Consider the following 57671-nt stretch of genomic DNA (forward strand, 5'->3'; position numbering starts at 1 on the left):
AACTCAGCCACTTTGAGAGTGTTCTCGGTATGGCGCTCCATACGCAGCGGTAACGTTTCTAGCCCTTGCATAAGCATAAATGCATTCATCGGTGATAATGCCGATCCGGTATTACGCAATGGTACGGTACGCGCGCGCCCGATAAATGCCGCCTCACCAAACGCTTCGGTATACACCACGCCGTGGTAAGAAGGTTCTGGTTGGTTGAAAACGGGAAAGCGGTCTTTGTGCTGCGCCCAAGGGAATTTACCGGAATCCACAATCACGCCACCCAATGTGGTGCCATGCCCACCAACGTATTTAGTGAGAGAGTGAACGACGATATCCGCACCGAACTCGATGGGTTTGCACAGCACTGGCGTCGCGACGGTGTTATCCACAATCACAGGTACTCCTTGTGCGTGAGCAAGCTCCGCTACGCGTTCTAAATCAATGATATTACCGGCTGGGTTACCAATGCTCTCGCAGTACACCGCTTTGGTATTTTCATCAATTAACTCAGCCAAACTTTCTGGTTTGTCATCTTTGGCAAACTTCACCTGAATCCCCTGATTTGGCAACATGTGCGCAAACAAGGTGTAAGTACCGCCATAAAGTTGCGGCGTAGAGACGATGTTATCGCCCGCTTGTGCTAACGTCAGAATCGCATAGTTAATCGCTGCACTCCCCGCACTCACGACCAACCCGGCAATGCCGCCTTCTAACGCCGCCATGCGCTTTTCCAGAACATCGTTAGTCGGATTCATGATGCGAGTGTAGATATTCCCCGGTACTTCCAAGTTAAACAGATCAGCGCCGTGCTGCGCGTTATCAAACTCGTACGCGACCGTTTGATAAATCGGTGTCGCGACAGATTTAGTGGTAGGGTCAGTTTCGTAACCAAAATGGATGGATAGCGTTTCGTCTTTCATGTTCTTCCTTGAGCGTCATCGAGATAAATCGTGGACTTATCATGCCGACTTTTTAACCACAGAACCTCGTTATGGGTCACATTGCCCAAGTCCAGAAACGTTTATGAAATGGGAAAAGGTAACATTTTTGATATTCATCGATAGGTATAACTTGCGCTTGATTGAAAGTCTTTAATCTTGTTGATAATCCTCCTTCAATATGAACTAAAGTGAATTTGACCTATTGAGTTCTCAAACTCATTGAGATGGGGGCAATAGGCAAAAACCTTACTCTGTATGGAGATGACCGATGAACAAAAACTGGATCCCCATTGCCCTATCTGGGCTTGCTTTAACGGGGTGTTTTTCTGAAGAAGCGAAAGAAGCCGTCGCCGAGCCGCTAAAAGTAACCGCCGCAGACAAAATTTATTATGGTGGCGATATCCTAACCATGGCTAGCGATAAGCCAGAGTACGCCGAAGCCGTCGCAACATTAGGCGAGAAAATCATTTATGTCGGCAGCAAAGATGGAGCGATGGAGCACAAGTTCGGTAAAACACAGTTGGTCGACTTAAAAGGCAAAACTATGTTGCCTGGCTTTGTTGATCCGCACAGTCATGTGTATGGTGTTGGTCTGCAAGCCATGGTCGCAAACGTGCTGCCATCTCCTGATGGCGAAGCCGATACCGTTGCGAAAATCATCGAAACTCTGAAAAATGCCGAGAACAATAATACGCAACGCCTATTCATTGAGAAAACCGGATGGATTTTAGGTTTTGGTTACGACGACGCCCAACTGGATTACTACCCTACCAAAGCGGATCTCGATAAAGTCAGTACAGATAAGCCTGTATTAATCATCCACACTTCGGGGCATTTGAGTGTCGCAAACAGTAAAGCGCTAGAGCTAGCAGGTATCACGGCAAAATCGGAAGATCCAAAAGGTGGCATTATCCGCCGAATGGAAAACAGCCAAGAACCAAATGGTGTCCTAGAAGAAAACGCGCACTTTGCAATGCTGTTCAACCTCAATAAGTTGATTGATTCAGAACTTCAAGATCGCATGTTAGAAGCCTCGCAAGGTATGTACGCGAAATATGGCTATACCACGGCTCAAGAAGGACGAGCAACATCAGAAGGTTATGAAGCGATGAAACGCGCGTCGAAAAACGACAAACTGATGATCGACTTGGTTGCGTACGCAGATATGGTATCGAGCAGCGATTTTATGGACTCGGAATACAACACGCCAGAGTACACCAACCATTTCCGCATCGGTGGCGTAAAGCTGAACTTTGATGGCTCTCCACAAGGTAAAACGGCATGGCTAAGTCAGCCTTACTTCCACCCGCCACATGGACAAGATAAAGACTACGCTGGCTACCCAACTCTCGAAGATCAACAAGCTTACGATTACGTAGAAACAGCCTTTAAAAATGAATGGCAAGTGCTGACGCATGCCAATGGTGACGCGGCGATCGAGCAATTTATCAATGCGGTAACCAAAGCAAATGAAAAGCTAGGAAAACAAGACCGCCGACCTGTACTCATTCACGGCCAAACCATGCGCCAAGACCAAGTGGATCGCTTAGCTGCGCAAGGCATCTTTCCTTCTCTATTCCCAATGCATACTTTTTATTGGGGTGACTGGCATGTGGACTCGGTACTCGGCCATCCTCGTGCCGATTTCATTTCACCAACTCAAGCTGTGAGAAAGGCGGGGTTAAAATTCAGTACACACCATGACGCACCTGTGGCGCTGCCAAGTTCATTCCGAGTATTGGATGCGACCGTCAATCGCACCACCAGAACCGATAAAGTACTGGGGCCAGATCAGCGCGTTGACACGTACACCGCGCTGCAAGCCATGACCATTTGGCCGGCTTACCAACACTTTGAGGAGTCGTATAAAGGTTCTATCGAGGTGGGTAAGAATGCGGATTTAATCATCCTCGATAACAACCCGATGAAGATTGAACCTAAGGCGCTAAAAGACCTAAACGTGGAAGAAACTATCAGCCGAGGCGAGTCGGTTTATCAACGACAGTAATCCAAAATAAAACACCGCCGTCATCGAGGCGGTGTTTTCTATCTGACTCACCAAGCACTATATCTATTTACTCTCCACTTGCTGTAATAACCAAGTACGAAACTTGTTTGTGGACTGGCTTCGTGTGTTAATGATCAAGTAGTACCCTGCATTGGCTGGAACCGGCTGAAAGGGAGAAACTAAACGCTCTGTCGTCAATTCATCCTCAATCAGTGCCATTCGTGCCATCGCAATCCCAACTCCTGCTTCCGCCGCAGACATCGCCATATCCGTTCTATTGAAAAAGTGTCCAACATCGGTTTTAAAGTCTAATCCCATTGCTGACGCCCAATATAGCCACTCATAGTCACGCGTCGCTTTTTCCCATGGCATCGCATCGTGTAGTAGCGTCGCCTCCTGCCATTTCTTCACTGACATTGAGGATTCTTGTTCATCAAAAGGCACTTTTAGCCAACCATGATCCTCAAGGTACTTCGGACTCATTACGGGCAGCAGTTGCTCATCCAAAATCAACTCCGCGTTAGCATTTCGGTAAGGATGAAGACCATAGTCTATCGCGACGTCATAATCTTTTATCTCACTATTCACTAACGCCCCTTCCGCGAAGATTTGCACTTGGATATCCGGGTTCTCGTGATGAAAACTTTCCAGCTTTGGGACTAACCATTTAAAAGCAAAAGAAGGCGTTAATTTTAAGCGAATCTCATTGGTGTGCTTTTCTACTTTGAGCTCATCAAGCAGTTTGCTCAGCTCGGAAAAGTGAAACTGCGTCGCTTGGTGTAACTGAGTGCCTTTAGCGGTTAAACGAATACCGCGGGAATGGCGTTCAAATAAAGTAAAACCTAATAACGCTTCCAAATGAATAATTTGTTGGCTCACGGCTCCCGTAGTGAGGTGCAAAAACTTAGCCGCGCCAGTAAAGCTGCTGTGCTCCGCGACTTGGCTAAACAGACACAAGCCACTTATTAAATTACTTCTCATCCTTGAGCCTATAGTTTTTCTAAACGCTGTATGTAATTTATATCGATTGTTAACAAAAGGTAAAGAAAAGAAACTAACCACTCAGATAAATGTGTGGAGTACATCAATGGAAGTCATCGTATTAGGCAGCGGCGTCATCGGCTTAACCTCTGCTTGGTATTTATCTCAAGCAGGCTATCAAGTTACCGTTATTGACCGTCAACCAAGCAGTGCAATGGAAACAAGTTTCGCCAATGCTGGGCAGATCTCGTACGGCTATTCTTCGCCTTGGGCTGCGCCTGGTGTTCCTGTTAAAGCCATAAAGTGGTTAATGGAAGAGCATGCTCCACTCAAAATCAAGCCAACCCTCAATGCCGATATGATCAGTTGGGCAAGTAAGATGGTGGCCAATTGCACCCTGTCTCGCTATCAAGTCAACAAAGCTCGCATGCTTTCTATCGCTAACCACAGCCGTATGTGTCTGGAACAATTACGTCAAGAACATGCCATTGAATATCAAGGTCGCCAGTTCGGCACCTTGCAAGTATTTCGAACGCCTCAACAGCTGCAAGCCATTGAAAAGGATATGCAGCTTCTAGAGCAAAGCGGGACTCGGTTTGAGTTGATGGACGTAGAACGCTGCATTGAACAAGAACCTGGACTGGATCTTGTGAAAGATAAACTGGTTGGTGGCTTGCATCTGCCAGATGACGAAACAGGCGATTGCTATCAGTTTTGCCAACAACTAACAGAGCTCGCTAAGGCCCATGGCGTGAGGTTCGAGTTCGACACCGAAGTAAGCAATTGGGTTACAGTAGGCAAAAAGATCATAGGTGTCCAAACGAATCGAGGACAGTTTAAAGCGGACCAATATGTGGTTGCCTCTGGCAGCTATTCTACAGCGCTACTCAAGCAACTCGACATTGAGATTCCTGTCTATCCAGTAAAAGGCTATTCGCTCACCATCCCAATGGAAGATGAGCACTTCTCTCCTCGCTCTACTGTGATGGATGAAACCTATAAAGTCGCCATGACTCGGTTTGATGACAGAATTCGCGTAGCGGGCACCGCAGAATTAGCAGGGTTTGATGCCTCCCTTCCGCAAAAACGAAAAAATACCATCGAAATGGTCATCCGTGATCTTTTCCCTCGCTGCGGCGACTTTAGCCAAGCCGAGTTTTGGAGTGGCTTTAGACCAATGACGCCTGATGGCACACCGATTATCGGCGCGACCAAATACGATAACCTTTTTACTAACACCGGACACGGCACTCTGGGTTGGACTATGGCTTGTGGTTCTGGCCACTTGCTAGCGAGCATTATGGTTGGTGAAAAAGCGAAAGTGATGGATGACACAGAGCTTAACCTTTGCCGTTATGCATAAGGGCATATCTGCATAAAAAACAAACAGGCCTTTACTCCACAAAATGCATAATATTTGGCATTTTCAACTCATCAAATATGCAGCACATTTTAATGACAATGTGCTGCATATTTAATCACCAGACAAATCTTCTACCCCAAAGGAGCAAATAAGCAACAAGAACTAAATTTTAACAATCACTCTCTATTCTGTGTTCACCATCACGCTACAAAGGATTTATAGCCAAAAAAGTTAACAATTGCATTACATAAAGGGTAATGTATTGTGTGAAAAACAACCACAAACACAACTAACAGGGAAAATACTCATGCAGTCATTAGTTGATTTTCTGAATGGAATTATTTGGAGCCCGGTACTGATCTATTTGTGCCTTGGTGCAGGTTTGTTCTATTCAATCATGACGCGTTTTGTACAAATTCGTCACTTCTTTGAGATGTGGCGCTTATTACTTTCAGGGAAGAGTTCAACAAAAGGGATATCATCATTTCAGGCACTTGCCGTTTCACTATCTGGCCGTGTAGGTACAGGTAACATTGCTGGTGTTGCTGCCGCTATCGGTTTTGGTGGACCAGGCGCCGTATTCTGGATGTGGGTCGTTGCCTTCTTTGGTGCAGCAACCGCATACGCAGAGTCGACACTTGCACAAATCTATAAAGAAGAAGACGAAGGTGAATTCCGTGGTGGTCCTGCTTACTACATTGAAAAAGCAATGGGACAAAAATGGTACGCTTGGATCTTCGCTATCGCAACCATCTTTGCATGTGGTGTTCTACTTCCTGGCGTTCAATCGAACAGCATCGGTAACGCAGTAGAAGCAGCATTTGGCTCAGGTGACATGATTGAAACCGCTATTGGTACCTTCAGTTTTGCTAAAATTTTCACTGGTACGGTTGTCTGTGTCATTCTGGCCTTCATCATCTTCGGTGGCGTAAAACGTATTGCGAACTTTACCCAAATCGTTGTGCCATTTATGGCGCTGGCTTACATCATCACTGCATTTGTCATCATCCTTCTAAACATTGGTGAGGTTCCACGCATTTTCGGCATGATCATTGGTGACGCGTTCACACCAATGGCAGGTGTTGGTGCGGCAATCGGTTGGGGTGTAAAACGTGGCGTTTACTCCAACGAAGCAGGTCAAGGTACTGGTCCTCACGCTGCAGCTGCAGCGAGTGTTGATCACCCAGCTCAGCAAGGTCTTGTTCAATCTTTCTCTATTTACATCGATACACTACTTGTGTGTTCAGCAACCGCGTTTATGATTCTTATCACTGGCGCGTACAACGTAAATGGTGCAGTTGAAGGTACGTTCCTAATTCAAAACCTACCGGCTGATATTGGTGCGAATGGTCCTGTATTTACGCAAATGGCGATCGAAAGTGCGCTACCTGGTGTGGGTAAGCCATTCATCGCAATCGCACTCTTCTTCTTTGCGTTTACGACCATTCTGGCTTACTACTACATTGCAGAAACGAACATTGCTTACATTCGTCGTACATTCAAAGTAAATGGGCTGATGTTTATTCTGAAAGTCATCATTATTTCATCCGTGTTCTACGGAACCGTGAAAACCGCCAACTTAGCCTGGGCGATGGGTGATGTAGGTGTAGGTCTAATGGCATGGCTTAACATCGTCGGTATTTTGATCATCTTCTTTATGTCGAAACCAGCTCTCAAAGCATTGAACGATTACGAAGAACAACAAAAACGTGGTGTGACCGACTTTACATTCAACCCTGTAGCGCTAGGCATTAAAGGCGCAGATTACTGGGAAGATAAGTACAAGCGTAAAACGGGTAAGGCACCAACGGCAGACAACAGTACTACAGAAACTGTTGAACAACCATCAACATAGCCTTAACGCATAAACAAGAAAAAGCAGTGGTCCGTTTAAGGGCATAAAAAAGGGGATTAACCATTGGTTAATCCCCTTTTCTGCATTATGTGTAAAGGATTAAGCAGCGACAGCTTCAACTTTACGAGCGATTTTTGCTTTACCTACAGGTAGAACTTCACGACCAAATTCGTTGTTTAGTACTTGTGCCATTGCGAAGTAAATCGCGCTTGCACCACAGAAGATACCTTCGAAACCAGCGATAGCACCGATCACTTCACTACCAGTAAAGTCACGAGCTGCGAGTAGGAAGAACAAGATAGTTAGAGAACCAAATACCACTTGCTTCGCTGTTGGGTAGCATAGAGAACCAATGAACATGAAACCAGTGAAGATGCCCCAAAGCGCTAGGTACCAACCCATAAAGCTTGCTGGGCTTGCAGGAAGACCCATGTGAGGCATTACGATCAAGCCTACTAGTGTTAGCCAAAATAGACCGTAAGAAGTAAACGCAGTTGTGCCGAACGTGTCGCCGCGTTTAAAGCACATGATGCCAACGATTACTTGGCTAAGGCCACCGTAAAAGATGCCCATCGCTAGAATCATAGAGTCAATTGGGAAAAATCCTGCGTTATGAATATTAAGCAGAATAGTGGTCATACCGAAACCCATTAGACCTAGCGGTGCTGGGTTAGCCAGTTTTGTCGACATGTACAAATACCTTTTTTCAAAAATGTTGATAAAAAATGCGCGCGAATTTTAATGGGCCCCAGAACAAAAGAGAAAAACTGTTATTGAAAACTTAGATTCCATAAATAAGCAGCCGCTCAAATAAAAAAAGACCCCGCTAAAAAGCAGAGTCTTTATAGATGGTTAGACTATTTTTCAATCAACTACAGGCAAGAGATTTCGTCCCAGAACCAGTTACTTTGCGTTGGGGTTTCCCACACTCCAGGGCCGTTTTTTGCGACAAAGCATTTGTTTTGGTACGTCACTTTATCACCGTTAGCTACTTGCGTTACGCCCGGCTCCCACTGAATAAAATTACCTGTCACTGGTGGTTCTGGCTCGGTGACTGGTGGCTCAGGTTCTGTGACGGGCGGCTCTGGCTCAGTCACCGGTGGTTCAGGTTCTGTTGTAGGCGGCTCAGTAGGTATGCCTGAAACCAGCTTCCACGGGTCTCCTTTCGTTGGCTCATTACCTTGTGACCACCATTTCGCTTCATAAACAGCACCTTGGTAAGAGACTTGATCACCAGTGTTGTACACTTTGCCTGCATCCCAAGCTGCCACGCCTCCTACAGGCGGATCGACCGGATCAACAGGGTCTAGTTTTTCAACCACACGAACTTCAGGCCACCCCGCATGAGATTGGTAGAAGTTAGTTACGCACTTCTCGTAATCACCCGCAACTAGCGCAGAGTAAGCCGTTTGGAAACCAACCAACTCACATTCAAACGAATGGCCTCCAGGGCGATCTGAGTAGTATTTCCAGTTACCATCCCAGTTGGTGTAAAGCACGTCTGTCGCACCATTTAGGTTCAGACTGCCGTAAGGCGTCTGCTGCCAACAAGTGTTTGTTTCATCAGCTTCAATTGGAATTTGATAATGGGCGGCAAGACCTTCCCAATAACGAATACGGTTAACAGGTTGACCTTTATCCTTGTTTTGCTCACCACACTCAATACCACCATTGATCACGTTGATGGTGGTACCAAAGCCGTAACCAATACCTGCATCAAGCTCACGCTGTGAAGGCACCCAAGTACGGTCAATCACATGTAGCATTGCAGGTTTCGGTGCTTGTGGAGTTAGGAAGAACCAGATAGCCGATGCTAAGTTCAACCATGAATCCGCAACCAAGCCTGGATTTTTTAGCAATACAGATGCATCACCATCAAACATCACTTCAGAGAACGCGCCATAGTTAAAATGGTAAGAAAGCTGTTTAGCACCACGTCCAAAGTAACCTTGTCCTGGTTCACATGGCCAACGCTTGTTTTGCCAGTCATTCTGACCACAACCTGTCGTGTAACCTTCTTGACCTTCTGACCAGCCCATTTCACGCACATGAACCAAAGCTTGCTGCCACTCTTCCAATCCAAGAGGGTTATCCGATACGTTATCAATCGAAATATGACCACCAGTTTCCTGCGCAAAGTGAGCAAAGGCTGTCACGATCGATTTTTTACAAATCGCATCCGAATCGCGCCCATCCGTGTACTCACCACAGAATGCAGGGAACTTACCAATTGCACGTAGGAAACGCGTGTAAGTGTATTCAGGTGCCGCCATTTGAGTCAGGAAGTCCCACTCACTTTCAGAGAACACACGCTCTACACGCTTCACATTTTCTGGATTGGTTGCCGCTCCAGGAACAATCGCCTCCACCACTGAGTTCGGGCGCGTCTCTAATGCTTGTGACCAAATGGCATACATAGGGTCAGAGGTTTTGCTTTGCTCTACGGCTTGAACGTCACCACGAGCAATGACATAGCCGTTTGGATTCTGCGGATCGGGCTGGATATTCATACTCGCATTCGCTTGTGCAGCTAGGACACAACTCAATGCAAGAGGAAGATGTTTGAGTGCAAACATGTCTAGTCTCCGGGTTTCAACAATACAATATACAAGGAATAACTAGACATATAGTGGATCATATATACAAAACGCCGAGCTAAGTGCGTTGATTCTGCGAGACAAAATGAATAAATAAGTCCTCGCACACATTTTGTCACAAGAAAAATGTTACCTTGACTCAAAAGAAAAGCGGAGGCCCAATGAGCCTCCGCTTTATGATATTTCTATCTTTATTGTTCTGCCGAAACCACGTCTAGCTTCGCGGTTGATTTTTGTTTAGACAACACAAAATAAACCACACACTGGGCAACAATGGCGGCAAGCACAATCACTGGCGAGGCGTTGATTCCAGCTAAAAGGAAACACCCTAATGCAATCATTCCATTGAGTAATGCGTAAGGCAACTGTGTACGGAAGTGCTCATACTGCTCACACCCTGCCCCTGTCGACGACAAAATCGTCGTTTCAGAGATTGGCGAGCAGTGATCGCCAAACAGGCCACCAGATAACACTGCACCAATACAAACTAACAAAGGAGCATTAATCGCGACGGCCGTTGGGATCACCAATGGCATCATGATGGCAAATGTCCCCCAAGATGATCCCGTAGCGAACGAAATAATACCAGCAAGCAAAAAGGCGACTGCTGGCAATAGCCAATACGGGAAACCGGCTTGAGCTTGTTCAGCAATGTATGCAGCTGCACCTAATTCTTTTCCAACCGAGCTAAGCGCCCAAGCCAATACCAAAATCACCGCCACTGACATCATGTTTGACATCCCTTTCAGATAAACCTGAATACCATCCGAAAGCTTTCTTACGCCATAAAACGCCATCAGCGCAATTAAAGTGAAGGCCGCGAAGAAGTATGCAGAAGAAAGTGCAGCCCTAAACGTTGAGCCTGCCACTTTTTGAAATGGGAAACCGTGTGGCACGAGGATAGTACATAGAACCACCAGCATAACGAGCAAAGGTGCCCATACAAAACTGGATTTTGCATTTTTATGCGTAAACACATTCATAGACTCCTGCACTTTCCCAAAGTCGGAGCCCTGCTCTGCTAATTGTTCTGCTTTCGCCATCGGTCCGAAATCTAACTTGAAGAAAGAGACAATCGGCACAATCGCGATCGCAAGAAAGGCGTAAAACTGATACGGGATCGCGCCAATGAAAGCATCCCAGTCACTCATACTGACATTCAAGGCAGTAAACTCTTTTTGAATCAACCCCATGATGTAAACGCCCCATCCGATAAAAGGAATCAAGATTGCGACGGGAGAGGAAGTAGAATCGATAATAAAAGCTAATTTTTGGCGTGATACTTTTAACTTATCAAATAAAGGGCGAAAAACAGGACCAACAATCAACGGTGTACCAAGGTCAGAGAAGAAAATAACCACACCACCGAACCATGCGGACAGTTGAGCTTGGCATTTACTCGCAACCCATTGAGTAACCTTTTTAGCAAAAGCAACACCACCACCAGACTTTTCCATCAGCGCAACGAAACCACCAATGAACACTAATAATAAAATCACACCAGCATTGTAGCTATCGGTAAGTTGCGGCAGTAGATAGCTTTTCATCAACGCACTAAACGAGTCTAGTGGTCCTTGTTCGACAAATGTCCCTTCAAGCATAGCGACGCCACTGACCACACCGGCGAATAAACCAACGACGACATTTCTCGTCGTCAGAGCGAGGAAAAGAGTAATAAGGATGGGAATGAGAGAGGTAACATCAGCCTGTTCCATAGCAATACCATTTATAATATTTAAACAATTAAAATGAATATATATTTAATTTTACCGCATGTATATATCTCCTATAAAAAAGTTGAGTCCCCTCTTCACAAATTTGAAGCACAAAAAAACCAGCCCGGAGGCTGGTTCTTATAAACTCAACAGTCTAGAGGAAAATTATTCCCACTCGATTGTCGCTGGTGGCTTACCTGAAATATCGTAAACAACACGTGAGATGCCATCAACTTCGTTGATAATACGGTTAGATACCTTACCTAGGAAGTCGTATGGTAGATGCGCCCAGTGTGCCGTCATAAAGTCGATGGTTTCTACTGCACGCAGTGATACAACCCAGTCGTATTTACGGCCATCGCCCATTACACCTACAGAGCGAACTGGTAGGAATACCGTGAACGCTTGAGATACTTTGTCATATAGGTCTGCAGCGTGAAGCTCTTCAATGAAGATAGCATCAGCACGACGTAGCAAGTCACAGTATTCTTTCTTGATTTCACCAAGAACACGAACACCTAGACCAGGACCTGGAAATGGGTGGCGGTAAAGCATGTTATAAGGCAGGCCTAGCTCTAGACCAATCTTACGTACTTCATCTTTGAACAGCTCACGTAGTGGCTCAACAAGACCCATTTCCATTTCATCTGGTAGACCGCCCACGTTGTGGTGCGATTTGATCACGTGCGCTTTACCAGTCTTAGATGCCGCAGACTCGATTACATCAGGGTAAATCGTACCTTGAGCTAGCCATTTCGCGTTTTTCAGCTTCTTAGACTCTTCATCGAATACATCTACGAATACGTGACCGATAGTCTTACGCTTCTCTTCTGGGTCAGACTTGCCTTTCAGAGCTTCAAGGAAACGATCTTCTGCATCAACTTTGATGATGTTTAGGCCGAACTTATCGCCAAACATATCCATCACTTGTTGACCTTCATTTAAACGAAGTAGACCGTTATCGACAAATACACACGTTAGCTTGTCGCCAATTGCGCGGTGCACCAGCATCGCAACAACAGATGAATCCACACCACCAGATAAGCCTAGGATAACTTCGTCGTCACCCACTTGCTCTTTAATGCGAGCAACCGCGTCTTCGATGATAGATTCCGATGTCCATAGACGCTCACAGCCACATACGCCAAGAACAAAGTTCTCAAGCATTTGTAGGCCACCTTTTGTGTGTGTCACTTCTGGGTGGAACTGAACGCCGTAGTATTTCTTCTCTTCGTTCGCCATCGCAGCATAAGGACAAGTGTCTGTCTCACCAACTTTTACGAAATCGGCTGGGATCTCTACTACTTTGTCGCCGTGGCTCATCCAAACGTCTTGAGTTGCTTCAAGATCTTTAAATAGGGCACATTCACCAGAAACTTTAACCTGAGCGTAGCCAAACTCACGTTCGTTAGAGCCTGCTACTTTGCCACCTAGTTGTTCCGCCATAGTTTGCATGCCGTAACATACGCCAAGTAAAGGAACACCAGAGTCAAATACATATTGAGGCGCGCGTGGAGAGTTCTCTTCCGTTACGCTTTCTGGACCGCCAGATAGGATAATGCCATCTGGGTTGAATTCGCGAATATCCGCTTCTTCTACATCCCAGCTCCATAGTTCACAGTAAACGCCGATTTCACGTACGCGGCGTGCTACTAATTGAGTGTACTGAGAACCGAAGTCCAAGATCAGAATACGTTGGTCATGGATATTTTTAGTCATTTTGAGCAGTCTTTTTAAGGCTAAGTGATTAAAACCGAGGCGAGTGTACTCGCCTCTTCTTAATGCTTCAAGGAAAAAGCAAACGTTTCCGGTAGGTAATTAGTTCCCTAGACGGTAGTTCGGCGCTTCCTTAGTAATTTGAACATCGTGCACATGAGACTCTTGCATACCAGCACCAGAGATACGTACAAATTCAGCTTTCGTACGCATATCTTCGATAGTTGCAGAACCAGTTAGACCCATGCTTGAACGTAGACCACCCATTTGTTGGTGTACGATCTCTTTTAGACGGCCTTTGTATGCGATACGACCTTCGATACCTTCTGGTACTAGCTTGTCCGCTGCGTTGTCAGACTGGAAGTAACGGTCAGAAGAACCTTGAGACATTGCACCAAGAGAACCCATGCCACGGTAAGACTTGTAAGAACGGCCGTTGTATAGAATCACTTCACCCGGCGCTTCTTCAGTACCTGCAAACATAGAACCAACCATCACACATGATGCGCCCGCTACGATTGCTTTACAGATATCACCTGAGAAACGGATACCACCGTCAGCGATAACTGGAATACCATAATCATTAGCCACTTCTGCCGCATCTGCGATTGCAGTGATTTGTGGAACCCCCACACCCGTTACAATACGAGTTGTACAGATAGAACCAGGGCCGATACCAACTTTCACTGCGCTTACGCCAGCTTCGATTAGTGCTTTAGCACCAGCACCTGTTGCTACGTTACCACCGATGATGTCTAGATCTGGGTAAGCTGCACGTGTTTCACGAATGCGGCTTAGAACACCTTCAGAATGACCGTGTGAAGAGTCGATAAGTAGAACGTCAACGCCAGCTTCAACTAGTGCAGCAACTCGCTCTTCGTTACCAGCACCAGCACCAACTGCTGCGCCAACACGTAGGCGACCACGCTCATCTTTACATGCGTTTGGTTTACGTTCTGCTTTGTGGAAGTCTTTCGCAGTAATCATACCGGTTAGTTGGAACTCATCATTCACAACCAATACTTTCTCTACGCGAGCTTCGTGCATTTTCTCTTGCACTTCTTCTCGTGTTGCACCTTCTTTAACTGCTGCCAACTTCTCTTTTGGCGTCATTACTGAAGATACTTTCTTAGAAAGGTCCGTCACAAAACGAACGTCACGACCAGTGATAATACCAACAAGCTCATTGCTCTCAGTGACAACAGGGAAACCTGCAAAACCATGCTTTTCAGTGAGTGCAACAACATCAGCGATGGTCGCGTCAGGGTTTACTGTAACCGCGTCAGTCACCATACCAGCTTCGAACTTCTTAACTTTACGAACTTCGGCTGCCTGCTGCTCAATAGACATGTTCTTGTGGATAAAGCCAATGCCACCCTCTTGCGCTAGCGCGATCGCTAGACGAGCTTCAGTAACAGTGTCCATAGACGCTGAAATCATTGGGATGTTTAGGGTGATGTTCTTAGTTAGCTGAGTGCGAAGATCAGCTGTGTTTGGGAGAACGGTGGAGTGTGCTGGCACAAGTAGTACGTCATCGAATGTCAGCGCTTCTTTGGCAATTCTTAGCATTTGCAATATCTCACAATTAGAGGAGTAAAAAGAACAATCCAATCTCATCGTTTCGCATAATGAGGGTAACCTGTGTTAGCAACAAGCTACATTTGGATTAGATATTGCGGAGGGATTATACGGTTAACGCAATCGCTTGACCACAAATTTTTTAATTTTTTTCTTGCAATTACCCCCTTGCTATGTATTATATTGCCGCTAATTTCCATACTCACGTCTAAGAGATTAGCTGTGCTCTCCAAGACCAATCAAAACATCTTTACTGTTTCTCGTCTCAACGCAGAAGTTCGTTTACTCCTTGAAAACGAAATGGGGATCGTTTGGCTCGTCGGAGAGATATCCAACTTTTCAGCTCCTGTCTCTGGTCACTGGTACCTCACTCTTAAAGACTCTCGCGCTCAAGTTAAATGTGCCATGTTTCGTGGTAACAATCGCCGCGTTACTTTCAAGCCCGCTAACGGTAATCAAGTCCTAGTAAAAGCTCGTCTTTCTCTTTATGAGCCTCGCGGTGACTACCAATTGATCATCGAAAGCATGCAACCGGAAGGTGACGGCCGTCTTCAGCAAGAGTTTGAAGAGCTGAAAATGAAGCTTGCCGCAGAAGGGTTGTTCGCTCAAACCAATAAGCAACCTTTGCCTGAGCACCCTAAACGTGTTGGCGTCATCACATCGAAAACTGGTGCCGCGCTTTACGATATCTTAGACGTATTGAAACGTCGTGATCCTTCCCTACCCGTTGTGATTTATCCGACAGTAGTACAAGGTGAGGACGCAGCCATTCAAATTGCACAAGCCATTGGTCGCGCTAACAGCCGTGATGAATGTGATGTGCTAATTGTGGGCCGAGGTGGTGGTTCATTAGAAGACTTGTGGTGCTTTAACAACGAGATATTAGCTCGCACGATTGCAGCAAGCCAAATTCCTATTATTAGCGCCGTTGGACATGAAGTCGACGTGACAATAGCTGATTTTGTCGCCGACGTACGCGCGCCTACTCCATCAGCAGCCGCTGAGCTAGTAAGCCGTGATAACAGCCACAAAGATCAAGCTTTAGTTACCCGCCAGCATAAGTTAGCGAGCGCGATGCGTTACTACCTAGCACAACAAAAGCAGCAATCTGCGCAATTAGTGCACCGTCTAGAGAGACATCACCCAAGCTATCGCTTGCAACGTCAGACGCAACAGTTAGATGAGTTGGACATGCGCTTACAGCGAGCGATGAGTCGTTTTATTGCCTTGCGTCAACAGCGAATCGAGCGTCAACATTATCGGCTGCAATTGAACTCTCCTGTAACACGCCTTGGTGAGCAGAAGTCCAAATTAGAGCGTGTTGAGCAAAAGCTGATGGATGCTATGGATCGCAAATTACTGACTATGCGCCATCAACTCGCGATTGCTGCAGAGAAGTTAGACACCGTCAGCCCGCTAGCGACATTGAAACGAGGTTACTCAATTACTCAAACTGAGCAAGGTAAAGTGATTACTCAATCTTCAGATGTAAAATCGGGAGATGTATTGATTACTCGATTAGCCGAAGGCGACGTTCGTTCTACCGTTAACTGAATACAAACTCTGGTTAACTGATTTTCTGGAACTCAAATCGGACACGTGATTTTGATTTGAGTTCATTACACACATTACAAAAGTAACTCGCAGCACCGCATGCTTGCAGCTTCTCCAGCTCCGCCTCACAATCAGGGCAAAAACCTACTTTTTTAAAATCCGATTCACACTGTGCACAATGGTATTGTCCTGTCCATTCCAGTTCGACATTGCAAGTCGGGCAAATGTTCTGCTGCATATCCCGTTCCTCTCTCTAAACTAAGCAATTTCGAGTAACGCATGCTACTCAAAATAACGAACAAGTATGTTGATCTTCATCACCGCCCCAACAAGTTTCACGAGGCGCTAACCATACTTGATAAGTAGGATCTTATACTGATCGTCTGATATTTACTCCTTGATCAGCGATCACCCCTTAAAAGAATATTTATATAACCACACACCGAAAGCATAAGTTACATATTCTGCATTCCAATTTAAGGAAGAATAAAAAACCTAATTTAAATTTAATTAAACGAAAAATTAGAATTTAATAAAAAGATCTTATTCAGAAAGCAGTGTTTACATTGGTGTGCATTTCGATAGTTTGACCGTCGAGCTCAACGAGTTTAACTTGGATAAAAGCAAACTCATTTAAATGGCTCGCATGCGTTCCACCACAAGGGATTACCGCTAATTGACCTTCCCCTAAATCGCACTTCCAATAGCGAGAGTCAGTTAATCTATCGCCGAGGCATTCCATGGTGATCATCGCATCTCTTTGAAGCCATTCAACCAGTTGGTCATTCACTTTTTCTGCAATCGCCTGGAGGTCATTCAGCATATTTGCACTGTTTAATCCTCTTTTACGGAGTGTTTTGCCTAAACGGTACGTATCGAGGCACTTGTCTGGAGTGACATAACTCGTAACTTGCGCATAGCTATTAAAGTCATAATAACCATGTGGGTCTTTGCGGTCTGCGTCTTTTCGCCAATAGTCTTCCGCTAGTACTTTATTCAACGCCAAATACGCTAAGTGTCCTGCACTATGGCCTCGGCTCAAAGCGTGTTGGTAATCCTTATCTACCGCCAATATCACCAAATCATCAGTAACAAGTGATTCCGTACGCGATATAACATGTACGACGACAAACACCCAACCTTCAGCATCACGCTTTACAGGGATGTCACTACCCACATACAGCGCACCACTTTCCTGTTCCACTGCTCCAACTTGGCAATCTACCACGTCATGCTCAGCCCCATTCACCTTCAACGTTCCTTTGTCTGCAGGGTGATCCGGCCATATGTGACTAACGGGATGGAACGGCGTGACATCTGTAATAACGTAAGTCACTTCTTCCGTAGATTGAACGAGCTGTATTTGTGCTTCTAATTGCCATGTTTGATGACAAAAACGAGTCTTTGTTGCTGTGATAGTCATTTTTACGATTACTTTTGATAAAAAAATACCCAAGTAGAAACTTGGGTATTCGAATTTCATTATTTATTGCGGTTTTTCACCATCGACATCATACGTTTGCGTTTACGCTCTTGTGATAGCGTAAGCTTATTCGTACGGTTCTCGTATGGGTTATCACTGTTGTGGAAGTTAATGCGAATCGGTGTTCCCATAATTTCCAGAGACTTACGGAAGTAGTTCATCAGATAACGTTTATACGAATCTGGCAATTCACGAACCATGTTACCGTGGATAACAACGATCGGTGGGTTGTAGCCACCTGCGTGTGCGTATTTGAGTTTGATACGACGGCCACGAACCATTGGCGGTTGGTGATCATCCACAGCCATCTTCATGATACGCGTCAGTACTGACGTACCCACACGCGTTGTCGCCGAGTTATATGCTTCTTGGATAGATTCAAACAAGTGACCAACGCCAGTACCGTGCAGCGCAGAGATAAAGTGGATACGCGCGAAATCGACGAATCCTAGACGGCGGTCCAGTTCTTTCTTCACGCTTTCTTTCACGTCACTGTCTAGACCATCCCACTTGTTAACGGCGATGACAATTGAGCGGCCAGCATTCAGTGCAAAACCAAGCAAGCTTAGGTCTTGGTCTGAAATATTTTCACGTGCATCAATCACCAGTAGAACGACGTTTGCATCTTCTACCGCTTTCAGCGTTTTAACAACAGAGAACTTTTCAACCGTTTCATTGATACGACCACGACGACGAACACCTGCGGTATCAATTAGTACGTATTCGCGTCCATCACGTTCCATCGGGATGTAGATAGAATCACGCGTTGTACCAGGCATATCGTATACAACTACACGTTCTTCACCCAGAATACGGTTAGTCAGTGTCGATTTACCTACGTTCGGACGACCGATGATCGCCAACTTAATCGGCTGCTCTTGAAGGCGCTTGAATTCAGCTTCTGCGTCTTCTTCAGTGTAATCTTCAACAAGAGGCTCTTCGTCTTCGAATCCAGTCAGGTCTTCAATCTCACCTTCTTCAGATTCACTTGTTAATAGATCATCAAAGAATGGAGATAAAGCACGCTCAAGCAAAGCGGTCACACCACGGCCATGAGCGGCCGCAATCTGATACATATCATCCACGCCGAGCTGCCAAAAATCAGCACACGCTGCATCGGCATCAATACCATCTATTTTGTTTACCACCAGCATCGCTGGCTTTTCAATTTTACGCAGATGCGCAGCAATTGCTGCATCTGAAGGAGTCAGACCAGCACGACCGTCAACAAGGAACAATACAACATCAGCCTCATCAATCGCGGCTAATGACTGTTCTGCCATCTTTGTTTCCACGCCTTCTTCTGTGCCATCAATACCGCCGGTATCAATCACAATGAATTCGTGCTCTTCACCAAGTCTCGCCTGGCCATACTTACGGTCTCGCGTTAGGCCTGGAAAGTCCGCAACCAATGCGTCACGAGTGCGAGTCAATCGGTTAAATAGTGTAGATTTACCTACGTTCGGACGCCCTACTAGAGCTACAACAGGTACCATAACAACCTCTACAATAATCTTTCTTCTGTAGTTATAGGTAACGACTTGCTCGATGCCAAATCAAACCAGCTTTTTACCTATAACCACGTCAGGGTTAATAAATTCAAACAACAAAACGGCTCCTAGCTGTCACCAGCCAGGAGCCGAATGTGAATTATATCACGATATTATTCGTTAATGGTTAGTTTCTTTACATCGCCGTTGCGAGTTGTAATCACATAACCATCCGATAATAACGTCGGGCCAACGGCCAAGCCGCTATCATCGATAAACTGCTGCGCAACAAATTCGCCTGTTGAACGATCCATCCAGTGAAGGTAACCAAGCGTGTCACCGACAACGAGATAATTGCCGACAATAACTGGCGATGTAAGTTGTCGGTGCTCAAGCAAGCTGTTTTCCCACAACTCAGTCCCACTTCGTGAATCAACGGCAACAACATGATCTTTTTCCGTTATCACAAAGATGCGGCTACCATCTGTAGAAATATCTGTTGCAGATGAGTAATTACGCTTCCAAATCGGGTTCGCTGAACGCAAATCAATGGCGATAAGTTGACCATTGTATCCAATGGTGAAAAGAGTACCGCCTAACACAATTGGCGATGAATCAACATCAACCAAACGATCAATTTCTGTCGCGCCTTTTGGCGTACCAACAGGCTGTTGCCAAATCAGCTGACCACGCTCAACGATAGCAGCTGCGAGTCGGCCATTTGCCGTTCCCCAAAATACACCGCCGCCAATTGCAGTCGGAGTACTGTCGCCACGTAAAGTTAGGTTAGGCACTTCTGTACTCAATGCCCAGCGTTGCTCACCAGTACTCTCATTAAGGGCAATCAACATGCCTCGGCTAGTATTGATGATAATAAGGCCTGAGTCTGCAACTGGCTTCGCCAGTACCTCACCACCAACTTTTACACGCCAAACAATTTCACCTGTTTCTTGGTCAAGAGAGATGACTTCACCATTCTCAGAGCCAATGTAAAGGTTTCCGTATGCTGCTGTGATACCACCAGAGAGACGAGCAATGACATCTTCTTCTAGGTCCGTTTGCCAACGTTGTTTACCGTTTTCAGGATCCAGCGCTTTTACTAAGCCATCGCGACTTGCCACGAACAATGTATCATTCGCAAATACAGGGGATAGCTTTGAAAAGTAATGACCAACACCATCGCCAACCGATGTACTCCACTCACTACTGGTTGTAAACTCACTGTCTACCTGAGGTAGCGGCGCCATTACAATGGTATCTTTCTCACCAGCACAACCGGCAAGAATTCCCATTGTTAACGCCCCTAACAAGGCTTTGTTAAAGACTCTTTTCATCCAATGCGGTCCTTATTTCGCCAGATCGTCCAATTTCATTTGTAGCGTCGGGCTTGCGTCTGCCGCTTGCTGAGCTTCAGTATAAGCAGCATATGCGGCATCTTTGTCACCTTGGCGAATCGCAATATCGCCACGAAGTTCAGCAATACGACCTGTCCATGCAGCATCAGTGACGTTACTTAGTTCAGCCGTTGCAGCGTCAAAGTTACCCATTTCCGTTTCAATGCGCGCAATGCGGTAACTAATCAACGGTAACAGCGCAGCATCTTGAGTGTTGCTTTGCGCCCACTTCAATTGCTCTAATGCAGCAGAAAGATCTTGAGCTTCAACTTGTGCTTTAGCAAGTTGTAGCGCAGCCAATACTGAATATTCTTTTACTTCATTTGACTCAATGAAAGCTTTCACGTCAGCTTGAGCATCAGTACCTTTATCTTGCAAAGCATTCATTGCTGTCGTGTAGCTTTGAGAAGCTGCTTCACTCGCCTGAATCACAGAATCCTGGTAGTAACGCCAGCCAAATAGACCACCTAAGCCAACAACCGCACCGATGATGACGGCTTTGCCGTTTTCCTTCCACCAGTCTTTAATGGCTTCAACTTGTTGTTCTTCAGTATCGTAAAGTTCCACTTCCTGTCCTCTTAAAACATGTAAATGGCAGCTTAGCTGCCATTGTTCCTATTTCGTTTAAAGGCTCCACATTTGGGAGCCTTAGCTTACGAACTAGGATGTAATTTTGTTAGATTACTAAAAGACTTAAATCAGTGCTGCGATCTTTTCTGCAACTTCTGCTTGGTTGTAAGTCTCTTGCTCACCACCAGCCAAGTCTTTCAGTACTACGGTATTATCCGCAACTTCGTTTTCACCCAGAACTAATGCTACAACAGCACCAACTTTGTCTGCGCGTTTAAACTGTTTCTTGAAGTTACCGCCACCGAAGTGATTCATCACACGAACGCCAGGGATAGACTCACGAAGCAGCTCTGCTAGCTTCATTCCTGCCATCATGGTGCCTTCGCCTGCTGTTACTACGTAAACATCCACACTGCGACGAACATCTGTTAGCTCTAATGTTTCTAGCATCAGAACAAGACGCTCTAGGCCCATTGCAAAGCCAACTGCTGGTGTTGGTTTACCACCTAATTGCTCTACAAGACCATCGTAACGACCACCGCCACAAACGGTGCCTTGAGCACCTAGGCTCTCAGTGATCCATTCAAATACCGTGCGGTTGTAGTAATCCAGACCACGAACTAGACGTTCGTTAACTGTGTATTCGATACCTGCGGCGTCTAAAAGTTCACATAGACCTGCGAAGTGTGCTTTAGATTCTTCACCTAAGTAATCTGAAAGGCGAGGTGCATCACCTAAAATAGCTTGAACGTCAGGGTTCTTCGTATCCAGAACACGCAGTGGGTTCGTGTGCATGCGACGCTTACAATCTTCGTCTAGCACATCAATATGTTGCTCAAGGAACGCAACCAGTGCAGTACGGTAGTCTGCGCGGTCTTCTTGAGAACCGATAGAGTTCAGCTCAAGACGAACATGTTCATTGATACCTAGCTCACGCCATAGACGCGCCGTCATCATGATAAGCTCTGCATCAACATCTGGACCATTTAGACCAAACACCTCAACACCACACTGGTGGAATTGACGGTAACGACCTTTCTGCGGACGTTCATGGCGGAACATAGGCCCCATGTACCACAGACGCTGTTCGTCACGGTTGATCAGGCTGTTTTGAATACATGAACGTACACAACCCGCCGTACCTTCAGGGCGAAGTGTTAGGCTGTCTCCGTTACGATCATCAAAGGTGTACATTTCTTTTGAAACGACGTCTGTCTCTTCACCAACAGCGCGGCTGAATAGGTTTGTTTCTTCAACGATTGGCATGCGCACTTCGTTATAACCGTATGCGCTAATTACATTTTTCACTGTGTTTTCTAGTTTTTGCCACAGTGGCGACTGAGTTGGGAGGCAATCGTTCATGCCTCGAATTGCTTGAATTGTTTTTGCCACAATACTTACCGTAATTCTCGTTGAGATTAATCTTGTACTTTAACTTCGATGCGGTTTTCGCCATTCATCATGGCTGCTTTCGCACGGATCTTAGCTTCTAGCTGATTCACAAGGTCATCGTTATCAAAGCGTTCTTTCTGGCGTTTACCATCTTCGTAGAATGCGCTCTTCTTGTTACTGCCTGCTAGACCTAAGTGAGAAACTTCTGCTTCACCAGGGCCGTTTACCACACAACCGATGATAGACACATCCATTGGCGTGATGATGTCTTCTAAACGCTGCTCAAGTGCGTTCACTGTGCCAATCACATCAAATTCTTGGCGCGAGCAACTTGGGCAAGCAATAAAGTTGATGCCTCGAGAGCGAATGCGCAGAGATTTAAGGATATCGAAACCGACTTTGATTTCTTCAACTGGATCGGCAGCCAAAGAGATACGCAGCGTATCGCCGATCCCTTCAGATAACAGCATACCTAAGCCAACAGATGACTTAACAGCACCAGCACGAGCACCACCCGCTTCTGTAATACCCAAGTGAAGAGGCTGATCGATTTTCTTCGCTAGCAGACGGTATGAATCCACCGCAAGGAAGACGTCTGAAGCTTTCACGCTAACTTTAAATTGGTCAAAGTTAAGACGATCGAGATGATCTACGTGACGCATCGCCGATTCAACTAAAGCTTCTGGCGTTGGTTCGCCGTATTTCATCTGTAAATCTTTTTCCAAAGATCCACCGTTGACACCAATACGGATTGGGATGTTTTTATCGCGAGCACAGTCAACAACAGCGCGAATGCGCTCTTCATTGCCAATGTTACCTGGGTTGATGCGTAAACAGTCAACACCGTACTCCGCCACTTTCAGCGCGATACGATAGTCGAAATGAATATCAGCCACTAATGGTACAGAAACTTGCTGTTTAATCAGTTTGAAAGCTTCTGCTGCGTCCATGGTAGGTACAGAAACTCGAACGATATCTGCACCGACTTTTTCTAGTGCTCGGATTTGAGCGACTGTCGCTTCTACGTCAGTCGTGCGAGTGTTAGTCATTGACTGTACTGCAATTGGCGCACCATCACCAATTGGCACATCACCCACATAAATACGCGTCGATTTACGACGAATAATTGGAGATTCGTGTTGCATAATTTTTTATAACGGTAGAGTGAATCTAGCTACTTTGCCTGAAGTATACCCAGAAAGGTCGACAGGTTCACTTGCAAATGTCATTGTAACCCCTTCCGGTGCGCCTAATATCACTTTAAACGGCGCTTTTCCGGTAAGTTCTACATCTTGTCCTGGTTTATGAGTACCACTTACCAGCGTTTTACCATTGGTGTCTTTTACTTGAATCCAACAGTCCGCTTTAAACTTCATAGTAAGAAGTGTCATGCCTTCAGGTACGACTGGCGCAGGCTGTTCCTCTTCCGCAGTTTCAATCACGGCAACAGGTTCTTCAGAATCTACGCTTGTTGTATTTTCAGTTTCAGCAAGCAGAGGGTCGCTACCCTGCTCGACTGGTACTTCACTCGTTTCAACAACATCATTACTTGTTGAAACAACTTCTTCAGGAGTACTTGCGATTAACTCCTCAGCCGTCATTAAATCGATATCAGCTAACTCTTGCGCTGTGGGCTTCGGCGCTTCAACACTTGAATCCGTAACTTCCTTCGTTAGGCTATTCTCTTGCTGGTTTTGCCACCACCAAGCTGCAGAAATACCAATAATGATCAACCCGATAGCCCAAGTCAGGAGCATGATACGGCTATTGTGCTTCTCATCTTTTGTTTTGCGAGAGAAGCTCTGCATTTCAATTTCTTGCTCTTGCGGCTGTACATCTGCTGTCTGCTCTAACGCAGTCAAAACCATCTTCTCATCAAGGCCCACGAACTTCGCGTAAGAACGCAAGTAACCACGCGTAAATGTCGCAACTTGTTGAGACTCAAATCGGTTATTTTCAATATCTTCAATAACAGAAACGCGAAGCCTCAGGCGATCAGCAACTTGCTTTTGACTCATCCCAAGAGATTCGCGTTTGTTTTTCAGTAATGTGCCAGCTTCAATAGAAAGTGGCACTTCATTCGTATTTTCGTGTTCTGTCATAATGGTGGTATTTAATCTGTTTTAGTGGCTAACGTGGTTATGTATTTTCGTTATTGTTCTTAAGCCTCTTTAAAAGATAGCTAGCCTAAACGCGTTAACCAAAATAATAATTTTAAGAAACTCTCAGCGATTTGAGTGTGAATACCCGTTTTGCAAAAATCAGCAAAGCGTATGTGAGAAAATGCTGAGAATTATCGGTGTCATCGTTAATGTCACATATCATGATAAGCGAATGTGTAACGAAGACAAAAACTCTTTACACTCAAACTAACAGATAGCTCAAGCTTTTGTCCAAACTTTGACAAAGGAATTCGAAATTATACCCAAATAACCTCGAGTTGGAGAGTTGTCGTCATAAATCTTGGCAGAAATGCCCTTATCGCTAAACAAAATAGCCAGAGCAAATGGCTCTGGCTATTTTTGAATTCCGGTCGTTTATACCGCTTTTACTTCAATGGTATCAGCACCGCGCGACGCTTTTAACATTGCAGTACGTTTAGTTCGGTCAATCACATCACCGACTAACTGACCACACGCCGCATCAATGTCATCGCCACGAGTCTTACGAACCGTTACTGTATGCTCATATTGCATCAATGTTTTTTGGAAGCGATCGATACGTGAGTTACTTGGTTTCTTGTAAGGTGAACCTGGGTACGGGTTAAACGGAATCAAGTTAATCTTACATGGTGTGTCTTTCATCAGCTCAGCCAGTTCACGAGCATGGTCCATGTCATCATTCACATGATCAAGAAGTACGTACTCAACCGTTACCTTACCGCGGTTTGCATTCGATGAAGCGATGTAACGACGAACTGATGCTAGGAAATCTTGAATATCCCAACGATCGTTAATTGGCATGATTTCACTACGCAGCTTATCGTTTGGCGCATGAAGGGAAATTGCCAACGCGACATCGATTTTGCCTGTCATCTGATCAAGACCAGAAACCACACCTGATGTAGATACAGTCACACGACGTTTTGACAAACCAAAGCCAAGATCGTCCAGCATTAGTTCTAATGCCGGGATCAAGTTCTTCATGTTTAGAAGCGGTTCACCCATCCCCATCATCACGACGTTAGTAATTGGGCGGCGACCTGTTTCTTTCTCAAGACCAATTTCACGTGCAGCGCGCCACACCTGACCGATGATCTCTGAAACTTTCAAGTTACGGTTAAAGCCCTGCTGTGCGGTTGAGCAGAACTTACATTCCAACGCACAACCTACTTGAGAAGACACACAAAGCGTTGCACGATCATCTTCTGGAATGTAAACCGTCTCCACATCCTGATCACCAACGTTCATCGCCCACTTGATTGTACCATCAGAAGAGTGCTGAGCTTCTGCGACTGTTGGTGCCTTGATTTCGCACTTGTGTAAAAGCTTTTCGCGCAGCTTCTTGTTAATGTTTGTCATTTTTTCGAAGTCATCTACACCGAAATGGTAGATCCACTTCATAACCTGATCGGCACGAAACGCTTTCTCGCCGAGTTCTTCTGCGAAAAACTGACGCATGCCTTTGCGATCAAAGTCGAGTAGATTGATTTTTTCAGTGGTCATGTTGCCTCTCAATGACTGAAACAAGAATAAGGGCGCGAATTGTACAGCCTTTATGCAGCTACAACAAGGGGTGTAAAACCCTGAGTTTGCTAAGGCATTAAAATCAAAATGATTAAATTTTAAGCACCTCTTGTGCTATAAGTGGCGATTACACTATCAAAAGTAAAAGCGTAGAAATCGTAAAGGGAAAAGACTAAAAATAACTCACGTTACTGGGCTTTAAAGCCCATTATATAGTCAGACTAGTTAGCGTGTAAGAGATCACTTATGCAGTCAACATTGCCACTCAACTTAGGTATATGAAATGAAAAAGCCTCGGAAAGTTCCGAGGCTTTTCTGTATCAGAGCATCACTAACAAGTGCAGTATCACGCCTAATTAGCGAGAGAAAACCTCTGACTCCGGGAAGAAAAACTCAATTTCACGTGCTGCAGATTCAGGGCTATCGGAACCATGAACTGAATTGTGACGCATGCTAAGTGCGTAATCAGCACGAAGCGTACCGCATGCCGCTTCCTCTGGGTTAGTTTTACCCATCAGTTCACGGTAACGTGCAATCGCATTTTCACCTTCCAGTACCTGAACCATAATAGGACCAGATGTCATAAACTCTTTTAGTGGAGGGAAAAACTCTTTGCCTTCATGCTCTGCATAAAAACCGCTTGCCTGATCTTCAGTCAGGTGAACCATTTTAGCAGCGACAATACGTAGGCCAGCCTTTTCAATACGGTTATAGATTTCACCAATTAGGTTTCGCTCTACCGCATCCGGCTTAATGATTGAAAATGTTCTTTCTAGAGCCATAAAGTTTCCTTTCTGTACTTGTAATAATAGTTGTGTTTTTAAAGTGACTTACTGGGTAAGAGCAGCACTCAAGCAAGAGAGTGCCGCAATCAATCTTATTTACCAGCTTGCTCATTGAGGAAACGAGCAAGTGTACGAACGCCCATACCCGTAGCTCCCGCAGCCCATTTGTCAGACGCAGCTTTACGGTATGTACCCGCACAGTCGAAGTGCAACCAGCCTTTTTTGTAGTCTTCTACGAAGTAAGACAAGAATGCTGCTGCTGTGCTTGCACCCGGAGAGTAGTCGCCAGAACTGATATTCGATAGGTCAGCAAAGTTTGACGGCAGCATTCCACGGTGGAAGTCAGCAAGTGGTAGCGGCCATAAACCTTCTTTTTCTTGGTTTGCCGCAGTGAGCGCTTGATGCGATAACTCGTCATCGAAACTCATTAGTGCGTGGTAATCATTACCCAACGCATTCTTCGCCGCACCTGTTAGTGTTGCACAATCAATGATTAACTCAGGTTTTTGCTCACTAGCGTAGATAAGGCCATCAGCAAGCACTAAACGACCTTCTGCATCGGTGTTCATGATTTCAACGGTTTTACCGTTTTTGTAGGTGATGATGTCGCCAAGCTTGAGTGCGCGACCAGAAACCATGTTCTCTGCACAACAAAGGATCAGTTTTACACGCTTGTTCAAACCACGAAGAATCGCCAGTGCAAGACCACCGGTGATGGTGCCTGAGCCACCCATGTCTGCTTTCATTGCGCTCATGAAGTTAGAAGGCTTCAAGCTGTAACCACCCGAATCAAAGGTGATACCTTTACCGACAAGACACGCGAATATTGGTGCGTTCTCGTCACCTGTCGGGTTGTAGTCTAGCTGGAGCATCGCAGAAGTACGCTCCGAACCACGGCCTACGGCGTAAATGCCTTCCCAACCTTCTGCCAACAAGTCTTTGTCTTTGACGATACGAGCTGTCACTGTGCCTTTAGGCGCAACAGATTTGATGAATTCAGCGGCCATTGTCGCTAGCTGACGAGGGGCAACTTCTTCTGCGGTTTTATTGATGATATCGCGGGTAAAATCAGTCGCGGTAATACGCGCTTGAAGCTCTGCTTGATCTTCTTCAGACAATGCAGACCACTCAACTGAGCCATGTTTTTTTGGGTTACGGTAACCTTGGTGGAAAGCCCAAACGCTCTCTAAATCCCAGTTATCACCGGAAAGAAAAATAGAACGAATTCCTTGGCCATCTAGCTGACGAGCTGCACGTTGAATTGCACCAAGATCGTGACCTTCACCTAAATGAATGGTTGCGCCGTTTTCAGCGAATGAAAGCAGTGCTTTTTCACCCCAATGTGGTGCTGCCGACTCTTGACTTAAAAATACAGACATCTGTGTAGACATGGTTTCTCCTTGTCTTATAGCAGCGTTGCCTACGCTGCTTCTTTTTAATAACTCACGGATGTTAGCATTATGTAGGGCAAAAATGTCAATTGGATAAAAAAACGGACCTAAAGGTCCGCTTTTTTTAGTAAGAATTGTTAACTAGGCTGTGTTTTACAGACTTAGTCTGCTTCATCCATCCAGCACATGATAACGGCTTCCAGAATCTTTTCGTTACAATGGTTTGGGTCATCTTCAAACTCATCTAACTCCATGATCCATTGATGAAGATCGGTAAAACGCACCGTTTGCGGATCAACATCTGGAAACTTGTCACAAAGTTCAATCGCGATATCGCGAGAATCTGTCCATTTCATTGCTCATCTTCCTTTTGCTTCTTCCCTATATTGGGAAGATAGTTTTAGTGATCTTCTGAAGCGTGGTTCAGCGTGTACTTAGGAATTTCTACCACTAAGTCTTCATCCGCAATTTTCGCCTGACACCCTAGACGAGATTCAGGCTCTAGACCCCACGCTTTATCCAGCATGTCGTCTTCCAGCTCTTCACTTTCTTCTAGCGAATCAAAACCTTCACGGATGATCACGTGGCAGGTGGTACAAGCACATGATTTTTCACACGCATGTTCAATACCGATACCATTTTTTAGCGCTACGTCCAGAACGGTTTCACCAGTGTTTGCTTCCAACACTGCGCCTTCTGGGCACAAATCGTCGTGTGGTAATACAATAATCTTAGGCATAACTACTTATCTCTTATATATCGTCTACTGATTGACCTGACAGAGCAGCTCGAATCGATTTATCCATACGGCGCGATGCGAAATCTTGGCTCGCTTTATCGGTATCTTTAATGCCTTGCTCAATCGCATCTGCATCATCACCATTACGCAGCTCAATCAAGGCTTCGATGGCTTTTATCAGGTCTTGTTTCTCTTGTTCTGATAGTAGTTCGTCACCATCAGCTTGCATGGCTGCAATCAAGCCTTCTATCACACGGTCGGCCTCAACACGCTGCTCAGCTAGCGCACGAGCTTGCATGTCTTCTTTAGCGTGAGTCATTGAATCACGCAGCATATCCGCCACTTCATTATCGCTTAACCCGTAAGAAGGTTTTACTTGAATCTCTGACTGAACACCGGTGCTCTTTTCCATTGCCGTAACAGAAAGAAGACCGTCAGCGTCAACTTGGTAAGTCACACGAATATGTGCCGCCCCCGCCGCCATCGGTGGAATGCCTTTCAATGAGAAACGAGCCAGTGAACGACAATCATCAACCATTTCACGCTCACCTTGTACCACATGAACACTCATGGCCGTTTGGCCATCTTTGAATGTGGTAAATTCTTGCGCACGCGCAACAGGAATCGTGGTATTGCGAGGGATGATCTTCTCAACCAAACCACCCATGGTTTCAATACCAAGCGACAGTGGGATCACGTCAAGAAGTAACATTTCTGAATCAGGCTTGTTACCCGCTAGAATGTCGGCTTGGATACCCGCGCCGATTGCGACAACTTCATCAGGATTAATGCTTGTTAGCGGTGTGCGGCCAAAAAACTCGCCTACCATTTCACGAACCAGCAATGTGCGTGTTGAACCACCAACCATGACAACTTCGAGTACTTCGTCTGCGTTAACATCAGCATCTTTTAATGCACGACGACAAGACATTAGTGTTTTCTTCACTAATGGGCGAATCAGCTCTTCGAACTGCTCACGAGTAACGGTGCCCTTCCAGCCAAACACGTCAACATCAACGCTGTCTTGCTCAGAGAAAGCAATCTTAGTCGCAGTAGCAATGTTCAGTAGCGTACGGTTTTTTTCAGCAGAAAGTGGGACTTCGAGACCCGCTTGCTCCATTAGGTAATCCGCTAACAGATGGTCAAAGTCATCGCCGCCTAAGGCAGAATCACCACCTGTTGCTAATACTTCAAATACGCCTTTCGACAAACGTAGGATAGAGATATCAAATGTACCGCCACCTAGGTCATAAACCGCAATCACCCCTTCTTGGCCTGAGTCTAGACCATAAGCAATTGCCGCGGCAGTTGGTTCGTTCAGAAGACGGAGCACATGAAGGCCAGCTAATTTCGCGGCATCTTTCGTACCTGCACGCTGAGCATCATCAAAGTAAGCAGGAACAGTGATCACAACACCCGCTAACTCACCACCTAACGTTTCTTCTGCTCGCTTACCTAGCGCTTTTAGAATGTCCGCAGATACTTCAATCGGGTTTTTGTCACCTTGAGGCGTTTGCAGGATCGGAAGACCATTTTCACTCTCTCTAAAACGATAAGGAAGTGAAGAGTAACGGGACTGAATGTCCTTTAATGAACGACCGATCAAACGTTTTACAGAGATAATAGTGTTCTCTGGTTCAAACTCTGCTTTGGCTTTGGCTTCGTGGCCAACCGTTAACGTTTCCTCAGTGTAATTAACGACTGAAGGTAAAATAGTACGGCCCTGCTCGTCCGCAAGTGGAGTTGCATCGCCGCTACGTACAGAAGCAACCAAAGAGTTGGTAGTACCTAAGTCGATACCCGCTGCTAACTTATGCTCATGAGGTGCCGAGCTTTGGCCCGGTTCTGCGATTTGAAGTAGTGCCATGATAGGTCCTTGTCACGCTAACTAGCCGAGGATTTTGTCTTCGACTAGTTCAATTTCGTTCTTTAGTTTGGCAATGAATTTTAGCTTACGAACTCGGTCTGCGGCTTCAGCCCAAAGACCATCATCAAGCTCTTGCTCGACGCTTGCCAGATGCTGTTTGTACATTTTGCTGACCTTAGAATCGAAGTCAAAAAGCGCCGATTCAGGATCGGTGCTGTCAGCAATTTCTTCCAGTTCTTCGCGCAGCTCCATTTGCTCCATTAAGAACATTGGATCTTGCATTGTCTGCTGTTCACCTCGGATCTCAACTCCCTGCTCTGCGAGGATGTACTCGGCACGGGAGATAGGATTTTTCAGAACTTGATAGGCATCGTTGATTTGCGCTGCCTTTTGCACCGCCATCAAACGGTCACGTTCAGATCCCGTTGCAAAGTTATCCGGGTGGAAGCGTTTTTGTAGTTCTCGGAACTGAGAAGAAAGAAGGCTACCATCCAGCTTAAACTGACTTGGTAGCCCAAATAATTCAAAGTGATTCATTAAGTTCGGGTCCTAGTAAAGCCTTCCGGACTCGCTTGCCCAGAAGGACAATCAATTAGACGTTGAAGCTTTCACCACAACCACATTCACTTTTCGCGTTAGGGTTGTTGAATTCAAAACCTTCATTCAACCCTTCTTTCACGTAATCCAATTCGGTACCGTCTAGGTACACTAAGCTTTTTTTGTCGATGATGATTTTCACTCCAGAGAGTTCAAAAACTTCATCTTCTTCGTTAAGCTCATCAACAAACTCAAGTACATATGCCATGCCTGAACAACCAGTCGTCTTCACTCCAAGACGTAAACCGATACCTTTGCCTCGGTTATCTAGGAATGCTCTTACGCGACTTGCCGCTGATTCTGTCATTGTGATGGCCATACTGCACCTTAGTCTGTCTAAATTTCGATTGGAATGGGAGCGTCAAAGCTCCCATTATATTACGGAATAATTATTCTTGGTGTTTTTTCTTGTAGTCTGCAACCGCTGCTTTGATTGCATCTTCAGCAAGAATTGAACAGTGAACTTTCACTGGTGGAAGCTCTAGCTCTTCAGCAATTTCAGAGTTTTTAATTGCTGCTGCTTCATCAACTGACTTGCCTTTTACCCACTCAGTTACTAGTGAGCTTGATGCGATTGCACTACCACAACCGTATGTTTTGAACTTCGCATCTTCGATGATACCTTCCGGTGTCACTTTGATTTGAAGCTTCATTACGTCACCACAAGCTGGAGCGCCAACCATGCCGCTACCTACTGATGGGTCTTCTTTATCGAATGAACCAACGTTACGTGGGTTCTCGTAGTGATCAATTACTTTTTCGCTGTATGCCATGATAAATTACCTCGAATCCTCTATTTCAATCCCTGAGATTAATGGTGAGCCCATTCAACAGTGCTCAAATCAATCCCTTCTTTGTACATATCCCATAGAGGAGACATGTCGCGTAGCTTAGTCACTGCAACGCGGATTTGTTCAATTGCGTAATCAATTTCTTCTTCAGTCGTGAAACGACCAAACGAGAAACGAACCGAGCTGTGAGCCAATTCATCATCCATGCCTAAGGCACGAAGAACGTAAGAAGGCTCAAGACTTGCAGACGTACAAGCACTACCAGAAGATACCGCTAGATCTTTAAGCGACATTAGTAGTGATTCACCTTCTACGAATGCGAAGCTGATGTTTAGGTTGTGTGGTACACGTTGCTCAAGGTCACCGTTTACCGTCACTGCTTCTAAGTCTTTCACGCCATCAAAAAGACGGTTACGAAGCGCTAAAGCGTGATCGTAATCTTTTTGCATGTCTTCTTTTGCAATGCGGAATGCTTCACCCATACCAACGATTTGGTGAGTAGGAAGTGTACCAGAGCGGAAACCACGCTCATGGCCGCCACCGTGCATTTGCGCTTCAAGACGAATACGAGGCTTACGACGAACGTAAAGTGCACCGATGCCTTTAGGGCCATAAACTTTGTGAGCAGAAAGCGAAATTAGGTCAACTTTCATCTCTTGAACGTCGATTGGTAATTTACCTGCAGATTGTGCTGCATCCACGTGGAAAACAGTTTTACGCTCACGACACAATTCGCCGATCGCAGTAATGTCTTGAACCACACCAATCTCGTTGTTTACGTGCATAATAGACACAAGCACTGTGTCATCACGCATTGCCGCTTTAAGCTTCTCTAGATCGATCAAGCCATTTGATTCTGGCTCAAGGTAAGTCACTTCAAAGCCTTCACGCTCAAGTTGACGACATGGGTCAAGAACGGCTTTGTGCTCTGTTTTACAAGTGATTACGTGCTTGCCTTTCTTCGAGTAAAAGTGCGCTGCACCTTTAATAGCAAGGTTGTCTGATTCTGTCGCACCAGATGTAAATACGATTTCGCGAGGATCTGCATTTAGAAGGTCAGCAATTTGCTCACGAGCAGTATCGACCGCTTCTTCTGCCTGCCAGCCGTAACGGTGCGAACGCGACGCTGGGTTGCCAAATGTGCCATCCATTGTCATGTACTGAACCATTTTTTCAGCAACACGTGGATCAACTGGACATGTAGCGGAATAATCAAGATAAATCGGCAGTTTCATTCTCTACTCCAATGTAAAAAGCTGACCGCTAAGAGCGGACGTTTACACCGATGGGCGCGGCGGTTGTATTTTTGTTTGATAGCCCATGGGTTACCGCCAGATCAATGTCCTGACGATCAGAAATTTCGAGGACTTCATTGTCTGTCATCAACTCACCAAGAGTGATGTTATTCAAGAAGTCACTAATGCGAGAGCTTAAGTCGCGCCATAGCGTGTGAGTAAGGCAACGTGTTCCACCTTGGCAATCTCCTTTGCCCTGGCATTTGGTTGCATCGACTGACTCATCAACGGCTGCAATCACGGTACCAATAGCGATACTGTGTGCGTCGGCACCAAGTCGGTAACCACCACCAGGACCACGAACGCTGGCAACGAGACCTGCTTTACGCAATTTTGAAAATAGCTGCTCTAAGTAAGAGAGCGAGATCCCCTGACGCTCTGAGATGTCAGCAAGAGGTACAGGGTTTTGTTGCGAATGCAGTGCCACATCCAGCATGGCTGTCACCGCATATCTTCCTTTAGATGTAAGTTTCATACCACACCGTATCCACATGGTTTGTAATGGTTAAGATTTTTCCATACCTGAGTAATTTGGTCAAGTATTTATTTGACCATTTTACTCAGGTATTCATCCTCACACCTAAAGTGGTTATTCTTTATTCAGAACTTCTTTTCTATCGAGGTCAAAATGCCGCGTAGAATATTGAGCTCCTGGGTTTCTGGCCGAGCACGAGAGAACAAGCGACGCAATTTATTCATCACCTGCCCAGGTTGCTCTTTATTGATAAACTGGGTCTCAACCATCACCTTTTCAAGATGCTCGAAGAACATTTCGAGCTCTCTATGACGTGGGTACTCTTCCGGCTCATTTGGGGCAAACTGGCTTTGCTCTAAGTTCAAATGCGCAACTCGTACTTCGTAACTCAGAGTTTGTACAGCCATCGCTAGGTTAAGCGAGCTATATTCAGGGTTAGCAGGAATGCAAACATGGTAGTGACACCTTTGCAGCTCTTCGTTTGTTAGACCAGTTCTTTCACGACCAAACACGAGCGCGACAGGGTGTTTTCTACCCTCAACCGCAAATTTCTCACCACATTCACGTGGCTCAAGCATTGGCCATTCTAATGTACGAGAGCGAGCACTGGAGCCCACCACTAGGCTGCAATCTTCAACCGCTTCCTCTAATGTGCCGACAATCTTTGCATTTTGAGCAATATCACCAGCACCCGCAGCCAAAGCAAGAGTTTGTTCATCCACTTCACATTGTGGATCGACTAATACTAGTTGGCTTAAACCCATCACTTTCATAGCTCGAGCTGCTGAGCCAATATTGCCTGAATGAGAGGTACCTACGAGTACAATTTTTACTTGATCCAACATCTATGTTTGCTACCTAAATTAAAACCGCAGAATGTTACCATAGTTTTTTAACACACCCTAGGACGAAGCAGGCCTCTCTTCTCATTCTTGGTCATTGTTCTCGTTCGCCTCAAGCTAAATACAATAAAACCACTGACTTTAGAACAAAAAATAACCACTTCCTTTTTTACTGATCTCTGGTATAATCGCCGCCGCTTTCATTTGTTCTTTAACATCCGTTGGGAAATTCGTATGCATCCAATGCTAAACATTGCTATTCGCGCTGCGCGAAAGGCAGGCAATCATATTGCTAAATCATTAGAAAACACTGATAAAGTAGAATCTACTCTTAAAGGCACTAATGACTTTGTCACTAATGTAGATAAAGAAGCAGAATACATCATCATCGATACTATCAAGCAGTCTTACCCTGAGCACTGTATCGTTGCTGAAGAACAAGGTCTTATCGAAGGTAAAGATAAAGACGTACAATGGATCATCGACCCACTGGATGGCACCACTAACTTTGTAAAAGGTTACCCAACTTTCGCGGTTTCTATCGCAGTTCGTATCAAAGGCAAAACTGAAGTTGCTTGTGTTTACGATCCAATGCAAAACGAGCTATTCACTGCACAACGTGGTGCCGGCGCTCAACTAAACAGTGCGCGTATCCGTGTTGCTCAACTAAAAGACCTTCAAGGTACTGTTCTAGCTACTGGTTTCCCATTCAAACAGAAACAACACGCTGAGTCTTACATCAAGATCGTTGGTGCGCTATTCACTGAATGTGCTGATTTCCGTCGTAGCGGCTCTGCTGCTCTTGACCTATGTTACGTGGCTGCTGGCCGTGTTGATGGTTACTTCGAGCTAGGTCTAAAACCTTGGGATATGGCAGCAGGTGAGCTTATTGCTCGTGAAGCTGGCGCAATCCTAACTGACTTTGCTGGCGGCACTGAGTACATGAAGTCTGGTAACATTGTTGCTTCAAGCGCTCGTGGCGTAAAATCTATCCTTAAGCACATCCGCGAAAACGGTAACAGCGCGATCCTTAAGTAAGATTTGAAAGTCATATTTAGCCCGTCACGCTGATGACTTTAAAAAGCCCCGCTCAATGAGCGGGGCTTTTTTTGTATCTACTTAGCTGCAATGTAAGGCTCTTCATACCGTGAGGTTCTGCAAGCACAAAACTCGATTCAGATACAAAAAAACCGCTGATTGCTCAGCGGTTTTTGTTTTCGACTCTCAACCTGCCTTATGGCATTTCGTCGAACTCTGCGCCTTCTTTTTCTACTTGAGGTGGCATCAAGTGCTCTTTCTGGATGCCCAGTTTTAGCGCTAGTGCTGATGCTACGTAGATAGAAGAGTAAGTACCTACAGTGATACCAAGTAGAAGTGCGGTTGCGAAGCCGTGAATCATCGCACCACCCTGCATGAACAGTGCAATTACCACGAACAATGTTGTACCCGAGGTAATCAACGTACGGCTCAACGTTTGGGTGATTGAAGCGTCCATGATATCGGCTGGCTCACCTTTACGCATCTTACGGAAGTTTTCACGGATACGGTCAAACACAACGATGGTATCGTTGAGCGAGTAACCGACTACCGTTAATAATGCCGCGACGATGGTTAGGTCAACTTCTATTTGTAGGAATGAGAAAACACCTAACGTGATAATGATATCGTGAGCCAATGCCATAACCGCACCAGCCGCTAGACGCCATTCAAATCGCATCGAGACATAAAGCAGGATACAGATCAGCGACACGAGGATCGCTAGACCGCCAGCTTCTGTTAGCTCATCACCAACGTTAGGACCTACGAATTCAATACGACGCATTTCTACGCTTTCGCCAGTACCATCTTTGATAGCACCAATGATTTGGTTGCCCAGCGTTTCACCAGAAACGTCATCACGTGGACGAAGACGAACCATTACTTCACGAGCACTACCGAAGTTTTGTACTGTCGCATCACCAAAACCTTTCGCATCTAAAGCGGTTCGGATTTTTTCAAGGTTCGCAGGTTTTTCAAAGCCAACTTCAATTAGCGTACCGCCAGTGAAGTCTAGGCCCCAATTTAGCCACTTAGTTGACAAAGTGAAGATAGAAGCAGCAATCATAAAGATTGAAAAAACGAATGCTACTTTCGACCAACGCATAAAGCCGATCGTCTTCTCTGCTTTTAGAATTTGAAACATATTAATTCCCAGCCTTAGATCGACAATTTATCAACGCGTTTGCCACCGTAAATCAGGTTCACGATACAACGTGTACCAATAATGGCGGTGAACATTGAAGTTAAGATACCGATAGATAGAGTAACCGCGAAACCTTTCACTGCACCAGTACCGACTGCAAATAGGATAATTGCAGTAATCAGTGTCGTGATGTTCGCATCGGCAATCGTACTGAATGCATTCGCGTAACCTTGGTGAATAGCTTGTTGTGGACTACGCCCATCACGAAGCTCTTCACGGATACGCTCGAAGATCAGTACGTTCGCATCAACCGCCATACCGACCGTTAACACGATACCGGCAATCCCCGGAAGCGTCATGGTAGCGCCTGGAATCATCGACATAACACCAATGATCAACACTAAGTTAGCCATTAGAGCGATGTTGGCAATCAAGCCAAAGCCACGGTAGTAAAGCAGCGTAAACAGCATTACGGCAACCATACCCCAGATACACGCTTGGATACCCATATCGATGTTTTGCTGGCCCATTGATGGACCAATAGTACGCTCTTCAACGATAGAGATAGGTGCGATCAGTGCACCAGCACGTAATAGAAGTGCAAGGTTGTGCGCTTCAGCTGCGGAGTCTATACCCGTGATACGGAAGTTACGTCCAAGAGCCGATTGAATCGTCGCTTGGTTGATGACTTCTTCATGCTTATCTAGGATGACTTTGCCTTCTGGCGTACGACGACCACTGTCTTTGTACTCAGCAAACACGGTAGCCATTAGCTTACCGATGTTCTTCTTAGAGAACGCTGACATCTTGTTACCACCTTCGCTGTCTAGCGAGATGTTAACTTGTGGACGACCGTATTCATCGACACTTGAGCTTGCATCCGTAATGCTTTGACCACCAAGAATAACACGCTTCTTAAGCACAACCGGACGACCGTCTCGGTCCATTTTGATTTCACTGCCTGCTGGCGCACGACCATTTGCCGCCGCTGATAGGTCAGCTTTATCGTCAACTTCACGGAATTCTAGCGTTGCAGTCGCACCTAGAATCTCTTTTGCACGAGCAGTATCTTGAACACCAGGAAGCTCAACAACAATTCGACTTGCACCTTGACGTTGAACGAGAGGCTCTGCAACACCTAGCTCGTTTACACGGTTACGTAAAATCGTAATGTTTTGCTCAACAGCGTAGTTACGGATCTCTTGTAAACGTTGCTCGGTAAAGGTCGCAGTAAGAGCGTAACGGCCATTTGAATCAGATTCGACAAAGAGCATGTCCGGGTGATTCTTTTCTAGCATTGCTTTCGCTTCTGCTAATTGCTCTTCGTTACGTAGCAGAACCTCTACCGCTTCTTTGCCAGAAGGGCGGATAGCACGATAACGAATTTTTGCCTCACGAAGTTCGCTACGGAAAGCTTCTTCTTGCTGACCAACGAGCTTTTCCATCGCAGCGTCCATGTCTACTTCCATTAAGAAGTGGACACCACCACGAAGGTCAAGACCCAGCTTTAATGGTGACGCGCCAATCGCTTCTAGCCAATCGGGTGTAGAAGGAGCAAGGTTAAGTGCAACAATTGTGTCTTTGCCAAGCGCTTCGCTGATGACATCACGAGCACTGATTTGCGTGTCAGTGTCGTTAAAACGAACAAGAATTGATCCATTCTCGAGAGCAATGGATTTATGAGAGAGTTGCTCTTTATCAAGAGCAGTAGTGACAGCATCCAGCGTTGACATATCTACAGAGGCGCCACGCGCCCCTGTAACTTGAATAGCCGGATCTTCACCGTAGATATTTGGAAGTGCGTATAACGCAGCGGTGATGATGGCAAAAAATACCATCAAGTACTTCCATAATGGATAACGGTTTAGCACAGCGAGGATCCTTTAGCTGTTTTATAGAGACTTAAGCGTACCTTTTGGCAACACTGCAGTGATGAAGTCTTTCTTGATTACCACTTCATTGTTCGCGTTAAGCTCGATTGAAATGTAGTCATTGTCTTCAGCAATCTTAGTGATTTTACCCACTAGGCCACCGCTAGTTAGAACTTCGTCGCCTTTGCCCATAGAAGCCATTAGGTTCTTGTGCTCTTTTACACGTTTCGCTTGTGGGCGGTAAATCATGAAGTAAAAGATCACTGCGAACATGCCAAGCATGATTAGCATTTCAAAACCACCGCCTGCTGGCGCGCCTTCTGCTGCTGCGTGAGCCTGAGAAATAAACATTAAAACATCCTCATTATATTTTATTGATAATCCAACAAGTTGGGCTTTCGCATTTTAGATTCAAGTCTGAGAGTAACTAATAGCGATCACTCTCTCAAAAATAACGTGCGTTAGCCTACTTTATTAGCAAAAGCCTCTGGCGACATGCCAAAGGCTTTAATTCTTTTTAGTCCGTCAATGACTGTTCTTTTGCTAGTGGTGGCACTTCACGGCCACGACGCTCATAGAACTCGGTAACAAACTCATCAAAACGATCTTCATCAATCGCTTTACGAATACTTTCCATCAGACGCTGGTAGTAGCGTAGGTTGTGGATCGTATTCAGACGAGCACCCAGAATTTCATTACAACGCTCTAAGTGATGAAGGTACGATTTACTGTAGTTTTGACAAGTGTAACAGTCACAGTGCGGATCCAACGGGGTTGTATCCGTTTTATGTTTCGCATTACGGATCTTGATCACACCACCAGTCACAAACAGGTGACCATTACGCGCGTTACGCGTTGGCATTACACAGTCAAACATGTCGATACCACGGCGAACACCTTCAACCAAGTCTTCTGGTTTACCCACGCCCATTAGGTAGCGAGGCTTGTCTTCTGGAAGCTGCGGACAAGTGTGCTCAAGAATACGGTGCATATCTTCTTTAGGCTCGCCTACTGCCAAGCCACCAACCGCGTAACCGTCAAAACCGATTTCCGTTAGACCTTTTACCGACACATCACGTAGATCTTCGTAAACACCACCTTGAACAATACCAAACAGGTTGTTCGGGTTTTCTAGCTTCTCGAAGTGATCACGTGAGCGCTGTGCCCAACGTAGCGACATTTCCATCGATTTCTTCGCTTCATCGTGTGTCGCTGGGTATGGCGTACACTCGTCAAAAATCATGACGATGTCAGAACCTAGGTCTTTTTGAATTTCCATCGACTTTTCTGCGTCCATGAAAATCTTGTCACCATTAACTGGGTTACGGAAGTGCACACCCTCTTCGGTAATAGTACGCATCTTGCCAAGGCTGAATACTTGGAAGCCGCCTGAATCAGTAAGAATAGGACCGTGCCAGTTCATAAAATCATGCAAGTCGCCGTGCATTTTCATGACTTCTTGACCTGGACGCAGCCAAAGGTGGAACGTGTTACCTAGTAAGATTTCTGCGCCCGTACCTTTCACTTCTTCTGGCGTCATTCCTTTAACCGTACCGTAAGTACCAACTGGCATAAACGCTGGGGTTTGAACAGTGCCACGTTCGAAAGTCAGTTGACCACGACGCGCATTGCCGTTTTTCTTCTTAAGATCGAATTTTAATTTCACGATGCCTCCGGGTGTCAGAGAAACAGTCTGACTGAGTGTTTAGGGCTCTACCCTACTTTAAGGAGCGGTCGCTTTTCCTTGCGAGAGATAAAGCAGAGGTTCTGCTCTATTTCCTAGCTTACTGCTAGCACTCGTAAATCTTATTTTTTACTAAATCGTTTTCTTCTTGATGAACATTGAATCACCATATGAGAAAAAGCGATATTTGTTTTCTACCGCATGCTTGTAAGCATTCATGGTGTTCTCATAACCTGCAAATGCACTCACCAACATGATCAGTGTTGATTCTGGCAAGTGGAAATTGGTAATCAAGCAATCCACAAGCTGATATTCGTAGCCAGGGAAAATAAAGATTTCTGTATCACCAAAGAATGGGACCAATTCAGTCCCTTTTTTCAATGCGTCTTGCGCTGCGCTTTCAAGTGAGCGTACCGATGTAGTACCAACAGCAATAATTCGTCCACCGCGCGCTTTCGTCGCTTTAATTGCTTCGACGACTTCTTGCGGTACTTCTACGTACTCAGCGTGCATATGGTGATCGTTGATGTTTTCTACTTTTACTGGCTGGAATGTACCAGCACCAACGTGCAAAGTGACGTAAGCAAACTCTGCGCCTTTCGCTTTGATTTTCTCTAGTAGAACATCATCAAAATGAAGACCCGCTGTCGGCGCCGCTACTGCGCCTGGCTTCTGGTTATATACGGTTTGGTAACGCTCTTTATCTGCATCTTCATCTGGGCGGTCAATGTAAGGAGGAAGTGGCATGTGGCCGATTTCTTCCAAAATTTCTAATACCGTCTTATCAGCGTTAAATTTCAGTTCAAATAGAGCGTCGTGACGCGCCACCATTTCTGCTGAGTATTCATCATTCTCGCCAACAATGATGGTTGTACCTGGTTTTGGAGATTTAGAGCAGCGAACGTGCGCGAGGATGCTTTTCTCGTCAAGCATGCGCTCCACCAGCACCTCTAGCTTACCACCCGACTCTTTACGACCAAAAAGACGAGCAGGTATAACACGAGTATTATTAAACACCACGAGATCACCGGGTTGAACTTGGCCCAATACATCAGTAAATGTGCCATCAATTAGCTCTCCGGTATTGCCGTCCATTTGTAATAGTCGGCTAGCGGTACGCTCTGGCTGAGGGTAACGAGCGATAAGTTCATCTGGAAGGTCGAAATGGAAATCTGATACTTGCATGTTACTTGTCTTATATATTGGTCAAATCACGTCTAGGACGACGATAAAATTGCGACGAGTTTTTCGCAGCAGACTAGTATATGTTTACATGCTGCAATAGCAAGCAAATCCCCAGAATATCACTGTAAAAGCCATGATGAAGAGTGTAATAAAACGTGAAAAACCGCGATCACTTGGCATTATTTTTCAGTTTAAGCCGACAGAAATGGAACATTAAAAAGCAAAGCAGCGCATAACGCTGCTTACTCGTTTGGTATTCAAATCGCCCTATCAAACCTCACGCCTTCGCCACCACGCCAAGGGCACGAATAGACCCAATAGCCACAGACCCAGACTGCCACCATCATCATCTGACCCTTTGAAATCACAGTTATTAGTTGCGATACCGTCGTGACACTCTTTATCTCCGCCGACTTCGTTATTAGCCTCTTTAATAAAGTTCGGTGCAATGATGTAGCTACTTGGTGGCACATCGGCAGTAATGTAAGACTGTACCCAGTCGTAATATTGGCTCACCTTGGTGTAGAAACTTGGAATCGTCAAAGAGCCACACGTCGGAAGAATGAGAGGTCCACCGCTAACAATACCAATCTGTTTGCCCGTTGCCACATCGACCAGCGGACCACCACTGTCACCTTTACATGCAGAGTTACCATATTGGGTGTGGCTATCCGGCTCTAATACTCGGTTTTTCGTTGGTAGCGTACAGATTTTGGTTTGGTTTTCTCTTGAGTCGATAATCCCCGGAAAACTGCTGCCAATTTCTAAACGCTCATAACATTTGTCGATGGGTAAAAATGTACTAATGGTGGTTTTGAGCGTATTGGAAGGTTCAGAAGCATCCGGCTGAGTGGTTCCCCACCCAAACACTTGCACATTTTCGACACGTTGATTGGTCAGGTAATTATCGTTCCAATCCGCTGCCAACCGCGCTTCGATACTCTCCATGTCGGCTTTGTTTGCTAAATCAGCAAAGCTTGCGTTTGCCACTGGGCGCGTGAGATACAGCAACGCGATGTCTGAGTCTAAACAGGTTTGGATAGGTTTCACGTTGCCATTACTGTCGGTCTCAGCTTTTGAAATCCGCGTGTAATCAGGATGAACCACAACGTGAGACACCGGATAGAAGTTATCAAGCCCTGCTGAATTAAGTTCGTGCACATTCGCATTCACCGACAACTCGCCCGGCGGGGTCACATAGTAGCTTGCTTCGTTCGTTCCCTGCCCCATTACCACGCAGTGTGCCGCAGTCAACACCCACTGCTCCGTCAGCATGGTGCCGCCACACAGTGGGAACTCTGCCATATTACTTGCTCGTAAAGTAACACGATCAACGGAGTCGGTTAGTTCATCTCCTAACACAATCGCCTGTGCTGATTGCACACTGAATGCCGCCACTGCCAGCGCAATGAGTTTGTTACACGTTGTTCTTTTCATTTAGGTTGCTGTCTTCAATTTGGTAAGCCTGAACGTATCTTCTTCGAGAGACGAATCTTGGAAAATCCAGCGAATAAAAATGTGCGATTCAATTCATTGGATTACCTTAGCGGTCCATTCAATATCAACCCAAAATGCCAACTGACTCGCACACAAACCTACTTATTCAAATTAATAAAAACGTCGATAAGACACAGATTACGCAGACAAAAAGAAGAGCAAGTGTATTGTGCTATTTAATTGATGAAAAACGAGTTAGCTCCCAGATATACAGAAAAATATTCTCTATATTTAAGAGAAGGACAATGCCGCTGGAGGTCTCTATGATCAAGGTTGAAGACATGATGACTCGTAATCCTCATACCTTACTGCGCACGCACACCTTGCGTGATGCAAAAAGCATGATGGATGCGCTTGATATTCGACATATTCCGGTTGTTGATGCCAATAACCACTTACAAGGCTTGGTGACTCAACGCGACATTCTTGCTGCTCAAGAATCGAGCTTGCACCCAGATGAGGCTGAACAATCTTTTACTCTAGATACACCGCTCTACGAAATGATGCACACCAACATCATGACGGCCGAACCCATCGCGGGGCTTAAAGAGAGCGCTATCTATATGCAAAAGCACAAAGTTGGCTGTTTACCTGTTGTCACCAAGGGTCGATTGGTAGGCATCATTACTGACAGTGACTTTGTGACCATTGCGATTAACTTATTGGAACTGCAAGAAGAAGTGGAACCCGAAGAAATCGAGCCAGAAGAATAATACGCAAACGCGTTATCTTGGGTGTAAATTTCGTTTCTTAAACGTATTAAACGAAAAAAGAGCGGCAGGATTGCCGCTCAAAATGCCATTACTGACGCTGATTAAGGAAGTGTTTCTCTGCCAATTAGAATTGGTCTTCTTCGGTCGAACCTGTCAATGCGGTCACTGAAGAGTTACCACCTTGGATAGTATTGGTCATTCTATCGAAGTAACCTGTACCTACTTCTTGTTGGTGTGCAACAAATGTATAGCCTTTTTCTGCCGCCTGGAATTCAGGACGCTGAACTTTCTCAACATAATGACGCATACCTTCACCTTGAGCATAAGCGTGTGCCAGTTCGAACATGTTGAACCACATGTTGTGAATACCTGCTAGCGTGATGAACTGGTACTTGTAGCCCATGTTAGCCAGCTCTTGTTGGAACTTAGCAATGGTTTCTGCGTCTAGGTTCTTCTCCCAGTTGAATGAAGGCGAACAGTTGTATGCCAACAATTGGTCTGGGTACTCTGCATGAATCGCTTCTGCAAACTTGCGTGCTTCCTCTAGACATGGCGTTGCTGTCTCACACCAGATTAGATCCGCATATGGCGCGTAAGCTAGACCACGAGAGATAGCTTGGTCGATACCTGCACGTACACGGTAGAAACCTTCTTGAGTACGCTCACCTTCAATAAAGTCTTTATCGTATGGGTCGCAATCTGAAGTAATGAGATCTGCCGCATTCGCATCAGTACGAGCAATAACCAAGGTTGTTGTACCCGCCACATCAGCAGCCAAACGAGCAGCAACCAGTTTTTGCACCGCTTCTTGCGTTGGAACTAATACCTTGCCGCCCATGTGGCCACACTTCTTCACCGATGCTAGCTGGTCTTCAAAGTGAACGCCCGCTGCGCCTGCCTCGATCATCGATTTCATGAGCTCGTAAGCGTTAAGCACACCACCAAAGCCTGCTTCAGCATCCGCTACGATAGGTAGGAAGTAGTCAATACCACCTTCATCTTCAGGCGATTTACCTGCTGACCATTGGATTTGGTCTGCACGACGGAACGAGTTATTGATGCGTTTTACTACTGACGGTACAGAATCTACTGGGTATAGAGACTGGTCAGGATACATCGTCGAAGCGGTGTTGTTGTCCGCCGCTACCTGCCAACCAGATAGGTAAATCGCTTCAATACCTGCTTTAGCTTGTTGAACGGCTTGACCACCCGTTAGCGCACCAAGACAGTTTACGTAACCTTTTTTCGCACTACCGTTGACCAGTGACCAAAGTTTGTCTGCACCACGTTGTGCAATTGTGTTTGCAGGCACCATAGAGCCACGCAGTTCCACCACTTCCTCGGCAGTGTAAGTACGCTTCACATTTTTCCAGCGTGGGTTAGTTGCCCAGTCTTTTTCCAGAGCTTCAATTTGTTGGCGGCGAGTTAAGTTAGTCATTGGTCTATCCCTCTTTATAATTTGCACTTTATGCGTGTGCGTTGAGTTTCCGTTCTCAGGCAGTACTTCCCTATCTGCCTTGAAAATCCTTCACGTTATTGGTGTTACAGTTATTCTTTATTAATCCAGGTAGTCATAACCAGGAACTGTCAAAAAGTTGGTCAGTTCATCGCTCGTCGTGAGCCTTGCCATTAAGTCTGCTGCTTCTTCAAATCGACCCGCATGGTAGCGCTGCTCGCCAATTTCTTGCTTCACGACTTCAATCTCTTCTTTTAGATAGAGCTCGAACAGCTCTTTAGTGACCTTTAACCCGTTGTCTAGCGACTTGCCGTGTTGAATCCATTGCCAGATCGAAGCTCGGGAGATTTCTGCCGTTGCTGCGTCTTCCATCAGTCCGTAAATCGGCACACAACCGTTGCCAGAGATCCAAGCTTCGATGTATTGCAGCGCAACGCGAATATTGTGGCGCATTCCGCCTTCAGTGCGCTCGCCTTCACAAGGCTCGAGTAGTTCAGCCGCTGTAATAGGCGCATCCCCTGCACGGCTCACATCCAACTGGTTGGTGCGTTCACCCAGCACAGCACTAAAGACTTCCATAGCAGTGTCAGCCAAACCTGGATGAGCCACCCAAGTACCGTCATGACCGTTGTTAGCTTCTAACGATTTGTCAGTCTGGATCTTGTCTAATACTTTTTGATTCTCTTTCGGGTCTTTAGCTGGGATAAAGGCGGCCATTCCTCCCATCGCGAAAGCACCACGCTTGTGACAAGTACGAACCAGCAAACGCGAATAGGCGTTCAAAAATGGTTTGTCCATGGTGACGACTTGGCGATCTGGCAGAACACGATCTGGGTGTTTCTTCAGTGTTTTGATGTAACTGAAAATGTAATCCCAACGACCACAATTCAGCCCTACGATGTGCTCTTTAAGTGAGAACAGAATCTCATCCATTTCGAATACGGCTGGTAAGGTTTCAATCAGCACAGTCGCTTTGATGGTGCCTGTATCAAGACCGAAATAGTCTTCCGTGAAATGGAACACTTCGCTCCACCACTTCGCTTCGTGATGCGATTGCAGTTTTGGAATGTAGAAATAAGGGCCGCTGCCTTTTTGAAGTAACGCTTTGTAGTTGTTATAGAAGTACAGAGCGAAATCGAATAGCGCACCTGGAATGATCTGACCGTGCCACGTAACGTGTTTTTCTTTTAAATGAAGGCCGCGAACACGGCAGATCAACACCGCTGGGTCATCTTCCAGCTGATAATGCTTGCCATTGCCAGGGTTGGTGTAACTGATGGTGCCATTCACGGCATCGCGTAAATTCACTTGCCCATCAAGCACTTTACTCCATGCTGGAGACATTGAATCTTCGAAGTCTGCCATGAACACTTTTACATTCGCATTCAGTGCGTTAATCACCATCTTGCGATCAGTTGGTCCGGTAATCTCCACACGGCGATCTTGCAGATCTTGTGGGATTCCTAAGATCTTCCAACTTCCTTCACGGATGTCTTGTGTCTCTGGTAAAAAGTCTAGCAGTTCACCTGCATCGATACGCGCTTGCTTCTCTTCTCGTGCTTCCATCAACTGTTCAACACGTTCGGCAAATTTTTCACACAGCAGAGATAAAAAGGTTTGGGCTTCAACAGGGAAAATTGCTTGATGTTCTGGAGCAACGACTCCATTCACCTCAAGCATGCCTTGGGTTTGCTTTAGTTGTTGTGTTTTTTGTTCTGTCTGAGCAAGCATAATCATTCATCCTTAACGTGCTTTATCCATCTTGGGCAGTCAGCGTAAAGCTACATTTGTAAGTTATGAACAACAAATTACATCCTTTAACTTTGTGTTCAACTCGTCTAGCCATGTCGATAGATTGCGTAATGTTATGTGTATTTTCAATCTAGACATAAGTCTTATCGGCCTTTAAATAAGCTATCTCAACAAAGGGTTTAACGAAACCCCCAAGATAAATAAAACAGAAAATTCGAAGTTTTATTCGGCAGGGTAAAAACCGCCTATCGAACACCTATTTTTGTAATTTATTACGTAATTAAATTACATTAATTTTAAGGCCGATTTATCATTTCAAACGAGTGTATGAATATAGACTGACAAACAAACGCCTTGTATTTACAAGGGCTGGCAAGGTGGATTCAAACAAGGGTCAAACAAGACATACAAGGTTTTGTGTAAAATTAACATTGTGAAATTTCACTATTTTATGAAAGCTTCATCAAAGAAGAGCTGTAAAATTTTACAAGTCAAAGTTCACCAACAGAATAAAATACTAGAAAGCGCACTGTTTTCAGTGCGCTTTTAGATAAATAATGGAGATGTAGAGGCTAATACTAATAGCTAAAGCAGTTCGGAAACGACTTCTGCAAGCTGATTAAATGTTTTCGTTCTTGATGAACTCGGACGCCAAACTAAGCCAATTTCGCGATAGGCTTGCTTTCCTGGGGGATCGATCACGACTAAATTCTGGTTATGCAGCAGGCCGTGGTCGATAGCCATTTGAGGAATGAACGTTGTTCCCAAACCATTCGCAACCATTTGCACCAAAGTATGAAGGCTGGTTGCTGTAAACGGATTAATTTTTTCTTTATCTGTTAATTTACACGCTGATACCGCGTGTTCCGTTAAGCAATGCTCTTTCTCTAATAAAAAGACGGATTCGTCAGGTAAATCTGCGTAACGAATCGGCACAGGCACCGATTGGGCTTGATTCGCACTAATAACCATTCGAAACGGATCCTTACCCACCACTCGACTTTCCATACCGTCAATTTCCACTGGCAACGCTAAAATGAGCACATCCAACTCACCGTGTCTAAGCGCTTGAAGTAAGTTTGTTGTCGTGTCTTCTCTTAATAAAAGATTCAGTTGTGGGAAACGGTAGTTAACCTCTTGCACCAAATCACACAGTAAAAACGGAGCAATTGTTGGTATGCATCCCACTTTTAGCTGGCCTTGCATATCGTCGCCTTGGCACATACGTCCAAGCTCGACCAAATCTTGCCCTTTTGCTAACAGCTCTCGCCCCTGCTTTACTACCATTTCTCCTGTTTGGGTAAAAACCAGTGGACTTTTCTTGTCTTTCTTTTCATATAATGGACAACCAATCAATTCCTCTAAGTTTTGAATACCTTTACTTAAAGTCGACTGACTGACAAAACAACGCTCTGCAGCGTCACTAAAATGTCTTGTTTCATGCAGTGTGACTAAGTAGTGCAACTGCTTCAAACTGGGCCATTTATTCATAATTGTATTTGTATCTACCGCCGTTCCAGTGATCGAGTTAAGAGTTTTGCTATTATCGTTTTTTTCGATTAACTCAATCTATTTATTTCGCTTTTTTCAATACTACAATCTGTACTATAGTTTGTCTCGTACAAACACGGACCAAACCGACACAACTGAATTCGGTTTGGAACTAACCATACTTTTTAGGAGCAAAAAAATGGTACTAGTAGGTCGTCAAGCCCCTGATTTTACTGCAGCAGCTGTTCTAGGTAACGGTGAAATCGTTGAAAACTTCAACTTTGCAGAGTTCACTAAAGGTAAGAAAGCAGTAGTATTCTTCTACCCACTAGATTTCACTTTCGTTTGCCCATCTGAGCTAATCGCATTCGACAACCGTCTAGCTGATTTCCAAGCTAAAGGTGTTGAAGTAATCGGTGTTTCTATCGATTCTCAGTTCTCTCACAACGCATGGCGTAACACTGCTATCGAAGATGGCGGTATCGGTCAAGTTAAGTACCCACTAGTTGCTGACGTTAAGCACGAAATCTGTAAAGCTTACGACGTTGAGCACCCAGAAGCAGGCGTTGCTTTCCGTGGTTCTTTCCTAATCGACGAAGAAGGCGTTGTACGTCACCAAGTAGTTAACGACCTACCACTAGGCCGTAACATCGACGAAATGCTACGCATGGTTGACGCTCTTAACTTCCACCAGAAGCACGGCGAAGTATGTCCTGCACAATGGGAAGAAGGTAAAGCAGGTATGGACGCATCTCCAAAAGGTGTTGCTGCGTTCCTATCTGAGCACGCAGCTGACCTAGGCAAAAAATAATAGACCTTCACCCTAGCTCAACGGGTGTGATGGTTGGATGTATATAAAGCAAAAAGCTAATGCGGAAAACCGCAAACGCCAATCAGTCTAAGTAAAGTCCTATCAAAGCCTAGAGCAAATGCTCTGGGCTTTCTTTTACCTTCAGATAAACCGCCAAAATGAGGTAACGCTGCAGCGTAAACTTTACCTCTATTTCTCATGCCCTCCATACAGATTCTGCTTACTGGCCCTGTTAATATCTTAGCCACAACACTTATTTGTAACGTTAGCAGGATGAATGAACGTGGTTACTCACCTAGAAGTCTGTATCGATAATATTGAATCTCTGCACTACGCCATTGCTGGCGGCGCCACTCGGATTGAACTTTGCTCCTCTTTGGCTTTAGGCGGGCTAACACCCAGTTATGGCTTTATGCAGCAAGCGGCTAAGCTTTCTAGTGTTCCAGTTTATGCCATGATCCGCCCACGCCAAGGTGACTTCTTCTACTGTGAAGAAGAGATCGAAATGATGCGTTGGGATATTGAAGCTGCTCACCAATCGGGCTTGGATGGTGTGGTTTTAGGTGTACTCACTCAAGAGGGGGGTATTCACATGCCCTTTGCAACAGCACTGTGCGAATTCGCACAGGAGTTAGGGCTGGGCATAACGTTCCATCGTGCTTTTGACCAGTGTCGTGACGCTGAAAAAGCTTTGGAAGAAGTGATCAGCTTAGGTTGTGAACGTATTTTAACCTCCGGTCTTGCGCCTTCAGCACCACAAGGGATCGATGTGCTTAGAGCTTTGGTTAAGCAAGCCCAAGGACGCATAGCAATCATGGCGGGGGCTGGCGTTAATGCGAGTAACGTACGTGCATTAGTAGAAGACACTCAGGTTCCTGAAATCCATTTGTCAGGGAAAACGACTCGACCGAGTAAAATGACCTTTATTGCTGAACAAAGCAAAATGGGCGCAACTGATGTCGATGATTTCTTAATCCCCATAACAAGTACACAAGCCATTACCGATGTCGTAGCAACTCTCAAATAGACCACCGCAACCTCACACGCATAGCTTTTGAGTGCTAACATATTGTTTATCAAGGAGTGAGGAAAGATGTATGTCTAAATTGAAGAAAAAGGAATACGAAAAGGAGCTCAAAAACCTACAAGTTGAGCTCGTAAAACTTCAAGAGTGGGTCAAACACAAAGGGTTAAAAGTGGTGGTTCTGTTTGAAGGCCGTGATGCTGCGGGCAAAGGCGGGGTGATTAAACGCATCACAGAAAAGCTAAATCCGCGTGTTTGTCGCGTGGTCGCTCTGCCTGCACCGACAGAAAAAGAAAAAACGCAATGGTACTTCCAACGTTACGTCGCTCATTTACCATCTGCTGGTGAAATCGTTTTATTTGACCGAAGTTGGTATAACCGAGCGGGTGTCGAAAAAGTCATGGGGTTCTGTACGCCTGATGAATACGAAGAGTTTTTACGCTCTTGTCCTGAATTCGAAAGAATGTTGCAACGCTCTGGGATTATTCTGATTAAGTATTGGTTTTCGGTTTCAGACGAAGAGCAGGAAAAACGTTTTCTAGGTCGAATTAATACGCCGATCAAACGTTGGAAATTCAGCCCAATGGATTTGGAGTCACGTCATCGCTGGGCGGAGTATTCGGAAGCAAAAGATAAGATGTTTGCCTATACAGACACGAAAAACTGCCCTTGGTGGGTCGTCCCCTCTGATGATAAAAAGAAAGCGCGCTTGAACTGTATCAGCCATTTACTTAGCCAGATTGATTACAAAGCGCTTGAGTACCCACCGATTGAATTACCTGATCTCAATAAAGAAGGTTATGTCAGAGCGCCCATTGATGATCAGACCTTCGTGCCCGATAAATATTGATGTACTTTCCCTCTCCCAAATAAATAGACCAGCCTAAAAGCTGGTCTATTTGTTGAAGTCAGTTACTTCAGTACGTCATCAATGCTTTGATCACCTAGATGGCGTACATCTTTCCCTTTCACGAAGTAAATAATGTATTCACAGATGTTCTGGCAGCGGTCACCAACACGCTCAATCGCGCGTGCCGACCACATCACTTGCAGAATGTTGGGGATATTTTTTGGATCTTCCATCATGTAGGTCATCAACTGACGAATCACCGCTTCATACTCGGCGTCTAGTTTGTCATCTTGTTTGTGCACCTCTGCTGCCGCTTCTACATCCATGCGGGCAAACGCATCCAAAACCTGATGCAGCATATTAATTGCCTGACGGCAGAGAGGCTCTAACGACACTTGGAATTGTCGTTCTTTTGATGATGGGCTTTCAATGGCAACGTAAGCAATGCGTGTCGCCACGTCACCGATACGTTCTAAATCAGTGATCGTTTTGATGATAGCCATGATTAAGCGCAAGTCTTTTGCCGTTGGCTGACGCTTAGCAATAATGCGTGTGCAGGCGTCATCGATCGAGACTTCCATTGCATTCACTTTATGATCGTCACGCACAACCTTACGCGCCAGTTCGATGTCTTCTTTATGCAAGGCTTGAATAGCATACGAAAGCTGCTGTTCTACCAAGCCACCCATGGTTAATACATGAGTACGAATCGATTCTAGCTCTACGTTAAATTGTCCTGAAATATGACGTCCAAAGTGCATGATGTTCCTTATTCCGTATAGAGTCGCGACTTAACCGTAGCGACCCGTAATGTAATCTTCGGTCTGTTTCTTCATTGGCGAGGTGAAGATCGAGTCCGCGTCAGAGTATTCAATTAACTTACCCATATGAATGAATGCGGTATGATCACTCACTCGCGCCGCTTGCTGCATGTTATGGGTAACGATAACGACAGTATATTGAGTCTTAAGCTCATTGATAAGCTCTTCAATAGTTAAAGTTGAGATTGGATCCAACGCTGATGTCGGCTCATCCAATAACAGGACTTCCGGCTCAATCGCCACCGCGCGCGCAATGACCAAGCGCTGTTGCTGACCACCAGATAAACCAAATGCGTTCTCATGCAAGCGGTCTTTTACCTCATCCCACAACGCCGCCGAGCGCAAGGATCGCTCCACTGCGTCATCTAAACTGCGGCTGTTTTTTACACCTTGTAAGCGTAAGCCATAAACTACATTTTCATAAATAGACTTAGGAAATGGATTGGGTCTTTGAAACACCATCCCCACTCGGCGTCGAAGTGTCGCAACATCGACATTAGGATGATAAACATTCTTGCCATGTAGACGCACTTTACCTGTGACTCGACACCCTTCCACTAAGTCGTTCATGCGATTGATGCAACGTAATAACGTCGACTTTCCACACCCTGAAGGACCGATAAAAGCGGTGACTCGCCCTTTGGGAATTCGCATCGAAATATCATGCAGCGCCTGAGTTTGACCATAGAACAGATTAAGGTTCTCGATTGAGATTGCTGTTTGTTCATCCGTTAAATTATGAACGTCCAATGGTGGCTCATAACCTAATGTACTATCAAAATTAAACATACTTAATCTTGTCCTAACGTTCTGTATTTTTCTCGTAAATTATTGCGAATACTGATTGCTGTTAAGTTTAGCCCGACAATCACTGTCACGAGTAAGAAAGAGGTGGCATAAACTAATGGTCGCGCAGCTTCGATGTTGGAGGTTTGAAAGCCAACATCGTAAATGTGAAAACCTAAATGCATGAACTTTCTATCCAAATGCACATAAGGGAATTGCCCGTCAACCGGTAAACTGGAAGCCAATTTCACGACCCCCACCAGCATCAGTGGCGCTACTTCGCCAGCTGCACGCGCAATCGCAAGGATCAACCCTGTGATAATAGCTGGCGTCGCCATAGGCAAAACCACACGCCATAGTGTTTCAAACTGAGTTGCACCAAGCGCCAGAGAACCATGTCGTACTGAACTCGGAATACGAGTTAAACCTTCTTCTGTCGTCACAATCACAACCGGAAGCGTCAGCACGGCAAGAGTTAGTGCAGACCACAACAAACCCGGCGTACCAAAGGTTGGTGCCGGTAGCTTCTCCGCATAGAATACGTTGTCGATAGAGGCACCAATCGTATAAACAAAGAAGCCTAAACCAAATACGCCATAAACAATCGATGGAACACCCGCTAGGTTTATAACCGCAATACGAATAACCCTGGTTAGAGCGTTATTCTTAGCGTATTCATGCAGATAGATAGCGGCGATCACCCCAAGTGGCATCACAATGATCGACATGATAAGTACTAAGAAAACCGTACCAAATATCGCAGGGAACACGCCTCCCTCGGAGTTAGACTCTCTTGGATCTTCAGATAAAAACTTCCAAACCTGCTTCCCCCAGTGCATGACTTTATCAGGCAGTGACATTTGGTTTGGGTACCAGTAGTCCAAAATGTCTTCGAGCGGAATCGATACTTGTGACCCCGTCATATCCTCGACAATCAAGGCATAGTCAGAGAGCTGAAGTCGTAAACCATCAAGTTGCAAATCTAACGTCGCAAGCGCTTTTTCTATCTGCTCTTTTTTCGTCTGGTTTTCGTTTAAAAAGCTTTCTGTCAGCGTGTCATTCAACTCATGCTTGCGCTTATCTAATCGCAACTGCTCTAGCTTCCAACCAAGCTCTTTAAGCTGATCGACCACCAAAGAATCAATCTCATGGCGCAGAGTTTCTGCATCATCAAGCTTTTTATTTAGTACCGATTGAATATCACTGGTGTATATATTATCGCCATCTTGAAACGCCACCAGCTTACCAAAGAAATAACCACCGCTACTGCGCTCTATCACCGCCCACTCTTTTGGCGTCGTGGGCTCATCCAACTGCATTTGCAATACGGAGATAAAATCGGCGGGATACAACTCTCGGTTAGCGATTTTGATACTGAGTCGCGTGGCAAAGTCTTCATCGTCTTCTAACTGCTGTGCTGCGCTTTCAGGCAGATAGCTCTTCGGTACAAAGCTGCGCTCATACACTTGGCCAATCAGAATAGTATTTTCATGTAGCACTTCGCCTTGTACAGGCGTCAATGCTGCAACATTCCACTGATACAAGGGCGCTGGCCAAAAGTAAGTCAGGCCTTTCCAGCCGATAAGGAGTAACAACCCTAATACCGACAACAAACTGATGCTGACTGCACCGCCTGTTAGCCATATCCACGGTGCGCCAGAACGAATCCAATTTAACACGTTATTACTCGCTCTTTATTCAAACCATTATTACAACGCACGGTACTTATCTCTCAGTCTCTGACGAACCCACTCCGCAAGCGCGTTTACTGCAAACGTAAACACAAACAAAATCAATGCAGCTAGGAACAGCAGGCGATAATGCGAACTTCCAACTTCCGACTCTGGCAACTCAACGGCGATGGTCGCCGACAGGCTGCGCAATCCTTCCAAAATATTCCAATCCATTAATGGCGTATTGCCCGTTGCCATTAACACAATCATGGTTTCGCCAACAGCGCGTCCCAGGCCCATCATAATGGCAGAAAAAATACCTGGGCTTGCAGTAAGCAAGACAACATAGATTAAAGTTTGCCAAGGCGTGGCCCCTAATGCCAAAGAGCCATCCGATAAATGCTTCGGTACAGAGAAAATGGCATCTTCGGCAATGGTAAAGATCGTCGGGATAACAGCAAACCCCATCGCTAACCCCACCACCAATGCATTGCGTTGATCGTAACCAATACCATGCTCGGTTAAGAATAAGCGCATATCGCCACCAAAGAACGTCTGCTCAATCGTAGGCGAAATCCACACGCCAAGCCCAATCAGTACCAATATGACAGGCATGAGCACTAAAGCATGCCAACCATTAGGCAGACGATTCCGCACAGGTTGCGGTATTAATGCCCATAGTCCGCCCATAATCATGGTACTCAAGGGCAAAACAAACAGCATGACGACGATCGTAATCAGGTGATCTTCGACAATAGGCGCGAACCACAGCCCCGCGAGGAAACCAATGATCACCGTCGGCAGTGCTTCCATTAGCTCAATCGACGGTTTTACGACACGACGCATGCGTGGCGACATAAAGTACGCCGTATAAATAGCACCTAGCACTGCGAGCGGTACTGAAAACAGCATCGCAAACATCGCCGCTTTTATCGTCCCAAACGCAATAGGTACTAGGCTGAACTTAGCCTCAAAGTTATCGCTCGCCGAAGTCGATTGCCACACATATTCAGGCTCAGGATACCCTTCGTACCACACTTCTTGCCATAATGAGGACAATGAAATTTCCGGATAGGCATTGTCCACTTCCGCAACATTTAACTCATTATTTTGCCAAGTGATTAAGTAGCGTTCATTGTTAGACATTGCTGCGATTGCGGGCGCTTGATTGTACGCACGCTTAAACAACACCAGTTTTTCACTGGTTGTATAATGGCTTTGCAACGTGCCGTTGGTGTAAAAGCTATAAAATCCTTTGCGATGAGAATCCGGCAACAAATACTTAAGCTCTGATGCCAATTTAAAATCACGAATATGCGTTAACGTGCGTCTCTCTTCTTGCAGCGTATCAAACCATTGCGACACCCGACCATCGTTGTGCGTCACCAAAAGCGAGTAAGCACCAGCCAGTAGGTCTATTGTGCGAACGGAGTGCTTCTTATCACCTTGAGTGAGGTCGACCACCTCTCGCACAGCAAATTTACGTGCGGTTTTCTTTAACACGATCAACTCAGAGCCATCGCGCAAATAAAGCGTTTCACCATCAGGTGTCAATAACATTTGCTGAGGTGCATCAAAGCCTGAAGAGAACGTAAAATCGATCGTTGTCAGAGGCGTACCCAAAGACGAAGCCGCTTGCCAGCGAGCCTTCACTTCACCGCTTTGTGTCTGCCAAACAATTGTTGGTAACGGCGTTGAAGCTGCAAACACAAACTGAGTCACAGGATCTTGAGGTGTACTCAGCGTCAGATCCATGCTGGTGTCTAGCTCAATCACTTCCGGAGGACGTGTATTTTCTCTCAACGTGGCATTAAATTCAGGCTTGAAAAGGTGCGCTTTACCCTGCCCATCAACAAACCCATACCAACCTAGTCCAGGAGCAGATTGAGAGAAAGCGATGGGTTCCTGGACGATTTGCTGTTTATACACCGCAGGCTTCGTAGGATCGTCCATCGACAAATATTGAATCTCACCACTTTGGGTTAGAACGAACGCGAGCTGAGCGTAATCATCCACCGAAATCGCCAGTGGTGTTTCAATATGAGTGGCTCGAATGGCTTGGCTGGTTTTGATCTCCGCATCAGAAAAAAGCGGAATGATCACCATGGCGAGGTAGACAAAGATCAAAATAAGCGCCGCGAGTACGCCGACACCACCGGATGTCACTGCAAGTCGAACTAAACGATCTTTTATCAGTCGTTTCTTATCTTTTTCCTGCAATGAAAACTCGGCTTGTGCCATTTAAATCTCTACCTTTTTTGACTTAGTACTAGAATATGTCGTTAAGATGACAATTATATTACAGATCACATTAACCACCTGAAAAGAATACAACTCTTATGCAATGCGTGGTATGAAATAAATCTGTAATGAAAATCTCATAATGTTCTCACTCATCCATTTTTCCAAGATGAGTACGTATTACTTCACTTTTGGCTAGGTAAGGTTATGAGCGCAGAAAAACTATATATAGAAAAAGAACTGAGTTGGTTGTCTTTCAACGAACGAGTATTACAAGAAGCTGCCGATAAAACCGTCCCTTTGATCGAACGTATTCGCTTTCTTGGGATCTTTTCCAACAATTTAGATGAATTTTACAAAGTACGCTTTGCGGACGTGAAGCGCAGAATCCTAATCAGCCAAGAGCGCGGTGGCAGCGATAGCCCTAAACGACTGTTAACCAAAATGCAATCGAAAGCACTCAAGCTTAACGAACAATTTGATGAGCTTTACAGCGAATTGATTCGAGAAATGGCGCGACGTCGCATTTTCTTGGTCA

At 45.5% G+C, this 57671-nt stretch carries 49 protein-coding genes and 2 pseudogenes (2 of these 51 cut by a window edge); 10 read left to right on the forward strand and 41 right to left on the reverse strand.

The genetic code is table 11. The features are described 5' to 3' along the window. A protein-coding gene (locus NB463_RS16685) for an O-acetylhomoserine aminocarboxypropyltransferase/cysteine synthase family protein (protein ID WP_258431367.1) crosses the window boundary here: on the reverse strand, positions 1-911 show its 5' portion. The gene continues 358 nt to the left of window position 1, outside the view; the window shows 911 of its 1269 coding nt (coding positions 1-911); it begins with the start codon at positions 909-911; its stop codon lies off the left edge, out of view. A gap of 289 nt (positions 912-1200) precedes the next feature. Between NB463_RS16685 and NB463_RS16690 the strand changes: the two genes are divergently transcribed. Next, on the forward strand, positions 1201-2940 hold the full coding sequence (locus NB463_RS16690) for an amidohydrolase (RefSeq protein ID WP_258431368.1): 1740 nt from the start codon (positions 1201-1203) through the stop codon (positions 2938-2940). Positions 2941-3003: 63 nt separating this feature from the next. Here the strand turns inward: NB463_RS16690 and NB463_RS16695 are convergent, their stop codons facing one another. Further along, positions 3004-3921 (reverse strand): LysR substrate-binding domain-containing protein, encoded by a 918-nt coding sequence (locus NB463_RS16695; protein ID WP_258431369.1) that lies wholly within the window; start codon positions 3919-3921, stop codon positions 3004-3006. Positions 3922-4027: 106 nt separating this feature from the next. Between NB463_RS16695 and NB463_RS16700 the strand changes: the two genes are divergently transcribed. Together NB463_RS16700 and NB463_RS16705 are read left to right on the forward strand one after the other, a co-directional pair. Then, positions 4028-5284 (forward strand): D-amino acid dehydrogenase, encoded by a 1257-nt coding sequence (locus tag NB463_RS16700; protein ID WP_170892538.1) that lies wholly within the window; start codon positions 4028-4030, stop codon positions 5282-5284. A 307-nt stretch (positions 5285-5591) separates the two neighbouring features. Next, positions 5592-7139 (forward strand): alanine/glycine:cation symporter family protein, encoded by a 1548-nt coding sequence (locus NB463_RS16705; RefSeq protein WP_012842106.1) that lies wholly within the window; start codon positions 5592-5594, stop codon positions 7137-7139. Positions 7140-7238: 99 nt separating this feature from the next. Here NB463_RS16705 and NB463_RS16710 read toward each other — a convergent pair whose 3' ends face one another. The 5 genes from NB463_RS16710 to guaB form a co-directional block, all read right to left on the reverse strand. Next, positions 7239-7829: an acetate uptake transporter gene (locus NB463_RS16710; protein WP_005391518.1), complete on the reverse strand. Its 591-nt coding sequence runs from the start codon at positions 7827-7829 to the stop codon at positions 7239-7241. A 182-nt stretch (positions 7830-8011) separates the two neighbouring features. Further along, positions 8012-9715, reverse strand: a complete 1704-nt coding sequence (locus NB463_RS16715; RefSeq protein WP_258431370.1) for a chitinase — start codon at positions 9713-9715, stop codon at positions 8012-8014. Between the two features lie 212 nt (positions 9716-9927). Beyond that, positions 9928-11451: a Na+/H+ antiporter NhaC family protein gene (locus NB463_RS16720; protein WP_258431371.1), complete on the reverse strand. Its 1524-nt coding sequence runs from the start codon at positions 11449-11451 to the stop codon at positions 9928-9930. 165 nt (positions 11452-11616) lie between these two features. Continuing rightward, positions 11617-13170: a glutamine-hydrolyzing GMP synthase gene (gene guaA / locus NB463_RS16725; protein ID WP_005391523.1), complete on the reverse strand. Its 1554-nt coding sequence runs from the start codon at positions 13168-13170 to the stop codon at positions 11617-11619. 99 nt (positions 13171-13269) lie between these two features. Beyond that, positions 13270-14736 carry an IMP dehydrogenase gene (guaB, locus tag NB463_RS16730; RefSeq protein ID WP_005391524.1) on the reverse strand — a complete coding sequence of 489 codons (1467 nt, stop codon included), beginning with the start codon at positions 14734-14736 and terminating at the stop codon, positions 13270-13272. A gap of 231 nt (positions 14737-14967) precedes the next feature. On the opposite strand from guaB, the gene xseA reads away from it, so the two are divergent. Then, positions 14968-16299 carry an exodeoxyribonuclease VII large subunit gene (gene xseA / locus NB463_RS16735; protein ID WP_258431372.1) on the forward strand — a complete coding sequence of 444 codons (1332 nt, stop codon included), beginning with the start codon at positions 14968-14970 and terminating at the stop codon, positions 16297-16299. Between the two features lie 13 nt (positions 16300-16312). Here the strand turns inward: xseA and NB463_RS16740 are convergent, their stop codons facing one another. The 20 genes from NB463_RS16740 to trmJ all read right to left on the reverse strand — a co-directional run bounded on the left by NB463_RS16740 (position 16313) and on the right by trmJ (position 35099). Further along, positions 16313-16537 (reverse strand): zinc ribbon domain-containing protein, encoded by a 225-nt coding sequence (locus NB463_RS16740; RefSeq protein ID WP_012842112.1) that lies wholly within the window; start codon positions 16535-16537, stop codon positions 16313-16315. Between the two features lie 309 nt (positions 16538-16846). Continuing rightward, complete coding sequence (locus tag NB463_RS16745) at positions 16847-17722, reverse strand: alanyl-tRNA editing protein (protein WP_258431386.1); 876 nt, start codon at positions 17720-17722, stop codon at positions 16847-16849. Positions 17723-17781: 59 nt separating this feature from the next. Then, positions 17782-19278 carry a ribosome biogenesis GTPase Der gene (der, locus tag NB463_RS16750; RefSeq protein ID WP_005391527.1) on the reverse strand — a complete coding sequence of 499 codons (1497 nt, stop codon included), beginning with the start codon at positions 19276-19278 and terminating at the stop codon, positions 17782-17784. Positions 19279-19445: 167 nt separating this feature from the next. Then, on the reverse strand, positions 19446-20606 hold the full coding sequence (bamB, locus tag NB463_RS16755; protein WP_053808711.1) for an outer membrane protein assembly factor BamB: 1161 nt from the start codon (positions 20604-20606) through the stop codon (positions 19446-19448). 12 nt (positions 20607-20618) lie between these two features. Then, entirely contained in the window at positions 20619-21233 is a 615-nt protein-coding gene (locus NB463_RS16760; protein ID WP_005391529.1) for a YfgM family protein, read from the reverse strand. A gap of 126 nt (positions 21234-21359) precedes the next feature. Continuing rightward, complete coding sequence (gene hisS, locus NB463_RS16765; protein ID WP_104969104.1) at positions 21360-22628, reverse strand: histidine--tRNA ligase; 1269 nt, start codon at positions 22626-22628, stop codon at positions 21360-21362. Between the two features lie 26 nt (positions 22629-22654). Then, positions 22655-23773 (reverse strand): flavodoxin-dependent (E)-4-hydroxy-3-methylbut-2-enyl-diphosphate synthase, encoded by a 1119-nt coding sequence (gene ispG, locus NB463_RS16770; protein WP_005391537.1) that lies wholly within the window; start codon positions 23771-23773, stop codon positions 22655-22657. Between the two features lie 6 nt (positions 23774-23779). Further along, positions 23780-24730, reverse strand: coding sequence for a cytoskeleton protein RodZ (gene rodZ / locus NB463_RS16775; protein ID WP_258431373.1), 951 nt, complete (start codon positions 24728-24730; stop codon positions 23780-23782). 435 nt (positions 24731-25165) lie between these two features. Next, positions 25166-26293 carry a bifunctional tRNA (adenosine(37)-C2)-methyltransferase TrmG/ribosomal RNA large subunit methyltransferase RlmN gene (locus NB463_RS16780; protein ID WP_005391540.1) on the reverse strand — a complete coding sequence of 376 codons (1128 nt, stop codon included), beginning with the start codon at positions 26291-26293 and terminating at the stop codon, positions 25166-25168. A gap of 377 nt (positions 26294-26670) precedes the next feature. Then, a complete protein-coding gene (gene ndk / locus NB463_RS16785) occupies positions 26671-27096 on the reverse strand; it encodes a nucleoside-diphosphate kinase (RefSeq protein WP_005391542.1) in 426 nt (141 codons plus the stop codon). Positions 27097-27191: 95 nt separating this feature from the next. Beyond that, the gene (gene pepB, locus NB463_RS16790; RefSeq protein WP_005391544.1) at positions 27192-28490 is read right to left on the reverse strand and encodes an aminopeptidase PepB; all 1299 of its coding nucleotides are present in this window, start codon (positions 28488-28490) and stop codon (positions 27192-27194) included. Between the two features lie 161 nt (positions 28491-28651). Next, on the reverse strand, positions 28652-28846 hold the full coding sequence (iscX, locus tag NB463_RS16795; protein ID WP_005391546.1) for a Fe-S cluster assembly protein IscX: 195 nt from the start codon (positions 28844-28846) through the stop codon (positions 28652-28654). A gap of 44 nt (positions 28847-28890) precedes the next feature. Further along, a complete protein-coding gene (fdx, locus tag NB463_RS16800) occupies positions 28891-29229 on the reverse strand; it encodes an ISC system 2Fe-2S type ferredoxin (RefSeq protein ID WP_005391548.1) in 339 nt (112 codons plus the stop codon). A gap of 13 nt (positions 29230-29242) precedes the next feature. Beyond that, positions 29243-31096: a Fe-S protein assembly chaperone HscA gene (gene hscA / locus NB463_RS16805; protein ID WP_053808707.1), complete on the reverse strand. Its 1854-nt coding sequence runs from the start codon at positions 31094-31096 to the stop codon at positions 29243-29245. Between the two features lie 21 nt (positions 31097-31117). Next, positions 31118-31633, reverse strand: coding sequence for a co-chaperone HscB (gene hscB / locus NB463_RS16810; RefSeq protein ID WP_258431374.1), 516 nt, complete (start codon positions 31631-31633; stop codon positions 31118-31120). A 55-nt stretch (positions 31634-31688) separates the two neighbouring features. Next, on the reverse strand, positions 31689-32012 hold the full coding sequence (gene iscA / locus NB463_RS16815) for an iron-sulfur cluster assembly protein IscA (RefSeq protein ID WP_005391554.1): 324 nt from the start codon (positions 32010-32012) through the stop codon (positions 31689-31691). Between the two features lie 70 nt (positions 32013-32082). After that, positions 32083-32466 (reverse strand): Fe-S cluster assembly scaffold IscU, encoded by a 384-nt coding sequence (gene iscU / locus NB463_RS16820; RefSeq protein ID WP_005381718.1) that lies wholly within the window; start codon positions 32464-32466, stop codon positions 32083-32085. A gap of 38 nt (positions 32467-32504) precedes the next feature. Beyond that, positions 32505-33719, reverse strand: coding sequence for an IscS subfamily cysteine desulfurase (locus NB463_RS16825; protein ID WP_053808705.1), 1215 nt, complete (start codon positions 33717-33719; stop codon positions 32505-32507). A 28-nt stretch (positions 33720-33747) separates the two neighbouring features. Continuing rightward, positions 33748-34254: a Fe-S cluster assembly transcriptional regulator IscR gene (iscR, locus tag NB463_RS16830; protein WP_005381720.1), complete on the reverse strand. Its 507-nt coding sequence runs from the start codon at positions 34252-34254 to the stop codon at positions 33748-33750. Between the two features lie 125 nt (positions 34255-34379). Further along, positions 34380-35099: a tRNA (cytosine(32)/uridine(32)-2'-O)-methyltransferase TrmJ gene (gene trmJ / locus NB463_RS16835; RefSeq protein ID WP_006741887.1), complete on the reverse strand. Its 720-nt coding sequence runs from the start codon at positions 35097-35099 to the stop codon at positions 34380-34382. Between the two features lie 231 nt (positions 35100-35330). Between trmJ and suhB the strand changes: the two genes are divergently transcribed. Next, complete coding sequence (gene suhB, locus NB463_RS16840; RefSeq protein ID WP_047010191.1) at positions 35331-36134, forward strand: inositol-1-monophosphatase; 804 nt, start codon at positions 35331-35333, stop codon at positions 36132-36134. 196 nt (positions 36135-36330) lie between these two features. Here the strand turns inward: suhB and secF are convergent, their stop codons facing one another. The 6 genes from secF to NB463_RS16870 all read right to left on the reverse strand — a co-directional run bounded on the left by secF (position 36331) and on the right by NB463_RS16870 (position 43455). Next, positions 36331-37278, reverse strand: a complete 948-nt coding sequence (gene secF, locus NB463_RS16845; RefSeq protein WP_005391572.1) for a protein translocase subunit SecF — start codon at positions 37276-37278, stop codon at positions 36331-36333. Between the two features lie 14 nt (positions 37279-37292). Further along, positions 37293-39149, reverse strand: a complete 1857-nt coding sequence (secD, locus tag NB463_RS16850; protein WP_006741889.1) for a protein translocase subunit SecD — start codon at positions 39147-39149, stop codon at positions 37293-37295. Positions 39150-39170: 21 nt separating this feature from the next. Then, entirely contained in the window at positions 39171-39500 is a 330-nt protein-coding gene (yajC, locus tag NB463_RS16855; protein WP_005381725.1) for a preprotein translocase subunit YajC, read from the reverse strand. A gap of 166 nt (positions 39501-39666) precedes the next feature. Then, the gene (gene tgt, locus NB463_RS16860; protein WP_005391577.1) at positions 39667-40815 is read right to left on the reverse strand and encodes a tRNA guanosine(34) transglycosylase Tgt; all 1149 of its coding nucleotides are present in this window, start codon (positions 40813-40815) and stop codon (positions 39667-39669) included. Between the two features lie 150 nt (positions 40816-40965). After that, positions 40966-42018, reverse strand: coding sequence for a tRNA preQ1(34) S-adenosylmethionine ribosyltransferase-isomerase QueA (gene queA, locus NB463_RS16865; protein WP_046874341.1), 1053 nt, complete (start codon positions 42016-42018; stop codon positions 40966-40968). A gap of 270 nt (positions 42019-42288) precedes the next feature. Beyond that, positions 42289-43455, reverse strand: a complete 1167-nt coding sequence (locus NB463_RS16870; protein ID WP_258431376.1) for a S1 family peptidase — start codon at positions 43453-43455, stop codon at positions 42289-42291. A gap of 323 nt (positions 43456-43778) precedes the next feature. Here NB463_RS16870 and NB463_RS16875 point away from each other — a divergent pair, with 323 nt between their 5' ends. Beyond that, entirely contained in the window at positions 43779-44228 is a 450-nt protein-coding gene (locus tag NB463_RS16875) for a CBS domain-containing protein (RefSeq protein ID WP_005391583.1), read from the forward strand. Positions 44229-44352: 124 nt separating this feature from the next. Here NB463_RS16875 and aceA read toward each other — a convergent pair whose 3' ends face one another. The 3 genes from aceA to NB463_RS16890 all read right to left on the reverse strand — a co-directional run bounded on the left by aceA (position 44353) and on the right by NB463_RS16890 (position 48927). Beyond that, positions 44353-45666: an isocitrate lyase gene (gene aceA / locus NB463_RS16880; RefSeq protein WP_053808703.1), complete on the reverse strand. Its 1314-nt coding sequence runs from the start codon at positions 45664-45666 to the stop codon at positions 44353-44355. Between the two features lie 120 nt (positions 45667-45786). Further along, positions 45787-47415, reverse strand: coding sequence for a malate synthase A (aceB, locus tag NB463_RS16885; RefSeq protein ID WP_053808702.1), 1629 nt, complete (start codon positions 47413-47415; stop codon positions 45787-45789). Positions 47416-48021: 606 nt separating this feature from the next. Next, on the reverse strand, positions 48022-48927 hold the full coding sequence (locus tag NB463_RS16890; protein ID WP_005383681.1) for a hydrogen peroxide-inducible genes activator: 906 nt from the start codon (positions 48925-48927) through the stop codon (positions 48022-48024). Between the two features lie 199 nt (positions 48928-49126). On the opposite strand from NB463_RS16890, the gene NB463_RS16895 reads away from it, so the two are divergent. The 3 genes from NB463_RS16895 to ppk2 all read left to right on the forward strand — a co-directional run bounded on the left by NB463_RS16895 (position 49127) and on the right by ppk2 (position 51612). Next, positions 49127-49738 (forward strand): peroxiredoxin C, encoded by a 612-nt coding sequence (locus NB463_RS16895; RefSeq protein ID WP_005381738.1) that lies wholly within the window; start codon positions 49127-49129, stop codon positions 49736-49738. Between the two features lie 283 nt (positions 49739-50021). Continuing rightward, positions 50022-50765, forward strand: a complete 744-nt coding sequence (locus NB463_RS16900) for a copper homeostasis protein CutC (RefSeq protein ID WP_405054829.1) — start codon at positions 50022-50024, stop codon at positions 50763-50765. A gap of 70 nt (positions 50766-50835) precedes the next feature. After that, the gene (ppk2, locus tag NB463_RS16905; protein WP_053808700.1) at positions 50836-51612 is read left to right on the forward strand and encodes a polyphosphate kinase 2; all 777 of its coding nucleotides are present in this window, start codon (positions 50836-50838) and stop codon (positions 51610-51612) included. A gap of 62 nt (positions 51613-51674) precedes the next feature. Here ppk2 and phoU read toward each other — a convergent pair whose 3' ends face one another. The 5 genes and pseudogenes from phoU to NB463_RS16925 form a co-directional block, all read right to left on the reverse strand. Beyond that, the gene (gene phoU / locus NB463_RS16910) at positions 51675-52373 is read right to left on the reverse strand and encodes a phosphate signaling complex protein PhoU (RefSeq protein WP_005381744.1); all 699 of its coding nucleotides are present in this window, start codon (positions 52371-52373) and stop codon (positions 51675-51677) included. 30 nt (positions 52374-52403) lie between these two features. Beyond that, positions 52404-53222, reverse strand: coding sequence for a phosphate ABC transporter ATP-binding protein PstB (gene pstB, locus NB463_RS16915; RefSeq protein WP_005381745.1), 819 nt, complete (start codon positions 53220-53222; stop codon positions 52404-52406). A gap of 2 nt (positions 53223-53224) precedes the next feature. Further along, positions 53225-54193: pseudogene (pstA, locus tag NB463_RS16920) on the reverse strand (phosphate ABC transporter permease PstA); the annotation flags it as partial. Positions 54194-54666: 473 nt separating this feature from the next. Further along, positions 54667-54898 (reverse strand): annotated as a pseudogene (locus tag NB463_RS23960) (phosphate ABC transporter permease PstA); the annotation flags it as partial. 30 nt (positions 54899-54928) lie between these two features. Beyond that, positions 54929-57133 carry an ABC transporter permease subunit gene (locus tag NB463_RS16925; protein WP_258431380.1) on the reverse strand — a complete coding sequence of 735 codons (2205 nt, stop codon included), beginning with the start codon at positions 57131-57133 and terminating at the stop codon, positions 54929-54931. Positions 57134-57340: 207 nt separating this feature from the next. On the opposite strand from NB463_RS16925, the gene ppk1 reads away from it, so the two are divergent. Further along, positions 57341-57671, forward strand: partial view of a polyphosphate kinase 1 gene (gene ppk1, locus NB463_RS16930; protein ID WP_258431382.1) — the start only. The gene runs 1760 nt beyond the window's last position; only the first 331 of its 2091 coding nucleotides appear in the window; its start codon is at positions 57341-57343; its stop codon lies beyond the right edge, outside the window.

The organism is Vibrio sp. RM-41-2B (assembly GCF_024744415.1).
GTDB classification, from domain to species: domain Bacteria; phylum Pseudomonadota; class Gammaproteobacteria; order Enterobacterales; family Vibrionaceae; genus Vibrio; species Vibrio diabolicus.

Coding starts and splice junctions, on each gene's coding strand:
- ndk (WP_005391542.1), bottom strand. CDS start 27,096: ATGGCTCTAGAAAGAACATTTTCAATCATTAAGCCGGATGCGGTAGAG.
- NB463_RS16825 (WP_053808705.1), bottom strand. CDS start 33,719: ATGAAACTGCCGATTTATCTTGATTATTCCGCTACATGTCCAGTTGAT.
- suhB (WP_047010191.1), top strand. CDS start 35,331: ATGCATCCAATGCTAAACATTGCTATTCGCGCTGCGCGAAAGGCAGGC.
- der (WP_005391527.1), bottom strand. CDS start 19,278: ATGGTACCTGTTGTAGCTCTAGTAGGGCGTCCGAACGTAGGTAAATCT.
- iscX (WP_005391546.1), bottom strand. CDS start 28,846: ATGAAATGGACAGATTCTCGCGATATCGCGATTGAACTTTGTGACAAG.
- phoU (WP_005381744.1), bottom strand. CDS start 52,373: ATGCACTTTGGACGTCATATTTCAGGACAATTTAACGTAGAGCTAGAA.
- guaA (WP_005391523.1), bottom strand. CDS start 13,170: ATGACTAAAAATATCCATGACCAACGTATTCTGATCTTGGACTTCGGT.
- pstB (WP_005381745.1), bottom strand. CDS start 53,222: ATGTTTAATTTTGATAGTACATTAGGTTATGAGCCACCATTGGACGTT.
- NB463_RS16875 (WP_005391583.1), top strand. CDS start 43,779: ATGATCAAGGTTGAAGACATGATGACTCGTAATCCTCATACCTTACTG.
- NB463_RS16780 (WP_005391540.1), bottom strand. CDS start 26,293: ATGACCACTGAAAAAATCAATCTACTCGACTTTGATCGCAAAGGCATG.
- NB463_RS16740 (WP_012842112.1), bottom strand. CDS start 16,537: ATGCAGCAGAACATTTGCCCGACTTGCAATGTCGAACTGGAATGGACA.
- iscR (WP_005381720.1), bottom strand. CDS start 34,254: ATGAAACTTACATCTAAAGGAAGATATGCGGTGACAGCCATGCTGGAT.
- ispG (WP_005391537.1), bottom strand. CDS start 23,773: ATGCAACACGAATCTCCAATTATTCGTCGTAAATCGACGCGTATTTAT.
- guaB (WP_005391524.1), bottom strand. CDS start 14,736: ATGCTAAGAATTGCCAAAGAAGCGCTGACATTCGATGACGTACTACTT.
- NB463_RS16715 (WP_258431370.1), bottom strand. CDS start 9,715: ATGTTTGCACTCAAACATCTTCCTCTTGCATTGAGTTGTGTCCTAGCT.
- iscA (WP_005391554.1), bottom strand. CDS start 32,012: ATGGCCATCACAATGACAGAATCAGCGGCAAGTCGCGTAAGAGCATTC.
- aceB (WP_053808702.1), bottom strand. CDS start 47,415: ATGCTTGCTCAGACAGAACAAAAAACACAACAACTAAAGCAAACCCAA.
- hscB (WP_258431374.1), bottom strand. CDS start 31,633: ATGAATCACTTTGAATTATTTGGGCTACCAAGTCAGTTTAAGCTGGAT.
- NB463_RS16705 (WP_012842106.1), top strand. CDS start 5,592: ATGCAGTCATTAGTTGATTTTCTGAATGGAATTATTTGGAGCCCGGTA.
- rodZ (WP_258431373.1), bottom strand. CDS start 24,730: ATGACAGAACACGAAAATACGAATGAAGTGCCACTTTCTATTGAAGCT.
- queA (WP_046874341.1), bottom strand. CDS start 42,018: ATGCAAGTATCAGATTTCCATTTCGACCTTCCAGATGAACTTATCGCT.
- yajC (WP_005381725.1), bottom strand. CDS start 39,500: ATGTTTATTTCTCAGGCTCACGCAGCAGCAGAAGGCGCGCCAGCAGGC.
- NB463_RS16700 (WP_170892538.1), top strand. CDS start 4,028: ATGGAAGTCATCGTATTAGGCAGCGGCGTCATCGGCTTAACCTCTGCT.
- fdx (WP_005391548.1), bottom strand. CDS start 29,229: ATGCCTAAGATTATTGTATTACCACACGACGATTTGTGCCCAGAAGGC.
- trmJ (WP_006741887.1), bottom strand. CDS start 35,099: ATGTTGGATCAAGTAAAAATTGTACTCGTAGGTACCTCTCATTCAGGC.
- aceA (WP_053808703.1), bottom strand. CDS start 45,666: ATGACTAACTTAACTCGCCGCCAACAAATTGAAGCTCTGGAAAAAGAC.
- ppk2 (WP_053808700.1), top strand. CDS start 50,836: ATGTCTAAATTGAAGAAAAAGGAATACGAAAAGGAGCTCAAAAACCTA.
- NB463_RS16745 (WP_258431386.1), bottom strand. CDS start 17,722: ATGACTATCACAGCAACAAAGACTCGTTTTTGTCATCAAACATGGCAA.
- NB463_RS16710 (WP_005391518.1), bottom strand. CDS start 7,829: ATGTCGACAAAACTGGCTAACCCAGCACCGCTAGGTCTAATGGGTTTC.
- hscA (WP_053808707.1), bottom strand. CDS start 31,096: ATGGCACTACTTCAAATCGCAGAACCGGGCCAAAGCTCGGCACCTCAT.
- NB463_RS16720 (WP_258431371.1), bottom strand. CDS start 11,451: ATGGAACAGGCTGATGTTACCTCTCTCATTCCCATCCTTATTACTCTT.
- NB463_RS16690 (WP_258431368.1), top strand. CDS start 1,201: ATGAACAAAAACTGGATCCCCATTGCCCTATCTGGGCTTGCTTTAACG.
- NB463_RS16895 (WP_005381738.1), top strand. CDS start 49,127: ATGGTACTAGTAGGTCGTCAAGCCCCTGATTTTACTGCAGCAGCTGTT.
- bamB (WP_053808711.1), bottom strand. CDS start 20,606: ATGAAAAGAGTCTTTAACAAAGCCTTGTTAGGGGCGTTAACAATGGGA.
- secF (WP_005391572.1), bottom strand. CDS start 37,278: ATGTTTCAAATTCTAAAAGCAGAGAAGACGATCGGCTTTATGCGTTGG.
- NB463_RS16890 (WP_005383681.1), bottom strand. CDS start 48,927: ATGAATAAATGGCCCAGTTTGAAGCAGTTGCACTACTTAGTCACACTG.
- NB463_RS16695 (WP_258431369.1), bottom strand. CDS start 3,921: ATGAGAAGTAATTTAATAAGTGGCTTGTGTCTGTTTAGCCAAGTCGCG.
- NB463_RS16925 (WP_258431380.1), bottom strand. CDS start 57,133: ATGGCACAAGCCGAGTTTTCATTGCAGGAAAAAGATAAGAAACGACTG.
- pepB (WP_005391544.1), bottom strand. CDS start 28,490: ATGTCTACACAGATGTCTGTATTTTTAAGTCAAGAGTCGGCAGCACCA.
- iscU (WP_005381718.1), bottom strand. CDS start 32,466: ATGGCATACAGCGAAAAAGTAATTGATCACTACGAGAACCCACGTAAC.
- NB463_RS16870 (WP_258431376.1), bottom strand. CDS start 43,455: ATGAAAAGAACAACGTGTAACAAACTCATTGCGCTGGCAGTGGCGGCA.